Source organism: Burkholderia sp. Ac-20349, from assembly GCF_017104865.1.
GTDB lineage: Bacteria > Pseudomonadota > Gammaproteobacteria > Burkholderiales > Burkholderiaceae > Burkholderia > Burkholderia aenigmatica.
This window is the reverse complement of the sequence record NZ_JAAGPM010000030.1, coordinates 1-57,671: the sequence shown is the minus strand read 5'-3', so window position 1 is coordinate 57,671 and position 57,671 is coordinate 1. Positions and strand designations below refer to the sequence as shown.

Sequence of the window (57,671 nt, the reverse complement as noted above, 5' to 3'; positions counted from 1 at the left end):
TCGTCGGCAGGCCGAGCCCGATCATTCCCTTGACCGCGCCGGCCAGCAGGAAAACCACCGCGATGATCGTCAGCGTATGAATGTGCATGAAAGGCATTCCGTCCGGTTGAGTACGGCGCCGATGGTGAACCCCGATCGCGCCGCCCGCCATCTGGCTTTGCCTGAGGCTGGCTAGGGCTTGCCGGACGGAGCGGCGGCGCGATGGTGCCGATGGGCTGTCGCACCGCGGGCCGTCGTGAAACGCGCCGCCGGCGTCAAGGCAGGCGATGCCGGCCATGCACCGCCGTCCGGGTTGCCGAACCCGGCCCCGGCCCCCGGATTCGAGCCGAATACGGGGCCTGTTCCGCAACCCATGCCGACCCGGGCCGATCAGTCCCCGTGAGATGCCCCCCGCCCCTGCTCGCTGTCGAGGTGCGCCATCTGTTCGGTCGGATAACGCTCACCGGCAGCCGCCCCGGCGGGAACCGCCGCTTCAATGCGCGCGATGTCATTGACCGTTAGTTGCATCTCAGCGGCCTGAAACGCATCCTGAAGCTGCGTGCGCTTGCGCGCGCCGATCAGCGGCACGATATCGTCGCCGCGCGACAGCACCCACGCGATCGCGACCTGCGCCGGATTGCTGCCCTTCTCGTCGGCGATGGCGCGCAGCGCGTCGACGAGCGCGAGGTTGTGCGCGAGGTTCTCGCCCTGGAAGCGCGGGCTCGCCCCGCGAAAATCACGCTCACCTTCCCGCGCCGTGCTCCAGCGTCCGCCGAGCAGCCCGCGCGACAGCACGCCGTAGGCCGTCACCCCGATCCCGAGTTCGCGGCACGCGGGCAGGATCCCGGCCTCGATACCACGCGACAGCAGCGAGTATTCGATCTGCAGGTCGGAGATCGGCGCGACGGCCGCCGCGCGGCGGATCGTGTCGACGCCGGCTTCCGACAGGCCGATATGGCGCACGTACCCGGCCTTCACGAGATCGGCGATCGCGCCGATCGTCTCCTCGATCGGCACCGCCGGATCGACGCGCGCCGGCCGGTAGATGTCGATGTAATCGGTCCCGAGCCGCTTCAGCGAGTACGCGACGAAGTTGCGGATCGCCGTCGGCCGCGCGTCGTAGCCGGCAAACCCGCCGGCCGGATCGCGCAGCGCGCCGAATTTCACGCTGATCAGCACCTGGTCGCGTGCCCGGCCGCGCAGCGCATCGCGGATCAGCATCTCGTTGTCGCCCATGCCGTAGAAATCGCCGGTGTCGAGCATCGTGATGCCGTGGTCGAGGGCCGCGTGCAGGGTCGCAATGCTTTCGTCGCGGTCGGCCGGCCCGTAGAAGTCCGACATCCCCATGCAGCCTAGCGCGAGCGCCGACACCCGCGGGCCCGTCCGGCCCAGTTCACGCATATCCATGTCCGTTTCCTCGAGTGATCAATGAACAGGCCGGATTCTGGACGCATCGCGACGCACGATAAACGCGAAACACTCAACCAAACCATTCGACGCTGATTAACAATGGAGCCTGCTCCCCTCCACCCACGCACTCGCCCCGCATGGATCATCTGCAAGCAATGCGCATCTTCGCGCGCGTCGCCCATCTCGGCAGCTTCACGAAAGCGGCCGAGCAGCTGCAACTGCCGCGCCCGACGGTCAGCAATGCCGTCCAGTATCTGGAAAAGCACCTGAAGACCCGCCTGCTGCAGCGCACGACGCGGCGCGTCGCGCTGACGGCCGAGGGCGCAACCTATTACGAACGCTGCATGCGGTTGCTGGCCGATCTCGACGATGCGGAAACGCTGTTCGAGGACGCCGGCACGACGCCGCGCGGCGCGATCCGCGTCGACCTGCCCGAGCGCTTCGCGCTGAACCAGGTGATTCCGGCGCTACCGGGTTTCCACGCGCGCTACCCCGACCTGCGCGTCGTGATCGGCACGACCGACCGCTTCGTCGATCTCGTCGCCGACGGCATCGACTGCGCGGTGCGGGTCGGCACGATGTCCGACACATCGCTCGTCGCGCGGCGCATCGGCGAACTGGCGCAGATCAACTGCGCGGCACCCGCGTATCTCGCGCGACACGGCACGCCGCGCTCGCCGGACGAGCTGCCGGACCACGTCGCGGTCGGCTATTTCTCGAGCCGCACGGGCCGCGAGCTGGACTGGGAATATGCGGACATGGATTCGGGCGAGCTGCACGCGGTCAAGATGCGCAGCGTCGTGTCGGTCAACAGCTCGCAGGCGTATCTCGCGTGCTGTCTTGCGGGCCTCGGGCTGATCCAGGTACCGCGCGACGGCCTCGGGCCGCTGCTGGCCGACGGCTCGCTGGTCGAGGTGCTGCCGGAATGGAATGCGGAGCCGCTGCCCGTGTCGGTCGTGTTTCCGACCGGCCGGCATCTCGCGCCGCGTGTGCGGATCTTCGTCGACTGGCTCGCGGAAACGCTCGGCGCCACGCCGCGGGCGGACTGAGCGCAGCCAGCGCCGGAGCACGCGGCCCCGGCGCCGCCCGATCAGAATTTGTGGCGGATCGCGGCGCGCACCGCGAACTGGTTCGACGACGCCGACGGGCCGTCCGTCCCGACGACATAGCCGCCGTCGGCCGCCGTGCCGGTCTTGTCGCCGGCAACTTTCTGCCATGCGCCCTGCAGGTAGACGTCGGTGCGCTTCGACAGGCTGTAGTCGGCCATCAGCCCGACCGTGTGGTATTTCGGCTTGAACGATCCGGCTGCGGCATCGAACTTGCCGTCCGTGTACACGTACTGCGCGCCGAGATAGAAATCGGGCGTGAGCTGGTACTTGCCGTTGATCTCGAAGTTCTGGAACTTCGTCGCGGTCAGCCCGAGGCCGGCGAACGTCGCCGTCGGCAGGTAGACGGTCGACACCGGGTTCTTCACGTCCGTCTTCGTGTAGACGAAGCCGACCGTGGCCGGGCCGAACGTGTAGTTGACGCCGCCGCCGAAGATCCGCAGGCGGTCGGCGACGAAGTTCGCGTCATCCGCCGAGATCGCGCCCGCGCTGCCGACGCCCGGGTTGTTCGCCTGCAGGTACGCAGCCGCGACCTGCAGCCCGGCGAGCGAATACTGCGCGCCGAGGCTGTATTGACGGTTGTTCGAGAAGCCGGTGCTGTTGCTGAAGCTGTACGTGCCGCCGAACGTCAGGCCGTTCCAGTCGGCGCTCGCGTACTTGACCGTGTTGTTGACGCGGAACGAGTTGTCCGTGTTGTCGTTGTCGAACGGGTGCGAGAACAGCGTGCCGCCCCAGTTGCCGTTGGCCGTGAGCGGCGCGAGATAGTCGACGACCGAGTCGTACTGGCGGCCGAAGGTCAGCGTGCCGAAGCGCGACTCGCTCAGCCCGACGAACGCCTGGCGGCCGAACATGCGGCCGCCCTGGCCGAGCCGGCCGTTGTTCACGTCGAAACCGTTTTCCAGCGTGAAGATCGCCTTCAGCCCGCCGCCGAGATCTTCGCTGCCCCTCAGGCCCCAGCGGCTGCCCTGTGCATAGCCGCTCGCGAGCTGGTAATTCGTCTTTCCGACCCCATTGACGTTCACGTTGTTCGTGTAATTGAAGCCTTCGTCGATCACACCGTACAGCGTCACGCTGTTCTGGGCGAAGACCGGCGCGGCGAAAGCGGCCAGCGCGGCGGTAAAAATGACGTGCTTCTTCATGACGGATCTCCGGAGCCGGTGGCCGGGCATGGTCAAGCGCCCGGCGGATGTTTGGTCTGTTATATGTGTGGCCCGCAGGGCGGACGACGCGGTGTGCGGCCGCGTGAGGTCAAAATGGTGTCACGTCGCAAACCGTCCGTCCATCGGGGTATATGAACCCTGCGCAAACCGTTGCGCTCGTCCAACTGCCCCGTTGCGCAGACGGCCTGACCCGGCTTATCGGCAGCGGCAGGACGGCCGACCATCCGCGTAAACCCGGTATGCACCGCATCGGTGGCACAATGCGCATCCGTTCGTCATTTCTTCACGAAGTCATGCTTCACCCCGATTCATGCGCGGCGCGTGCCGGCCGCGCACGCGCCCCGCGCCGGGAGGCAGTCCGATGACCGCACCGGCCCGGGCCGGCCGCTACGCCGAGCTCGATTTCTTCCGCGGCCTCGTGCTGCTCGTCATCGTCGTCGACCACATCGGCGGCAGCATCCTGTCGCGCGTGACGCTGCACGCGTACGCGCTGTGCGACGCGGCCGAGGTGTTCGTGTTCCTCGGCGGCTTCGCCACCGCGATCGCGTACAACTCGCTGGCCGAGCGGCACGACGAGGCCGCCGCGCGCCAGCGCTTCATCCGGCGCGCGTTCGAGATCTACCGCGCGTTCCTCGTGACGGCCGGCCTGATGCTGCTGATCACGGCCGCGCTGAACGCGTTCGCGATCGACGGCCCGAACATGCCGACCAACGACCTCGACGGCCTGCTCCAGAAGCCGCTCGCCGCGTTGCGCGACATCCTGCTGTTCCGCCGCCAGCCGTATCTTGCGTCGGTGCTGCCGATGTACGCGTTCTTCGCGCTGCTCGTCCCGCTCACGCTGCCGCTCGCGCGCACGCAGCCGTGGCTGCTGCTCGCGTTCAGCGGATCGCTCTGGTACGCGGCGCCGCACGTCGCGCGCTTTTTGCCGACCGTCGAAGGCGCGCCGTGGGACTTCAATCCGTTCGCGTGGCAGTTCCTGTTCGTGCTCGGCGTGATCGCGCGCTGCCAGCCCGTCTACCAGACGCTCGCGCCGAAGCCGCAGGGCTGGCTGCTGACGGCCGCGGCGCTCGCGATCGTCGCGGCCGGCGCGTACTACCGGCTGCGCATCGAACCGTTCCCGACCGATCCGTCGATCAAGCAGAACCTCGGCGCGCTGCGGCTCGCGAACTTCCTCGCGATTGCGTGGCTCGCGGCCAAGCTCGTCCACCTCGGCTGGATGAAGAAAGTCGCGCACGCGATGCCGTGGATCGGCACGATCGGCCGGCAGGGGCTGCTGTGCTTCGTCGCGGGCACCGGCATCTCGCTCGCGGTCGACTCGCTGCTTTACCAGGCGACCGAAGGCTATCTCGACGTGAAGCTCGGCCTGCTTGCCGATGTGGTCGCGATGGGCCTGCTGTATCTCGTCGCCAAACTCTACGGGCCGCTCGTCGCGCGGCTGCCGTTCCGTTCGCGGCGATGACGCGCCGCGCCGTCATGCGCCGCTGCTACGATAGCCGGCGCCTCTCCTGAAACGATTCGTCATGCGCCGACTCGCCCTTCCGTTCGCCCTCGCCCTGATCGCCGGCTCCATCGCCACCGCCCGCGCCACGCCGGCCGCGCCGCCGGCATCGCCCGTACCGCCGCCACCGGCCGTCCAGACCGCGACGACCCCGTCGGCCGCCCTGGAGCCCGCGGTCAACCCGGGCAGCAGCGTCGTGCTGCGCACGTTCCGGTCGGCATCGCTGAAGCGCGACTGGTCGTACACGGTCTACCTGCCGCCGGGCTACAACCCGGAAGGCGCGCGCTACCCGGTGATGTACCTGCTGCACGGCAACGCCGGCAATGCGAACGACTGGGTCACGCAGGGCCGGCTGCAAGCCACCGCCGACACGCTGATCGAGCGCCGCGAGATTCCGCCCGTCGTGATCGTGATGCCGCAGGGCGGCACCGACTGGTACGTCGACCGCAAGGAGAAGATGCAGAGCGCGTTCCTCAACGACCTGCTGCCCGAAGTCGAAGCGCACTTCGCGGTGTCGAACCAGCGCGCGGGCCGCGCGATCGGCGGCGTGTCGATGGGCGGTTTCGGCGCGCTGCGCTTCTCGCTGCTCGAACCCGGGCTGTTCTGCGGCGCGATGCTGCTGAGCCCCGCGATCTACGCGAACGAGCCGCCGCTCAATTCCGCCGCGCGCTACGTCGGCGTGTTCGGCGACCGGCAGTTCGATCCGCGCGTGTGGCACGAGCTCAACTACCCGGCGCTGATGCGCGGCTATTTCGCGCGCACCTGGCGGATCCCGATGTTCATCGCGGCCGGCGACGACGACCTGACCATCCAGGCGGAATCGAGCGTGCTGTACACGCACCTGCGCCGCGCGCAGAACCCGGCCGAGCTGCGCATCGTCGATGGCGGGCATACGTGGGACGTATGGCGCGGGCTGCTCGGGCAGGGCTTGAAATACGCGCTGGAGTGCGTGAAGTGACGGCGGCGTAAGCGCAGCCCCGCGCCGCCGGCCGCGTCAGACTTCCGTACCGATCGTCTTCGCCATCCGCAGCGCCAGCGCGTACCCGGTCAGCGTCGGATTGACCACCGACGAACTCGGATGCACGGCCGTGCTCGCGATGAACAGGTTCGGGTGATCGTGCGTCCGGCAATCGCGGTCGACGACCGAATCCGCCGGATCGTTGCCCATGATCGTCGTGCCCATGATGTGCGAACTCGGCACCCACGCGTGGACGTCGTTCACGACCTCGGTCGCACCGAACACCTGCTGGAAATCGCGGTAATCGTCGAGCACTTGCGACGCCGCGCGCAACGAATAATCGTAGACGTCGTAGTCGGTGCGTGGCGTCGGCAGCCCGAGTGCATCCTTGCGATCGCTCAGGGTGACCCGGTTGCGCGGGTCGGGCAGGATCTCGACGTAGCTCGCGATCTTCAGATAGCGCGCCGCATCGTGACGAATCCGCGCATCGAGCGCGTCGCCGACGATGCCTTGCGCGATCAGCCGCCGCGTGACGATCTCGTTGGGCACCGTGTTGTCGAGGAAATGCCGGATCGCGCCATGTTCGCGGCGAAACGCACCGTCGCGCCGCGTGTTGATACTGCCCTGCTGCGTCGGGCCGCGCCCGGCCCACAATGGCTCGCGGGCGAGCATCGCGATCGCGCGGCCGGTGTGCCCCATCATGTTGCGGCCGACCTGGCCGGACGCGTTCGCGACGTCCGACATCAGCAGCAGCTTCGGAATCTCGACGCCATGTGCCGCGAGCACGAAGGTGCGAGCGGTCAGGCGCGTGCTTTTGCCGTCGGGCGTCATGTAATGAATCGCCGCGATCTTGCGGTTCTCGCCGTGTTCGATCTTGTAGACGACCGCATTCGTCAATAGCCGCGCGCCCTGCGCGACGGCGCGCAGGACCGGGCGATCGCCGGAGAATTGCGCGCCGATCGGGCAGATCGGTGCGCAGTTGTTGTTGCCCGCGCAGGTCGGCCGCCCGTCGTAGGGCCGTGTCGCGCGCGCGTTGGGTTCGTCGACGAAACGATGGCCGATCGTCGCGACCTTGTCCGCGACCTGCTGCGTCAGGTACGACCACGGTTGCTGCCGCATCGGGTACGGCTTCGAGCGCGGCGGGAACGGCGCACCGCCCAGGCCGCTCTGGTCGTCGGTGTCCGAGCCCGATACGCCGATCTGTTCTTCCGCGAGCTGATACCACGGCTCGAGCTCGTCATAGCCGATCGGCCAGTCGCGCCCGTGCCCGTACAGGCTGTGCAGGCGGAAGTCGTTCGGCAGCATGCGCCAGGTCGCGCCGCCCCAGTGCCACGTCGTCCCGCCGACGAGCCGCAGGAACGATGGTTTCTGCAGCACCGGGCCGACGCTGTCGATGTACCGGTCGGAATAGCGCCCGGTGGACGACTTCGGTGCCCACGGCAGATCCGGATACGGGCCGTTGTAGTCGGACTTGTTGCCGTAGTTGCGGAACGCGCTGACGAGTTCGGCCCGCTTCACGTCCGGCCCCGCCTCGATCACGATGACGGACTTGCGCTGCTGCGTCAGCGACTGCGCGACGGCGCCGCCCAGGATGCCCGCGCCGATGACGATGACGTCCGCGTCGTAAGTACTGCCCATGGTTTCGATCCTCGTTCGGAAGGCGGTCAACCGGCGTCGACGGCCGGGCGCTCGGTCCAGTATTCGGGGCGCGCGCGGATATAGGTTGGAATGACCGTGACGTCCACGGTCGGCTCGAACATCAGCGCGGTTTCGTAGCCGACCATCCGCGCCTGCCCGCCGTGCCCGACGCTGCCGGTGTAGAAGGCTTCGATGACGGCCAGCGCCGTGGTGTGCAATTCAGGCGCCGCGATGCCGAGCGTCTTCACGAAGGCCTCGAGCGGCTGCGTGCCCGTGTCGATCGCGACGACGAGCGCGCGCAGTCGTGCGGGAAACGCGTGGTCCTGCGCGACGAGGCCGTCGTAGACCGACTGCACATAGCGCGCCGGGAGCGCCTTGCGGCAAGTCAGGTACGCGGCCACGCCGGCAAAGTCCCGGGCCGGCAAGGCTTCCGGCGCCACGGCCGCACGCGCCATCAACATACCGGCCGGCAACGCCGCGGCGAGCGCCGCGCCGGCCGACAGCTTCATGAGACGGCGGCGCTGCACGTCCAGGTCGCCGGCTCCATCGAAATCGTTCATCGCGAACATCTCCTTCAGTGTGCGGGCGCCGTGCGGAGCTTCGCGACATCCGCCGCGCTCACGCGGGCCCGGCCGCTGCCGAACCGGTCGCTCAGGTAGTTCACGAGCACCACCACTTCGTCATCCTTGAGTTCGGTCTGAAAGGCCGGCATGAAATAGTGCGTCGCGCCGTTGTTCACGCTCGCGCCGTGCATCACGACCTGCAGCAGGTTCGACGCGGTCGCGGTGCCGACCGTGCTGTTGGCGAACAGCGACGGAAAGAAGCCGTCCGCCGTGCCGGCGCCCGTCATACCGTGGCAGCTCGCGCAGTGGTCGAGATAAAGCGACGCGCCGGCCGGTGCCTGAGCGCCGACGGCGGCTGCGGCACGCACCGCGACGTAGTCGTCGGTCTTGCGCCCCTGCGTGGAACGCGGCGCGGTGTCAGCGCCCTTGGCGGCCGGCACCGTCGACAGGTAAGTGGCGATCGCGTTCAGGTCGCGATCGCTCATGCGGCTGAAGCTGTGTTCGACGGCTTCCGCCATCGGGCCGGCTGCCTGTGCCTTGCCGGGCACGTTGCCGGTGCGCAGGTACTGGACGATCTGCGCGGTCGTCCACGTACCGATGCCCGCGTCGCGGTCGTGCGTGATGTTGAACGCCTGCCAGCCCGCGAGCGGCGCGCCGGCGAGATAGCCGGTGCCGGTTTCGTCGTAGGCCAGTTCCTGCATCCCGATGCCGCGCGGCGTATGGCAGGTGCCGCAGTGCGCGGCGCCCTGGACCAGATAGGCGCCGCGATTCCACTCGGCATCCCGCCCGGGTTTCGGCACATACGCGCCTTCGCGCAGATAGAGCGCGTTCCAGATTTTCAGCGGCCAGCGCATGGTCAGCGGCCACGGAAAATCCGGTTGGCGGTTCGCCTGATGGACCGGCGCGACGCCGTGCATGAAATACGCGTACAGGCTCGCGATGTCGTCGTCGCTGAACTTCGTATACGACGGGTACGGCATCGCCGGATACAGGTTGCCGCCGTCGCGCCGCACGCCCTTGCGCAGCACGTTCGCGAACTCCTGCTCCGAATAGTTGCCGATCCCGGTTTGCTTGTCCGGCGTGATGTTGGTCGAGTAGATATTGCCCATCGGCAACGGCATGGCGAGGCCGCCCGCGAACGGCTGGCCGCCACCCGCGGTATGGCACGCGACACAGTCCGCCGCGACGGCCAACGCCTTGCCCGCCGCAACGCGATCCGCCGCCTGCCCGGCTGCCGACGCGGGGGCCGCCGCGATGAGAGAAAGCACGACTAGCGCGGAAATGCCGGGCAAACGCATGGAATCGTCCCTGGAGGAATCCGGTGAAAAGGTGATTTCGGGGGTGTTCTGTCATGCAGCCCCTATTTTTTGAGAGGCGCTGGTGCGCATGACGTGGCCGAACTATATCATCGTCTGTATCGATACACTAAATCGATACAGAGTCGCCGTTCAGGAAATAATCGATGAATGGCTTGCTTTCGTTAGCGGGCTTTCCGATGCAGCACGAAGACACGGCGCGACCGGTCGCGCCGGCCGACCTTGCCGCCCTGCCGGCACGCCGGGCAGTCGGCCGCCCGAGCGCGACGGCCATGCGACGGCTCGCCGCTCAAAGCCACGTGCCGCCCTGCCGTTCGCTCGGCGCCCCGGCCAACGCGTCGAAATCGTGAATCCAGTCCAGGTGATGCAGCACGCTGTCGCGCTCGGCCAGACGCGCATTGCGCGCCTGCGCGGCCGGCCCGTCGGGCAGGTGCAGCACGTCGGCCACGGAGATCGACGCGTACTGCACCTTGCGCGTGCGGCCGCGACGCAGCCGCTCGTACGCTTCCTGCGCTTCGCGCCAGTTGCCCGGCCCGGCCTGCGCCAGTTGCGCGGCCAGCACCACCGCATCCTCGATCGACTGATTCGCGCCCTGCCCGTGGTGCGGCACCAGCGCATGCGCGGCGTCGCCGATCAGCGTCACGCGCCCGCGGCTCCAGCGGCCGAGCGGCGGCCGATGGAACAGCCCCCAGCGCTGGCTGATCGGCACGGCGGTGATCATCTGCACCACCGCCGGATGCCAGTCCCTGAACGCGCGCAGTTGCTCGCCCTCTTCCGACGGCATCACCCAGTCGCGCGACGGCCACGGTGACGGATGACGCTCGACCAGCAGGAAGTTCTGGTCGCCGTTGTCGCCGATCGGATAGTGCAGCAGGTGCCCGTGCGGCCCGATCCAGTACTGAAGCGTGTCGGGATCGGGCAGCAGGCTCAGCCGAGCGGCCGGCACCACGCCACGAAACCCCGAACAGCCCGAATACAGCACATCGTCGTAGCCGAGCATCCAGCGCCGCGTGATCGAGCGCGCGCCGTCCGCGCCGATCACGAGATCGGCGTCGACGCGCTCGCCGTTGTCGAACGCCAGCGTGACGCGATCGGCGTGCTGCGCGAGATCGGTCAGCCGATGGCCGAGATGGATGGATTCGGGGCCGACCGCCTTCGACAGCACGGCCTGCAGATCCGCACGATGCACGCCCCAGTACGCGCCGCCGAATTGCCGGCGATAGTCGGGGTCGCCGCGATGATGGCCGATCACCGCGCCGCTGCGGCCGTCGCGATAGACGAGCCCCGGGATGTCCGCGCACACCGCGTCGAAGGCCGCCCGCAAGCCCATGCGCTCGTAGAAGCGCGTCGCGTTGGCCGACAGCGCGACGGCTGCGCCGACTTCGCGCAACACCTCCGTCTGTTCGTAGAGCTGCGCGTCGATGCCGTGCTCGCGCAGTGCGAGCGCGAGCGTCAGGCCGCCGATTCCGGCGCCGACGATCGCAATCTTCAGGTTCGTCTGCATGATGAAGGTGTCTCCGATGTTCCGATGGGGGGCTGCGGCTCGCGCAGCGGTCATGTCGATTGCATGGCCGTGTCGGTATTTTCAGGAGCGGACTTTCATCCCGCAATAAAATGACCGGAATCTGCTTCATCACTGGAAGCAATGAACCCGGCAAGGCGAAACCCATGGAACTGAGCGATATCGACCTCAATCTGCTGCTGCTTTTCCAGCGGCTGATGCAGGAGCGGCGCGTGTCGAGCGTCGCCGAGCAGATGAACATGAGCCAGCCGGGCGTGAGCAACGCGCTCGCGAAGCTGCGCCGCCGGCTCGGCGATCCGCTGTTCGTGCGCGGGCCGGGCGGCGTGGTGCCGACGCCGTTCGCGCTCCGTCTCGCGGAACCCGTGTCGCACGCGCTCGCGACGCTGCATGCCGCGCTCAATCCCGAGACCGGATTCGATCCGCTGCGCGCCACGCGCACGCTGACGATCGGCATGACCGATATCGGCGAAGTCGTGTTCCTGCCGGCGCTGCTCGAACACCTGTCGCAAGCGGCGCCGGGCATCGCGCTCAATACCGTGCGCAACACGAGCGTCAACCTCGGCGACGAAATGGCCGACGGCCGCGTCGATCTCGCGATCGGCCTGCTGCCGCAGCTCAAGGGCGGCTTCTATCAGCGCCGGCTGTTCGATCAGCGCTATGTGTGCCTGTTCCGGCGCGGGCATCCGCTCGAGGACGCGCCACTGACGGTCGACGCGTGGCGCAATGCCGAGCATCTGGTCGTCGTGTCGGCCGGCACCGGTCACGGGCAGGTGGACGAATGGCTGAAGCGCCGCCGCGTGACGCGCCAGGTGCGGCTCACGGTGCCGCATTTCATGAGCGTGGGCTACATCCTGCAGCGCACCGACCTGATCGCGACGGTGCCCGAGCATCTCGCGCAGCAGCTCGCCGCGCCGTTTTCGCTGGGCTGGCGCGCGTTGCCCGTCACGCTGCCCGGTGCGCCGATTCACATGCTCTGGCATACGCGGGTCAATCAGGACGAAGGGAACCGGTGGCTGCGCGACGTGGTCGTGGATCTGTTTGCGGAGACGGGCACGCGGGCAAGGAAGACCGCACCGGGCAGGAAGAAGTAGCCGAGGTCGTCGCACCATCGCGCGTGCTTTACGATATCGCGTGAACCGCTGCGCCACGCATTTCGACTACATTGCCGAAGTGGCACTGCCATCGTTCATCCGCAGCCTCACCCGTCACTCAACCCGCAGGAACTCAAGCCATGTCTGTCTCGAAGTCGCAAAAATTCGCAGCTGTCACGGGTGCCGGCTCCGGCATCGGTCGCGCAGCGGCCATCGCACTCGGCCAGGCGGGATTCACCGTCGCGCTGCTCGGGCGCAAGGAGGCGTCGTTGCGCGAAACGCAGGACGCGATCCAGGCCGCCGGCGGCGACGCGCAGGTGTTTCCTGCCGACGTCACCGACGAAGCATCGGTCGACCATGCGTTTGCGCAGATCGCGCAGCAGTTCGGCCGGCTGGACGTACTCTTCAACAATGCCGGCCGCAATGCGCCGCCGGTTTCCCTCGACGAATACGATTTCGATGTGTGGAACAGCGTCGTCGCGACGAACCTGACTGGCGTCTTTCTGTGCGCGCGGGCCGCATGGCGCCTGATGAAAGCGCAAACGCCGCAGGGCGGCCGGATCATCAACAACGGTTCGATCTCTGCGCATGCGCCGCGCCCCGATACGATCGCGTACACGGCCACCAAGCATGCGGTGACCGGGATCACCAAGTCGCTGGCGCTCGACGGCCGCCGCTACAACATCGCGTGCAGTCAGATCGACATCGGCAACGCGGCAACGTCGCTTACGGACCGGATGACGCAAGGCGTCCCGCAGGCCGACGGCAGCCTGGCGCCCGAGGCACGCATGGACGTCACGCATGTCGCGAACGCGATCGTCCAGATGGCGAACCTGCCGCTGGACACGAACATCCTGAACATGACGATCATGGCGACGGCCATGCCGTTCGTGGGACGCGGTTAAACGCACGCGGCACCCAATCCCGCTCGCACCGGGAGACATCACCCGCGTCACGACAGCGGACGATGTCTCCCGGAGACCGATGCACACCGGTGAAATCGCCTGAAAGCGCGACGCTGCACGTGGTGTCGACGCCGCCGGGCCAAACGCCGGCGAAGCCGCTATCGCCGCAGCCCGGCGCCCGCCTTCAACGGGCCCTGGTTTTCTTGCTGGTGGCCGGCGGCTTGACGATGACGAACTGACGGCGATCCTTGCCCCTGATCCAGAGCGGCGCATTGCCGCGCCCGCTCCACTCCTTCCCGCTCGCCGGATCGCGATAGCGCGCCGGCAGCACTTTCACGATGTACGAACCCCGGCTGCCATTGCGGCCGACCAGGTCGCGATGCTTGATCGCGTAGGTATCCATCAGCGAGTGAACCTCCGCGATCGCATCGACGCGTTCGCGTGCGCGTGCGCGCTCGATTTCCTCGTCCAGTTCGGCCAGCTCGACTACGAGCTGTGCATAGGTCTTGCTCGCGCTCATCTTCTGCTTCCTGCCCCGCATCCGCATGCTAACCGGCATGATTCGCATGACTAACTGACTGTTTCACGTCGCCCCGTGACGACGGCATTCACTCGATCGGCAAACGGCTCGCGTCGGCGCAACGAAGCACGCGACACGAGGGCAACGACACGCCGCCACACACCGGCACACACCGGCACACAGTGCGCGCCCGCGACGGCACGATCGCCCGCCCGAAACGATCCCCGCTCGGACATCCGGCGACACAATCGCGCCCTGCATTTCACATATCAAGTGATATTTGAAATGCAATCGTAATGGTATCTATCTTAAATATCAACTGATATCCTGCCTGCCATGAACATGGCCCCCCTTCCCCCGCGGCTGAGTCGCGAAGAAAGCCGCTTGCAGACCCGCGCCCATTTGCTCGCCGCGGCGAAGCGGCTGTTCGTCGACCGCGGGTTCGGCGCCACGTCGCTCAGGGATATCGCGGCCGAGGCCGGCTATACGCAGGGTGCGTTCTATTCAAACTTCGCGAGCAAGGAGGCGTTGTTCATCGAACTGATGCAGGAGCGCTCGAAGACGCAAGTGGCTGCGATCGCCCAGGCGCTGAGCGACCCATCCGCGTCCGGGGAGGACATCCTGAATGCGCTGGATGTCTGGTCGCGGACCGTCGATGCCGAGCCCGAGTGGTCGGTGCTGGGCGTCGAGTTCAAGCTTCTGGGGCGGCGCAACCCCGCTTTTGCCATCGCGTCGCAGGCGTTGCTGGACGCCCATCGCGATGGCCTCGCCTATTGCATCGAACAGATTTTCGCGCGGCTGAAGAAAGTGCCGCCCGAACCGCCGACCGTCCTCGCCATTGCGTTCATGGGGCTCTCGCAGGGCCTGTCGCTGCAGCAGTCGATCCTGTCCGAGGTGCCGATCGGGCACATGATCATGGTGTTCCTGCGCAGCCTGCTGGCCACGGCCGCGCCGGTGCGCTGACCGGAAAGGTCGCGCGCGACCCGGCAGCGACCGCCTCCGCGGCGGAGCCGGATCGCGCGTGACGCCATTCGACCCGTTGCGGCCGTTCGGCATACGCGATGACGCTCGTGTCCGGGCAGTGCCGCCGCGCCGTTCACGAACGCCGCGATGCCGCAACGACGCGCCGGCTGCGGACGGCCGGCGTCACGCGCGCAGGATCTCCTCGGCAACCTGTTCGAACGGCACGCGCCCGTGTCGAAGCTCGACCGTGTCGTCGCTCCCGAAGTCGATGTGACCGCTGTTCAGCCCGCGATTCAGTGCGATGAATCCATCGATTGCCGCGGTCGAAAACGGATTCATCGCGAGTACCCCGGCCCATGCGGACGGCTCGAGCGCCACCGGCCGCACCGGTCGATTCAGCGCACGCGCAAAGATCGCCGCGATGTCGCCGGGCGAATACGCCATCGGCCCTGCCAGGCCGATCTTCCGGATGCCCGCCCAGTCTTCACGCAAAAGATCCGCCGCGAGGCGGCCGATATCCTCGGTCGCGACCATCGGAATCGCGCGCTCGACCGGCACGAGCAGGCTCGGCAGAATACCTTGCGTGCGAACCGGATCGACGACGCGCGCCCAGTTCTCCATGAAATACGCCGCGCGCAGGAACACGACCGGCATGCCCAGTTCCGCCAGTCGTTGCTCGGCCGTGCGATTGGTCGCGATCACGCCGGTGCCGTCCGGCCGATCCGCGCCGACCGACGACAGCAGCACGAGTTTCGGCAAGCCCGCCGCGCGCACCGCGTCGGCGACGGCACGTGTCGTTACGTCCGCGTGTTCGAACAGGTTTTCCAGCGCATAGTTGGGCGGTTTGACCAGATACGCGCCGCGCGCGCCGGCGAAGGCACGCGTCAAGGCCGCGGCGTCGGCCAGATCCGCGACCGCCACTTCCGCGCCCTGCGCCGCCCAGCGCGCCGCCTTCGCGCGATCGCGCACGACCACGCGCACCGCGACGCCCGCATCGATCAGGGCCTGGGCCGCGACGGCTCCCGTGCGCCCGGTGACACCCGTAACAACGAACATGTGCTCTCCCGTCAGACGCTCCACCCGTTGGAGCGATGACTTCGATGATGTAGGCTGGCATCACATAACTCAAATGCATACCAGTCATGTCCAGCATGCACGAAGTGGATTTGCGCGCCGTCGATCTCAACCTGCTCAAGCTGCTCGACGCATTGCTCAAGGAGCGCAGCGTCACGCGGGCCGGCGCGCGGCTCGGCCTGACGCAGCCGGCGGCAAGCCGCGCGCTGGGCCGCCTGCGCACGCTGCTCGACGATCGCGTCGTCGTGCGCACGCCGAAGGGGCTGGAGTTCACGCCGCGCGCGGCGTCGCTCGCGTTGCGCGTGTCGCGCGTGCTGACGGAAGCGGCCAGCATCGTCGCGCCGGCCGTATTCGATCCGGCCACCGCGCGCGGACAGTTTTCGATCGCGAGCCTCGATCACATGGCGCTGACGCTGATCCCTGACGTGAATGCGCGGCTGGAGCAGCGCGCGCCCGGCATGGATCTCGACGTGCCGCCGTCACGCGGCAACAACGTCGAACTCGTGGTGGACGGCACGGCCGGTATCGCGCTCGGCGCGTTCGACGACGACACCCTGCCGGCCGGCATCTATCGTCGCAAGCTCTACGACGACAGCCTGGTCTGCCTCGTCCGCAACGGGCATCCGGCACTGTCCGCGCGGCTGACGCCGAAGCGTTTCGCGGCGCTGTCGCACGTGCTGGTGACGATCGGCGGCCGCGGTGGCGAGCAGGTCGACGCAGTTCTCGCGCAGCAAGGGCTGCAGCGGCGAATCGCGATGCGGTTGCCGCACTTTCTGGTGGCGCCGATGGTGGTCGCGAAAAGCGACATGACGCTGGTGCTGCCGCGCCGTCTCGCGCGGCACGTCGCGCAGTCGATGCCGGTCACGCCGGTGCCGCTGCCGGTCGAGGTGCCGCCGTTCGCGTTGACGATGATCTGGCACGAGCGCACGCACGACGATCCGGCGCACGGGTGGCTGCGCCGGCAGATTGCCGAGCTCGCGCAGGACATGGCGCCGTAGCGCGCGACCGCGATCGCTACCCGCGATAGCGCAGTGCGTCGACCACCAGCGAAAACGCGGGGGACGCATGACGGCGGCTCGGGTAGTAGAGGTAGTACGGCTCGTAGGTCTTGCGCCAGCCCGACAGCGCTTCGACCAGTTGCCCCGCGGCCAGCTGATCGGCGACGTACGCATGCGGCAGGTACGCCAGCCCGAGCCCGCTCAGTGCGGCATCGCGCGCCGACCCGATGCTGTTGCCGACCAGTTGACCATCGACCTTCACGCGCTGCTCCTTGCCCGCTTTCGCGAACACCCACGGGAAATATTCGCCGTGCGTCGGCAGGCGCAGGTTGATGCAGAGATGCTCGGTCAGGTCGCGCGGGTGTTTCGGCGCCGGCCGGCGCACGAAATACGCGGGCGCCCCGACGACCGACATCGGATGCGGCGCGCTGATCTGCACGGCGATCATGTCTTTGGCCACGAGCCCGCCGCGCCGCACGCCCGCGTCGTAGCGGCCGCTGACGATGTCGGTCAGACCGTAATCGATATTGAGTTCGACGCGTATGTCCGGGTACGCAGGCAGAAGTCGCGTCACGGCCGGCTGCAGAACATGCTGCACCGCATATTCGTCGGCATTGAGGCGGACCGTCCCGGCGGGCTTGTCGCGCAGGTGGGTAATTTCGTCGAGGCCCGCATCGATCTCGCCCATCGCCGGGCCGATCAGCTCCAGCAACCGGCTGCCCGCGGCGGTCAACGAGACGCTGCGCGTGGTGCGCGCGAACAGTTGCAGGCCCAGCCGCGTCTCGAGCGCACGGATGACCTGGCTGAGCGCCGACTGCGATACGCCCAGGCGCGCGGCCGCGCGCGTGAAGCTGCCTTCTTCGGCGACCAGCAGGAATGCCGTCAGGTCCTTGAGGTTGTTGCCGTGCATTCAGAAGCTCCGCTTATCACTGCATCAAAATTTTTCTGGATTATCACCGAGCCTGTCAAGGTCTAAAGTCCTCCTTGCCGCGAGCACCGACGGTACGCCCTCGTTGACGGCATGCCGGCGTTCGGCTCGCTCACCGGGAGACTGTTCCGGATCCACTCATCGCGCGCAGGGCCCGATCGTCGACACGACCGGCCACGCGCACACGACAGGACCTCACCATGAAAACCGTGACCTTCAAGAACCGCATGTGGGACGTGGCCGCCGATCTTCGCTTGCCGAAGGACTTCGATGAAACGAAGACCTACCCGGCCATCGTCTGTGCGCACCCGATCAGCAGCTGCAAGGAGCAGACGTCGGGCCGCATCTACGGCGAACAGCTCGCCGAGCAGGGGTTCATCACGCTGGCCTTCGACGCATCGACCCAGGGCGCGAGCGGCGGTGAGCCGCGCTTCAGCGAAGATCCCGCGCTGCGCGTGGAAGACTTCCGCTACGCGGTGGACTACCTGGTCACGCTCCCGTTTGTGGACGAGCAGCGCATCGGCGTGCTGGGCATTTGCGGCGGTGGCGGTTATGCGGTCAATGCCGCGATGACCGAGCGCCGGTTCAAGGCGGTGGCAACGGTGGTCGGCGCCAACTACGGCCGCCTCATGCGCGAAGGCGACATGACGCCCGACTCGGCGCTGAAGACGCTGGACGCGATCGCCAGCCAGCGCACGGCGGAAGCACGCGGCGCGGCCCCGCTGCTGACGACCTATATCCCGAACTCCCGTCAGGAATGCGAACAAGCGGGCCTGACCAATGTGGACATCGTCGAGGCGGTCGATTACTACAAGACGCCGCGCGGCCAGCAGCCCGGTTCGCCGAACCAGCTGCGTTTCGCGAGCCTCGCGCCGGCGGTCGGCTGGGATGCGTTCTTCCTCGCCGAGCATCTGCTGACGCAGCCGCTGCACATCGTCATCGGCGGCGGCGAGCCGGGCGTGTTCGGTTCGTACCGCGACGGCTTCGACCTGTACAACCGCGCGCGGTCGAGCGAGAAGACGCTGCAGATCGTGCCCGGCGCCACCCACTATGACCTGTACGACCAGCCTGCGCCGACCAGCCAGGCGCTGGAGCAGCTGGTGCCGTTTTTCCGGAAACACCTGGGGGCGTAACGCGACGGCTTCTACCAGCTGCGAGCCGGGCTGCCTGCCGGCCTTGCCCGGACGTGACGCGGTCGCCGGCCTCTTCCGCCGCACCATCCCGTGCCGCGATAGTCTGAGCTGACGTACTGAAGAGGACGGCAACGCAACCCGCGTTGCCGTCCTCTTCGCATTGCTTCACCGCAAGTCGAGTTGCGCCTTGAGAATCGCCTGCGCGCGATTCCTGACGTCCAGCTTCAGATACACGTTCTTCAGATGAAACTTCACGGTGTTTTCGGACAGGAACAGCTTCTCCGAAATCTCGCGATTCGATGCCCCGCTGCACAGCAACCGCAGGATTTCCTGTTCGCGCTGCGACAGTGCGCCGTACCACGCCGCCGTATGGAACCGTTGTTCGGATGCCTGCGCCGTATGCGGCATCTCCGCGTCGGGCGACTGGTCGAGTAACGCGGCCAGTTCGGCGCCTTCGTCGAGCAGCGCGCGTCGGCAGCCGCCGGCGTTCGCCGTTTCGCGTACGCCCTGCAGCGTTCGCAGCGCGAGCCGCGTATGCCCCTGCCGGTGCTGCACCAGCGCCTGCAGCACGTGCAGCTTGACCGACAGCAGCGGCCGCGCCGGCGTGATCGCCAGCGCGGCTTTCAGCAACTCGCCGGCCCGGTCGAGTTGCTGCCGGAACAGCGCGAGCCGGATACGGCCGAGCAGCCGCCCGCTCAGCATCTCGGTGATGGGAATCCATACGGGATCCGATGGCGACGCGTCGTCCGTCACGTGCTGCAGCAGCGCATCGACACGCGCCGCATCGCCGCTGCGCCCGGCAAAGTAAAGCCGCTCCCACGCGATCATCTGGCGCACGCCCGACCACTGGCTCTGAAAACTCAGGCGCTCGAGCGTGTCGAGCGTGTCGCGCGCCTGGATCATCCGGCCTCGTGCTGCGTGGATGCGCGCGATCGAGACCATCGACAGCGCGATGAATTCCGGCACCGCCGCCAGCGCGATCTCGTCCTCGAACTGGGTCGCCAGCCGTTCCCCGATGTCGAGCGCATCGGCTTCATAGCACGCCCAGATCCGCGAGGCCGCCAACGCTACGGCCGCCATCCCGCGATTCACGTAGGGCCACGGCCGCGAGCCCGACGTCGCGCGCGGCGCTTCGGTCGCGAGCCTCGGTTGCCCGCTGGTGACCTGCAGGATGCAGCGCAGCGCGAGTGTGTATCCCTGGCTGAACGCTGCCTGCGCATGATCGTTGTGGCTGTTCGCCAGCACGAGCATGTGGTGGATGTCCTCCTCGTTCCACGTCGCCATCGCGCTGAACGTCAGCAGGTTCGCGGCGGCGCCCAGTTCGAACGCCTCGAAGATGTCGCGCGCCGGCTGATGCAGCACGGGGATGTTCGCGAGACGCGCGGCGCCGCGCAGATCGTCGTTGAACATCGTCGCCATCGCCAGCACGACGTCCGGATTGTGCACGGTGCCGTCATGTTCGCCCGCTCGCGTCTGGTCCAGGTACGACAGCAACGGATGCGTCGGGCTCCCGCGACGCAGGAACACGAGCGCCCATGCCACCTTGATCGCGAGACTGCGGTTGCCGAGCACTTCGTTCAGCGGAAGCCGGTCGAACCAGTACACCACCGTGGCCAGCTCCGCGCCCGCGATCAGCCGCGATGCCCATTCGTCGAGCGTGCGCACCGCAAGCGCGTACTCGCGCGCCTCGACCGCGTGATACATCGCCTCCTCGGGCACGCCGTGGCGCACGTACCAGTGCGCCGCGCGCCGGTGCACGTCGAGCACGCCATCGGGATCGTCCTGGGCGAGGCGGTCGGACAGGAAGCGCGCAAACAGGCTGTGATATCTGTACCAGCCCGGATTGCCATCGAGCGCCTCCAGAAACAGGCCGTCCTGCTCCAGCCGCTGCAGCATGGCGTCCGCGTGATGTGCGCCGGTCGCCTCCGCGCACAGCGATCCGTTCAGGCGCCGCAGCAACGAGGTTTTCAGCAGGAACACCTGCACATCCGGCGGCTGCAGCGACAGCGTGTTTTCCGACAGGTAGCGCACCAGCTCCAGCGGCCCGCAATCGCGCATCTCGTCGACCGTATGCCAGGGATTGCCGCGCGCAAGCGCAAGCTTGAACAGCTGCAACCCCGCCGGCCAGCCCTCGGTGCGCGCCTGCACGAACGACGCGATATCCGCGTCGAGCACCCCGTCGTCCCGGGCGGTCATGAATTCCACCGATTCCTCGGGCGAGAAACGCAGGTCCTCCATCCGCAGCACCAGCGCCTCCTCGGCGACGAGCAGCGTGCTCACGCCGATGTCCGGCAAATTGCGCGACCCGATATAGATCCGGCAGCGGCCTGGCAGCGCGCGCAACAGGTCGCGCAGGAAACGCAGGATCGCCGGATCGCGGATCCACTGGAGATCGTCGATGCACAAGCCGATCGGCCCGGGAATCTGCCCGAATCGATCGAGCACCCAGTCGATCATGTTGTCGGTCGTCGCCGGCGACTGCTCGGGCGCGGGGCCGCCCGCGTCCGCCACCATCTGCGTGACCAGCGCGATGAAGTACGTTTCGAAGCGGCGCGGATCGTTGTCGTTCTCGTCGAGCGTCAGCCAACCGACCGTCCAGCGCTTCGCGGTGCCGATCTCCATGATCTGCCGAAGCAGCGTGGACTTGCCGCTGCCGAGCGGCGCGTGCAGGATCACGACGTGCGGCACGCCGAGCCGCGTCACGCGTTCGAGCAACGCGTGACGCACGATCGCGCCGCGTCGCGCGGCAGGCGGGGAAAACTTGTGCTCGCGCAGATCCACGCCGTCATGACGCACACTGCGCGGGATCGCATTTCGGGAAACGGTCACGATCATCCGGGTGAAGGGTCGGGTCGATCATCCTGCCGCATTCGCGCGGCAGCTTCAAGCCATGGCATCGCCGTCCGGCACCGCACGCGCGTCCGGCAGCGGCGGCGTCCATCCGCCCACCCGGGAAAACGCGGAGAACGCTGCAAACGGATTACAGCAGTAAGGCCGCAGGCATGCCGCCGGTTCATGGGCTGCGGGGTCGTCATCGGCTGTCGCGGCGGCCGCTTCGGGAAGCGAGGCAGTCGCGATCATCGCGGCACTTCGGCGGCAAACGCGACGTACGCATCGAGCGCGGCCGGATTGGCCATCGCGTCACGGCTCGCCGCCTGCTCGACCGGACGCCCCATCAGGATCTTGCGCACCGGCACCTCCATTTTCTTGCCCGTCAGCGTGTACGGTATCTGGTCCATCGCGACCATCGTGTCCGGCACGTGGCGCGGGCTGCACAGCGTGCGCAACCGTTCGGCGATGCGCGCACGCAGCGCTTCATCGAGCGTCTCGCCTTGGCGCAGCCGCACGAACAGCGGCATGAAGAAACGGCCGCCCGGCAGCTCGCAACACACGACCAGGCTGTCGGCCACCTCGTCGATCTCCTCGACGACGCGATAGATCTCCGCCGAGCCGATTCGCACGCCGTATCGATTCAGCGTCGAATCCGCGCGCCCGTAGATGTAGCAGCCACCGTCGCGCGTCAGCCGCATGAAATCGCCGTGCCGCCATACGCCGGGGAAGGTTTCGAAGTACGACTCGCGATACCGCGTGCCGCCGTCGTCGTTCCAGAAGAAGATCGGCATCGACGGGGCCGGCTGGGTCACGACGAGTTCACCCACTTCGTCGACGACCGGCTGCCCGTCGTCGTTCCACACGTCGACCGCCATGCCGAGCATGCGCGCCTGGATCTCGCCCGCGTGGACCGGCAGCGAGGGCACCGCGCCCACCAGCCCGCTGCACAGCTCGGTGCCGCCCGATTGCGACGTGACCCACAGGTCCGGTTTCACGTTGCGGTAGAACCACGCGAACGTCTCGGGCGTGCTCGGCGCGCCGGACAGCAGCACGCTCCTGAGTGCCGACAGGTCGAACTGCCGCCCCGGCTCGATGCCCGATTTTTCCATCATCTGCACGAAGGTCGGACTGCCGCCGAAGCAGGTGGCGCCGGCGTCGGCCGCGAGCCGCCACAGACACTCGGGGCCGCCGTGCATCGGGCTGCCGTCGTAGAGCACGGCGGATGCGCCGGTCAGCAGCGCGGCGACCAGCAGATTCCACATCATCCAGCCGGTCGTGCTGTAGAAAAACATCACGTCGCCCGGGTGCAGATCCATATGCAGGTGCATCAGCTTCAGGTGCTCAGCCAGGATGCCGGCATGACCATGCACGATTGCCTTCGGCAAACCCGTGGTGCCCGACGAGAACACGATCCACAACGGGTGATCGGCGCCGACCCGCTCGAAGCGGAACGTATCGGCCGGCACGTCGGGGCCAGCGAGCAACGCGTCCCACGCGTGCACCGCGCACGGCAGCGACGCCGCGTCGTCCGGCATCGCGTCCGCCACGTTCGGCAGCCAGACGAGCGTCTGCAGCGACGGCAACGCCTGCGCGATCTCGGCGACCTCGCGCCGGCGATCGAAGACCTTGCCGCCGAAGTGGTAGCCGTCGGCGGCGATCAGCACCTTCGGCGCGATCTGCTGAAAGCGGTCGACGACGGTGCGCACGCCGAAGTCGATCGCGGCCGACGACCATATCGCGCCGATGGCGGTCGTCGCGAGCATCGCGATCGCGCACTCGGGCACGTTCGGCAGATACGCGACGACGCGATCGCCCGGCGCCACGCCGAGCTCGCGCAGGCGGGTCGCAAAGCGCCGCACCTGGCTCGCGAGATCGGCAAGCGACATCGTCTGCAACGGTCGCGTTTCCGACGCGTAATGGAAGGCCGGGGCCGCACCCGCATGCGCGGCGTTCTGCAGCACATGCTCCGCGTAGTTCACGCGCGCATCCGGAAACCAGCGCGTATGCGGCATCGGTGCGCCATCCGTCACGCGTCGCGCCGAGCCGTCGTACCGCACGCCGTACCATTGCCAGATCGACGACCAGAACGCGTCCGGCTCGCGTACCGACCAGCGCCACAGTGCGTCGTAGTCCGCACAGACCAGATCGCGATCGGTCGCGAGCCAGTCGAGATAGCGCGCAAGATGGGAGCCGCGGACGAATGTCTCGTCGGGCGTCCACAGCAGTTCGCCTTCGTTCACCATGTCAATCGCCTTTCATGTAAGAGCGCGAGCCGTTCGAGAACGGTCTCCGGATGCGCCGCAGCGGGAATGTCGGCCACGTCGAACGCCTTGGGTTCCGGCGCCGGCAGGCCGCCGTCCTGCCAGAACGCGTCCGGCACGACGATACCGGCCGCGCCGTGCCCGCATCGCGCCGGCGCGATCGTAAAATCCGGCCCCTGGCCGTCGGCAAGCGTCACGGCCGCCGGCCATTGCATTCCCCAGTCCCAGCCGTAATGCGTCGCGACGTTCGCGACGGGTTGATAGAGTTCGAGCCACAGCGCGGTTTCGTCGGCCGCCCACGTACGCGACTCGCGCAGCAGCACCGCGTCGACGCCCGCCGTCGCGAATACCCTCAGGAAATCCGCGATGCTCGACGCCGCCGCATCGGCGGCGTCCTCGTCGACCTCGCCGCCCGACGAACCGCCTGCCGACGCAAGCGCCAGCGCCGCCCAGTCGCGTGGAGACGGTAGCACGAGCGCAAAGATCGCATCGGGCAACGCCGCGCGCAACGCGCCCGCCAGCGCGGCCGCATGCTCGCGCAGCGGCGTGCTCGCGAGACACGCCTTCAGCGGCAGATGCGCGCGCTTCGTGTTCGCGGCCATCGCATCCGTCAATGCCGCGTCGCGCGCCAACCATGCCGCGGCAAGATCCGCCAGCGGCAGCGTGAGCACGTCCGATCCGAGCAAGCCGTGCGCCTGACGCGCCCACGCGACGCACGCGGCACTGTCGAGCCACGGCGCGCTGCCGCCCGCGAGCAACGGCACGCTGTAGCGATCGTGATTCAGCCAGAGCGGCCGGCGTACCCGAGCGGGTTCGATGAGTCGAGACATGATGCCTTCCAGTTCAGCATGAGGCCGGGCGGCCGTCGATCACGCGACCGCCGCCCGTCCTGCAGGGAAAAACGTTCGGCGCGGCGGCTCTCGCCCGCCGCGCCTCGGCCGTGGCGCCGGCTTATGCTTGCGCCGTCTTGCCGGCCAACTGCGCCTCCAGCTCCGCGATCCGGACATCCTTCGGATCGAGCATGAATGCGCCCTGTATCGCGTCCGCCGGCATCCTGACGCGCTGGCCCAGCGTCGTCGCGTAGATCTCGGTGCTGTCGTTCCAGCTACCGAAGTACGGCAGCGTCGCAGGCGGCTCCGGCGTCACCCACGCGTCGCAGAACGCGTCGAACGGCTTGCCGCGCGCGATCCGTGCGAGCCGTTCGGCCGCGCGCGCTTCTGCCGTCGCCTCGACATCCACGACCAGCGTCTCCTCGTCGTAGACGACCTTGTAGATGTCGCGTGCGTTCTCGTGCGACATCAACTCCTCGCGAAGATCCTTCATCACGAGCGCCGGATCGCGTTCGAGCACGTCGCCATAGCCGCCGCCCGAGCCCTGGCAGATCATGTAGATCTCGCCCTCGTTGCAGATCTCGAACGTCATGCCCATGTCGTGGCTGCTGTACTGCGCGCCGGGAATCGGCCGCTTGTTCATCAGCTCGACGATGTCGAACGTGTCGACGGCCTTCGGGTTCTCCTCGAGCACCTTGAAGATGTTGATGCCCTTGATCTTCATCAGCTGGTAGCTCGGGCACGAGTAGCCGCCGAACAGCCCCTGCGCCGACGGGAACTTCGAGCCCTCGCAGCCGGTCATGAAGCCCCACAGACCCGAGCCGCGCGCGGTCGCGATCTGCTCGTAGCCCATCCCGCCGCGATACTTGCCCCAGCCGATCCGGTCCTTCGCAAGCCGCTGCGCGCCGAGACGGATGATCGGCGTATCCTCTTCCGCGATCTCGTGCTCGCCGGTGTCGCACATGAAGCCGAACACGGGCGAAATCGAATGCTCGCCATCCGCGTGGCTGCGCGCGCCCTGCCCGTTGCCGTTGATGTCCGCGCAGAAGTTGCCGGTCACGTCGCCGTGCTGCGTCAGGCCGCCGTAGATGAACGTCGCCGCCTGGTCGTACTGCGACGCGATCACCGCCGAGTAGCGGTGCGGCAGGCTGTAGCTCAGCTTGTTCATCGGAATCGTCCACACGACGCAACCCTTGAACAGCGGCATCAGGCTCATCGCCTGCGGCATCTCGCCTTCCGCATCGAGGATCGAGTTGCGATCGGTGATGATCTCGATCGGCGACAGCACGGCCATCGTATGCGGCAGGTCGGGCCAGATGTTCTGCAGCAGGCCCGTGCACAGCGCCGCCTTGAACGACGCGATGTTGGTATTGACCGAGCGGTTCATGAACTGCGGCGCCGAGCCGCGGAAATCCATCACCATCCGGTCGCCCTTCACGGTGATCGCGCACGCGATCTTCTGCAGCGCGTTCTCGCGCAGGCTGGAATCCATGAACTGCAGCACCCGCGTGGTGCCGTCGGGCAGTTCACGAATTCGGCGGCGCATCTCCGTTTCGACGTCTTCCAGGTGCGTGCGCAACGTGCCGATCAGCGCGTCGCGACCATACTGGTCGAGCAGCGCGATGATCCGCTCGCGCAGGCGCAGCACCGCGTGCAGCTTCACCTTCATGTCCTCGAGCTGGAGGCGCGGGTCGCGCACCGAGTTCTGCAGGAACGTGACGAGGTCGCGCTTCAGCTCGAAGTTCTCGACGATCTTGAACGGCGGCATCTTGATGCCTTCGTCGTACTTGCTCTCCGCCTTGGCCGGCAGCCCGCCCGGTTCGGTGGAGCCGTTCTCGCCCTCGTGGATCGTCGACGACAGCCAGCACACGAGTTCGCCCTTGTAGAACAGCGGCATCATCATCGACTGGTCGGTGTTGTGGATGCCGCCGTAGCGCGCGTCGTTGTGAATGAAGCCGTCGCCGTCCTTCACGCCGACCGTCGGGTCGTTCACCCAGTTCTTGATGATGAAACGGATCGGATAGAAACAGCACGCGGCAAACGCGATGATCCCGTGCGGCGCGATCATCGACAGGTCGCCCTGCGCGGTGTAGATCGCGGTGACGAGGTCGCCCCACTTCGCGCCCGGCGCCGCGCCCATCTGGTTCACCATCGTGAACGCTTCGGACAGCGCCGAGTTGATCAGCCCGCGCACATGGTGGACCTGGTGCGGGTCGACGCCGCGCGCCAGCACGTCGTTTTCCACCTTCGAGCGCGGCAGGATGCTGTGATTGCGCATGATCTCGGGATCGGGGCCGAGAAACAGCGTGTTGTCGGCGATGAACTTGTCGAGCAGCGCCCGGTCTTCCGCATTGATGTCGTTTTGCATGTCGAACTCCTTGCTTACTTGCGCAGGAACCACGCGCCGCCCTGGGCCGTCGCCTGATAGATCCAGCCCGGCTCGACGAGGAACGTCGTCGCGCGTGTCGTGATGACGGCCGGCCCTTCGATCTGCGTGCGCTCGGCACGCGCGCGGTCGTCGTAGATGGCGGTGCGTTGCGGCCCGTCGTGTCCGACGAAGTGGCAGTCGCGATAGCCGACCGGCTCCGGCGGCGGCAGCGGGTTGTCGCTGACCGCGAGCTTCGCGAACTTCACCGACGGCTGTTCGACGTACGCGCAGACCCGCAGCGTGTTGATTCGCACGCCGGTTTCCGGGCTTTGCGAGCCGTCCCCGAAGCGCGAGCCGTAGCTCTCGTGGAACAGCTCCATCAGCGTCAGCACGTCGCGCTGCGTCTTCAGGCGCGAGATCGGCGTGACGACGGCCGTCTGCACGCGCTGGTTGCCGTAGCGCATGTCGAGTTCGAGCCGGTAGCGGATCTGCGACGGATCCATCCCCTGCCGTTCGAGATCCTCGCGCCCGCGCCGCTCGAGCTCCTCGACGCCGCGGTTGAACGTGTCGAAATCCAGGAAGAACGATTTCGTGTTCGGGTTGAACAGCACGGTCCACGTGTTCATCTCGTGGATATGCATCTGGTTCACCGTCCCCGCACCGCAGGCGGAGAACGTCGACGAATACGGCGGCGCCAGCACTTTCGCGACCCCGAGCGCGGACGCGATCCCGCACGCATGCAGCGGCCCGTTGCCGCCGTACGCGAGCACCGTGAACTCCTTCGGCTCGAAGCCGCGCGTGCGCAATTCGGTGGCGATGCCGTTCGCCATCGACGCGTCGACCTGCTTCTTGATCAGTTTGGCCGTTTCGATCACGTCGAGATCGAGCACGTCGCACAGGTCGTCCTGCATCGCCTGCTTCGCGCGGCGCGGATTCAGCGGAATGCGGCCGTTCGCGTAGTTCTTCGGATCGAGATAGCCGAGCAGCAGGTCGGCGTCGGTGACGGTCGGATGCTGGCCGCCGCGGTCGTAACACGCGGGCCCCGGATCGGAGCCGGCCGACTGCGGGCCGATCTCGACCGTCTTGTACATCCGCTCGTAGCGCGCGATCGAGCCGCCGCCCGCCCCCAGCGCGACGAGGTGCACCATCGGCACGCTGACGAGCCAGCGGTCGATCACCGGGTTGAAGTCGTAGAACTTCTGCCCGCCCTGCACGACGATCCCGATGTCGAAGCTCGTGCCGCCCATGTCGGTCGCGACGACGTTGCCCAGTTCGGCCGCCACCGCCAGGTACTCGCTCGCGGCGATGCCCGACACCGGCCCCGAGTGGACGGTCTGCAGTGCGTCGGTCGAGTTGAGTTGCGCCATCCCGCCCGAGTTGTGATTGACGAGCATCGGCTTCGTATAGCCCTGCTGCCGCAGGTTCAGCTCCAGCGTGCCGAGCCCGTGGTACATGATCTGATGCAGGAATGCGTCGATGATCGACGACGTCGCGCGCGAATACTCGCCCTTGCGGCCGACCACCTGGTGCGACAGCAGCATCGGGATCGCACCGAGCATGTGCGCCGGGTACTCCTCGAGGAAAATCTCGCGCACGCGCAGCTCGTGCACCGGGTTCACGACGCTGTTCGTGAACATCACGACGAGCGCCTGCGCACCGGCGTCGACGAGCTCGCGGATACGCAACCGCACGTCGTCCTCGTCGAGCGTCCAGAACACCTGGCCGACGTAGTCGACACGCTCGCGAATCTCGCGGATCAGCGGGATCGCCACGAGCGGCTCCGGGCGTGCCGCATTCGGAATGTCCATCTGCTCGTGCTCGGACAGCCCTTCCCCGTAACCGCGGGCCCGCGACAGCGGCACCGTGTGCTTGAAGCCCGTCGTGACGAGCAGGCCGACGCGCGGGCCCTTGCGCTCGATCAGCGCGTTGGTGCCGAGCGTCGTCGCGTAGCGCACCGAATCGACTTCGGACAGCAGCTGGGTCGGCGTCAGTTCGAGCTGACGGCACGCGTCCGCCAGCGAATCGTTGAAACCGACCGCCAGATTGTGGTGGGTCGTGAGCGACTTGCCCTCGACGCAATGATCGCCCCATGCCACGAAGCAATCGGTGAAGGTGCCGCCAATGTCGACGGAAACACGTTTCATGATCGAATCTCCCCGTGGCTCAAGTAGACGACGCGTCGGTGCCGGCACCGACCGTGTGACGATGATGGGCGGCTGCATGCAGCGCGCGCTGCAGCTTGACGCGTTCGAGTGCGAGATCGGGCGCCTGCGCGGGCTCCGTCATCTCGTCGCGATCCTTCCATTGCAGCTTCAGCGCGTCGATGTCGAGATCGATGTCGTGCAGCGGCGGATGGCCCGGCGGCAGATATTCGGCTTCGACGAGCACGCCGCACTCCGGGCAGTAGTACTCGAGAATCCGGCACCAGTCCGGGTCCGGCGAGTAAGTGCGTGCGTAGCGGTCCGGATCGAGCAGCGGCTTGTGAATCTCGCGCGGATCGCGATCGTGGACGAGCAGGCCGCGCTTGTAGTTGTCGCGCGCGCTGCCGTGCGCGTGACCGCAGCGCCGGCACTCCCACTGTTCCGTGCCGAGATCGATGCGCAGGGTTTCGGTAATCAGGACTTTCATTATTCGTTCTCCGTGCCGCTGCTGAGCAGGATGTCTCCGGCGGAATTGATGTCGAAATGCCAGCCGGCGTCGATGCGCCCCGTGAAGAACGCTTCCTCGAGTACCGCCGGGCCGGACGCGCGTACCGCAACGCCCTTCGGCTGATCCTCGACGCGGTACAGCGGCAGTTCGACTTCGCGGCCATCGACCACGACGTGCCGCGTGCCGTGCGCCACCGCGGGCTGGTGGTCGGCCTCGCCGAAGCGGCCGTCCAGCGTCGCTTGCGGCATGCGTTTGATCGCGGTCAGCGACACGGACAGCGTCGCATCCGGCGCCAGCCCGGCCGGCAGCGTCGTGCCGGTCACCGCGTGCTCGGTACTCCGGCCGTCGGCGCCGGCCGCTTCGACCGTATAAATCAACCGGCAGTCGTCGATCGCCGCGTCTTCACCGAACATCGCACGCGACGCCTGCGTCAACAGCGTGTCCATCGCAGCAGCGAGTGCGCGGTCGGACGCTTCGGCAAGGGGCGCCGAGAAGCTGTGACCCACATCCGAAAAACCGATTCCGTAGGCGGAAAACACGGCCGCCAGCCCTGGAATCAGCACCCGCTTCACACCGATCGCCTCCGCGACGCGGCACGCGACGAGCGCCCCCGCGCCGCCGAACGCGGCGAGCGTCGTGTCGGGCCGGATCGGCGAATACGCGGTGAGGCTGTCGGCGACCTTCTTCACCCACGCGGCTTCCATCGCGGCGAGCGCTTCGAGGTCGCCCATCTTCAGCGGATCGGCCACATGCGCATGAATCGCCTGGCGGGCGCGCGCCGGGTCGAGCTGCAGCTTGCCGCCGAAGAACGACGCGGGATCGAGCAGGCCCGACAGCGTGAATGCATCGGTCATCGTCGCCTGCGTGCCGCCCAGGCCGAAACAGGCCGGCCCGGGCGCGCTGCCGACGCTTTCCGGCCCGACCGCGATGCGTTCGCCTTCCACGCGGATGATCGAGCTGCCGCCGACGCCCGCGCTGACCACGTCGCACAACGCGAACGACGTCGCGACGCCTTCGACGCTGCCGCGCCGGTCCGCGCGCACGCCCCGTTCGTCGACGACACCGATGTCGGTCGTCGTTCCGCCGATGTCCATCGACAGCAGATGCGTCAACGCGTAGTGCCGGGCCAGCACGCGCGCGCCTTCCATCCCGCCGCGCGGGCCGGAACTGTAGGTCTTCAGCGCGATCGTCTTCGCGACGCGTCCCGCATGGCCGTCGTTGCGGAACACGAGCAGCGGGCTCTGCGCGCGCGCATCGCGCAGCTTCTGTTCGGCGCTGTAGAGAAAGCGCTCCATCGCCGGATGCAGGAATGCGTTGAACAGCGCGGTCCACGTGCGGCGCACGTCGCTCGCATCGTCGGCGATTTCGTGGGCATACAGGATCGGCAGCGCGCCGAGCAGGTGCGGCGGAAAGCTGCGCAGCAGCCTGCGCTTCAGGCGCTGTTCGAGTTCGACGCGGCGCGGGCCGCCGATCGCCACGACGAGCCGGTTGGCCCCCGACGCGGCGAGTTCGCCGACCGCGCGGACCACGTCGGCTTCGGGCGCATCGCCGGACAGCGTGACCGCGCGGCTGCCGATCACCGCGTCGAACAGGCCGGCGGCGCCGTCGGCTTCGCGCACCTGCTCAGCCGACAGCGTTCCGCCGACCACGAGCCCGAGTCGCGGCCCCTTGCGCTCCACGAGCGCGTTCGTCCCCTGTGTCGTCGAGTAGCGGATCGCGGCCGTCGACAGCAGCAGCGCCTCCAGGTCTTCATTGCCGTAAATCGCCACGGACGCCTTGCGCAGCCCGTCGAACAGGCATTGCGACAGGTCGTGCGGCGTGGTCAGCGTTTTCGTGCGGATCACGTTGTCGCCATCCATCACGCAGATGTCGGTCAGCGTGCCGCCGTTGTCGATGTTGATCAGGCGATGCCGCGCGGTCCGTGTGCCGGACGTGCCCGATACCGCGGGCTGGATCGAATCGGTTGGGATTGTCATGAGCTCTCTCGCTTCGTGATCGGCCGGTTCAGGCGCGGCCCGGCTGCCGTGCCCGCGCGGCACGATGCATGTCGATGGGCGCGCGCGGTTCCGTCATGCAACCGTGTGGCGTCGGAAAAGGAAGGGAATGCACGTCGTCTCCTGTTTGTTCATGTTCGTCGTGGAATCAGTGTAGGCATCGGCCTGTCGGCCGCCGCCACCCGTCCGGGTAGTTATCGGGTATGGATTGCCCGTATCGGTCGCGCGCGTCAGGCGCCGGCCGACGCGTTCGCGCCCGCCCGCTCGATCGCCGGCTTCACACTGTCGATCGCGCCGCCGCCGTCGCACGGAATCACCGCGCCGGACACGTACGACGCATACGGCGACGCGAGAAACAGCGCGAGATTCGCAATGTCGTCGGTCGTGCCGAACCGGCGCAGCGGCACGGCCGACTCGGCCAGCGCGAGTTCGTCGTCCGTACGGGCGATCAGCTTGCGAAATCCTTCCGTGCCGTCGATCGGGCCCGGCGAGATCGCGTTGACGCGCACGCCGTCGGCGCCCCATTCCAGCGCGAGCACGCGCGTGAGCTGGTCGATGCCGGCTTTCGCCGCGGAGGCATGTGCCTGATGGCGCATCGGCACCGTCGCCTGCGGCGCGGTGATGCTGATGATCGATGCGCCCGGCTTGCGCAGATGCGGATAGGCCTGCCGCATCACGTTGAACGAGCCGATCAGGTCGATATCGATGACCGTGCGGAATCCGTTCGCCGACATCGCATTCGCGTCGCACAGGAAATTGCCCGCCGCGCCCGATATCAGCACGTCGATCGGGCCGAATTCGCGCGCCGCGTCGCCGAGCGCGGTGCCCACCGCGTCGAAATCGCGGACGTCGGCGCATGCGCCGTACACCGACGCATGCGTCATGCGCAGCGTCTGCACGGCCGCGTCGACGTTCTCGCGCTTGCGGCTCGCCACGCTGACGGCCGCGCCGCATCGCGCGAATGCTTGCGCGATGCCGAAGTTGATGCCGGTCGTGCCGCCGAAGACGAACACGTGGCGTTGCTCGAACCCTAACTCGATCTGCATGCTGCCCTCCTGTCGAACCCTGGGAACCGCATCGTCAGAACAGGTGGCGCACGCCGAGCACGGTGCCGAACGTCGACCCGTTCGCGCCGTACAGCGCGCCGTTCGTCGACAGACCCGTGTTCATCTTGCCGTGGTTGTTCACATAGCCAAGCTGCCCGTACAGCAACGTCGCCTTCGACAGGCTGTACGTCAGCCCTGCGGCCGCCATGATCGAGTGATTGTTCGTATCGTTGCCGTCGCTCGTGTACCAGACGCCGGCATCCGCGCTCACGACCGGCGTGAACTGATAGGCGGCACCGCCGCCGTAGACGCGGCTGTCGAACGAGCCCGCGATCTTGTAATTGACGTACGCGGCTCTCACCGTGAGCGCGTCGTACTGATAGCTCGCGCCGAGCGTGCGCCCGGTAAACGGCACCGTGCTCGGCACCGGCGTCGATGCGGCCGTGCCGCCCGCATTGCCGTTGTACATCGCGGCGCTGACGAGCAACGGCCCGTAGGTGTAGTTGAGGCTCGCCGAATACTGCCGGCCCGCCTGGAAATCGCCGGCCGTGCCGCCGAGCGCAAGCATCGCGCTGCCCTGGAAGCCCGCCACCACCGGGCTCGTGTACGAAATCGCGTTCGCGTTGAAGATCCCGGTCACGAGCACGCCGCCGACATAGATCGGCACGCCGCTGCCGAAGTACGACACGCTGCGCGCGTCGGTGGCGATCAACGACAGCACGAACGGCGAGAACTGGACGCCCGCCTTCACGGTGCCGTAGGTGCTCTCGATCCCCACCCACGCCTGCCGGCCGAACAGGTTGCCGTTCGAATCCGCATAGCCGCCGTTCGACACGTCGATGCCGCTTTCGAGCGTGAAGAGCGCCTTCACGCCGCCGCCGAGATCCTCGGTGCCTTTCAGGCCGAACAACGACGGCGTCATCCCGCCGGTGATCATCGAGACCTGATGCCCGGCATTCAGACCGGTCTTCGGATCGATCGCCTTGCTCGTATAGAGGATGCCGGCGTCGACGACGCCGTACAGCGTGACACTGCTTTGCGCATGCGCGGGCAAAGCGGCGGCGGCCAGCAGGATGCCGGCAGCGGACGCGAAACGTTTACCGGACGGGATGGTCGTCATCGGGGATGTCTCCTGTTCTAGTCTCTGTTTGTTGGATGTCGGTGCTTCGCTGACGCGCATGCCCGTCAGACCGGAGGCCGCGGCTTGCCCGGGCCCGGTCGGCGCAGGGTGGAGTCCGGCCAACCGTGCACATTGATCGACAGGATTGCCGTCGACGCGAATGCGTCAATCGAAAGCACAACGAAACAAATCACGTCGCGCACCAGTTTTGGCGCGTGAGTCACGACCCGGCGGTATCGCCACCGTTCTGTCGCGTTGTTTCTGGAAAGGAGTGTAGGTTTGGGGGGGACAGGTGGCAGCTACCCGTTCGGGTAGTTTGAGAGCATGGATTCCCCTGATCGGGGATGGTGCATGCCGGCGTGAGCAACGCCGGCCAAATCACGCACAGCGGCGAAAATATTACGAATGGCTTTCGCGCGAGCCTGCCTTGGTCATCCCGCGCACCGTAACCGAGGTCGCATGCCGGCAGGACGCACGCCAGGTCGCGTTCGGCGCAACGGCAATGCGTCGGCGGCGATTTCGCGCGCGCACCGGGATACCGGCGCCGCAGCGCGCCCTCTCCCGTCCGCGAGCCGGTTGCCGCTCAAGCCAGGGCGGCAACTTGCACGACCTCGTTGCTCATGCGCTTACGAGGCACTGCCGACGACACGGCGATAGACGTCCGTGTTCTGATAAACGCGCCCGTCGGAAAATCGGCCGAACACCGAGATCGTCATCCGGACGCCACTGCCATCCAGCCGGCGCTCGGCCCAATGCACCTTTTCATTGTTCTTGAATGCCGACGACCGCAACAGGCCGGGCGGCTCGAACTCGAAACCGAGTTCGTCGGCGGCGCCGGTGCTGGAGTAAGGAAACCGTCCACCGCCCAGCTTTCCGGCGAAGCGGATCTCCCGCGTACGCCCCGCGGCACTGCGCCACCGCGACGTGATGGCCAGCCAGCCGTCGTCATCCAGCGCGACGGTGTAGGTGCCGTCCAGTGGAGGCATCCCGAACTCGTATACCGAGCGTCCCGGTTCGAGCGCCCAGACCCCGAGGAACGGGAAGTCCTCCGGCGCGGGCGCGACGCGCCCGTCGGCCGGAAGCGATGCGTTCATTTGCGGACCTCGCAAAAGCCGTCCTTGCAGATCCCGGCATCATCCGATGCCGGGGCCGGCCCGGTCTCCTGCGTGGCGGCCGCCGCAATCGCCGCCTGTTCGCTCAACACGCGCACGAAATCCGCGACATCACGCGCGCCCGACACCGACGCCTGCCCGTTGATCACGAAGTAAGGCACGCCACGAATCCCCAGTTCAACCGCTTGCTGCTCATCGGCGCGCACCTCGTCGGCGAAGCGGTCGGTGCCCAGCACCGCATCCACGTCGCCGGCCACCAACCCCGCCTCGAGCGCCAGCGAACGCAGCACCTGCCGGTCACCGATATCCTGCCCCTCGGTGAAATACGCGCGCAGAAAGCGCTCCTTGACCTGACCGCCGATTCCGTCGTGCCTGGCGAGGTGGATCAGGCGATGCGCATCGAACGTATTGCCGGGCCTCGCGATGCGCCACTGGAAATCCAGCCCCATGCGGCGCGCCTCCTGCTCCTCATGATTCAGGATGGCCAGCGCGCGCTGGCGGTCGATGCCGTACAGACGATTCATCACGTCCGGCAGCGGCATGGCATACGACCGGGGCGCGGAAGGGTTCAGCTCGAAGCTGTGCCACTCGATTTGCGCCGCGATGCCGGTCTGCTCCAGCGCCGCTTCCAGCTTGCGTTTGCCGATATAGCAAAACGGGCAAATAACGTCCGACCAGATATCGATCTTCATGATTGCTGCTCCATCGTGCAGGAACCCCGAACCGGGTTCAGGATTCACTATTACCACCGCGCAGCAGCACCTTCCCGGCACTGCTTCGGATACCTGATGCCATGGCTACATCACCCAGGTCGTAAACCGCCGCGACGGGCAGATTGAAGCCGTTGCGCTGCGCGATCGCGAGGATCTCGGCCACCATCCGGGCCCGGTACGCGTCGCTCAGCTTCTCGACCTTGCGCAATCCCCAGAAGCCTCGCACCGTCGCCTGCTTGAACAGCACGTCCTGGAAGTCGATGTTCAACGGCTGATTGCTCAACGCACCGAATACCACCAGCGTCGCGTTGTCGTCCATCACGTGGAGCATTTGCCCGGACAGGCTGCCGGCCACCGAATCCAGCGCATGGAGCAGCGGCTCGCCGTTCAGCGCGACCTTGATACGCGCCTGCCAGCCGTCGACGGTGGTGTTTTCCACCACGTCCACCCCGAGCTTCCTGAGTTCTTCGACCTGCGCGTCCTGATTGACCAGGGCAATGACGCGAATATTCCGCGCGGCGGCCAGCAGCGCCACATTCTTGCCCACGGCGCCCGCCGCGGCATTCAGCATCATCCATTGGCCGCTTTGCACGCCCAGGTCGTCCAGCACCACCATGGCGCTCGTCGGCATGATCAGCAACTGCGCCGCGAGTTCGTCGCTGATGCCGTCGGGTACCGGCAGCACCTGGCCGGCCGGCGCCACGAACGCATCGGCCCAGGTGCCGAACGCACCCGACACCGACACGCGCTGGCCGACTTGCAGATGGGTCACGCCCTCGCCCACGGCCAGCACGCGCCCCACCGCCTCCGTGCCGGCACGCGCCGGCAATTCCGGCTTGATGCCATAGGTGCCGGAAATCTGCATCAGGTCGTGGTTGTGGATGGGCGCCAGGATCATCTGCAACAGCACCTCGCCGGCTTGCGGCGCCGGACGCGCGACGTTGCGAATCTCGAGCACCTGCTCGGGCTGGCCCATGGATTGATGAATGGCGGTACGCATGACGGACACTCCGTGTGTCTGGTTTGAATGAGGTCATGGTACGCAGCCGCCAGATTTTCTCTTGATCTCACGAGACAATGTTTTTATATTGCGAGACATGACCGCAATCATTCGTTCGACAGGCATGAAGGGCTACCGCGAGCTCATGACGACGCTCGGGGTCGATCCGTTGCCGCTGCTGCGCAAGCACAAGCTTCCGGCCGACCTTGGCGAAGCGGACGACGCGACGGTTTCGATTCTGTCGGTGATGCAACTGATGGAAGACAGCGCCGCCGCCGCGCACCGGCCCGACCTCGGACTGCAGCTGGCCGCCCGCCAGGACATCGACATCCTCGGCCCGCTCGCGATGGCCATCCAGCATTCCGCCAATGTCCGCGAGGCCATGACGACGGCGTCCCGCTATCTGTACGTGCACAGCCCGGCCGCGCAGCTTTCCGTGATCGAACCGAGCACGCTGGTCCAGGATGCGGCGGAGATCCGTCTCGAGTTGCTGGTTCCTCGCGCGCCCGTGTCCCGGCAAGCGCTCGATCAGTGCCTCGGCAGGATGCACCATCTGGTGCGGTCCTTCGCGGCGGACAACTATCGGCTGCTTGCGGTGGCGTTCCCGTACGGGAACAGTGCCGACCCCGGCGCCTATGCGCGTTTTTTCGGGCCTGCGCGCATCTATACGGAGCAGGAGCACGCCGGTTTGCACGTGTCGCCGCAAACCCTCGGCAGCCGGCTGGAGAACGTCAATGCGTCGCTGAAGCACATCGCGCTGGAGTATCTGCAGCGGCACTACGGCGACCCCGGATTGTCGATGGTCGAGCGCGTGCGACGGGCGCTGCATTGCACGCTCGGCGCGACCGGCGGAAGCAAATCGGCGATTGCCGAGCTGCTGTTCGTGCATCCACGCACCATGCAGCGCAAACTGGCCGACGAAGGCGCGACTTTCGAGGGGGTCCGGGATGAGGTCCGGCAGGAAATCGCATTGCGCTACCTGCAGCAGACGACCATCCCGCTGGCCCAACTGACGAGCTTGCTGGGGTTTTCCGATCAGTCGGTCCTCACCCATTCGTCGATACGATGGTTCGGCGTGCCCCCGTCGAAGCTCCGTGCAAGTTCGCGATCTCGAGCGCCTGCTGCCGCGAATCGATCGCGATGAGCGGCGTCGATGTCGGAGGGCCGATCCGGGAGCAGGCGCGCCTGTCCCGTTCGGCACTTGGGAAACATCAGCGAAGGCAGCCTTCAGTTCGCAAGAAAAAACCGGCCACGACGTTCATCCGCTCGCATCGCGTCGCGCCGCATTGACGAGCATGCGCGACAGCAAATTACCCATCTTCCGAAGCTCGTCGTCGTTCGCGAAGGCGCGCCACTCGCGCTGAATCTCGGATTGCACGTCGCGCCACGCAGTCGCGATCCGGCGCCCGTCCCGCGTGAGCGACACGTGGACGATACGGCGGTCATCGTCGTTCTGCGTTCGCGTCACGAGAGACAGCGCCTCCAGCCGGTCCACCAGGCGCGTCACCGCGCTACCGGCAATGCCACACGCATCGGACAGCTCGCCGGCCGTCAATGGTTCCCCGCCATCGAGTGCGTGCAAGAGCGACGCCTGCGACGTCGTAATGCCGAGCGCCCGCTCGACCTGCCGGTCGACGCATCTGGACAGCAACGATTCGGCAGCCGACAGCAGGTGCACGATGGACATACCCCGGCTGCTCATTTCCCGTTGTCTGGAATCCGAACCAGACCTCTCCTGCACCACTTCACGGCACCCTTCTTTCTCGATTTCAAGTTCTTCCGGTACGGGATTCATGGCAGCACGCGCGGACCCCGGCACAACACCGTTCGCCGAGCGGCTGGCGCATTCATCCTTGAATCAGGGTCCGGACGATTTCGGTAATGTCAGCCATGTCCGGATTGCGACGTCCTGGCCGCGTCAACTCCCGGCGCAGCAATCCGCTCAACGTCGCGTGAACCACGCTGGCGATCACCGCCGGTTCATGCTCGCTCGCCAACTGTCCGGCCGCTATCGCACGACGCACGCAGGCTTCGATGCGCTGTTCGGCATGGCACGCGGCCTGACGAACCCGCTCGCAGAACGCGGCCGTTTCACCCGCGCTCTCGCAACGCGTGTAGGACAGCGTGTACAGGCGACGGGACAGCTTCGACCGGGTTGCCGCCCGCCAGCACGCGCCGAGTGAATCGATCAGCGCATCGAGCGCATGCGCCGCATCCTGACGCGGCGGAATCAGAAAGGGATCCAGCGGGATCGCCGCATCGGCGAAGATGGCATCGAGCACGTCGAGCTTGCTTTCGAAGTGCCAGTACACGGCCCCGCGCGTGACGCCGGCGCGGCGGGCGATTTCCTCGAGCGACGCATGCGCGAAGCCATGATCGAAGAACACGCCCTGCGCCGACTCGACGATGATGGCCCGTGTCGCCTGTGCCTGTTCACGGGTTCGTTTCACCATAAGCTTTCCGAACGTCCATCCGCATCGGGATGGCTCGCCTGTCACATCGCAGCAGCCCGGCAAGGGCATGCGATTGCGAGCCCCGGGTGTCGGGGCACGCCTCCTGAATCACCGAACGGGCCGGGCCCGTTACGGTGTCCTGCTTTACGTCAGCGCACGGATCAACCCGGCGGATGCGCGGCTTGCCCGGTCGGCACGTCGGCTTTCACGGTCCGGTCCTGCCAGCCGCCGCCCAATGCGCGGTAGAGATCGACCGTGTTCGTCATCCGCGCCAGCCGAACCTTGACCAGATTCTGCTGCGCGTCGTACAGCGACCGCTGGTTGACGAGCACGTTCACGTAGCCGTCGACACCCTCGCGATAGCGTACGTCGGACAACCGGTATGCCGACTGGCTCGCATCGACCAGCAGGCGCTGGGCCGTTTCCTGCTGGCCCCAGGTCGCACGCCCGTCGAGCGCATCGGAGACTTCGCGAAACGCCGTCTGGACCGCCTTCTGGTACGTTGCGACTTCGATGTCGCGATTGACCTTCGAGACCGCCAGGTTCGCGCTGTTGCGCCCGTAGTCGAAGATCGGCACGCTGATCGTCGGCCCGAACGACCACGCCGCGCTGCCGGGATCGAACAGGTTGCGCAGCGACGCACTGGCCGTGCCGCCGCTGGCCGTCAGCGAAATGCTCGGGAAGAACGCGGCGCGGGCGGCGCCGATGTTCGCGTTGGCCGCCATCAGCTGATGCTCGGCCGCCATGATGTCCGGCCGCCGCGCGAGCAGATCCGACGGAAGCCCGGCCGGCAGATCCTCGTCGAGCCGAACCGCCGCCAACGATTCGCGCGACAGCAGCGCGTCGTCGAGCGGCGCGCCGACCAGCAGCGTCAGCGCGTTGATGTCGGTCCGCACCTGCCGGTCGTACTGCGCGAGATTCGCTTCCGCGGCACGGACGGTCGTCTCGGCCTGACGCAGATCGAGCAGCGACGACGTGCCGTTCCGGTACCCCGAATCGACGATCTTCAGCGACGCCCGCTGGCTGGCGAGCGTGTCGGCCGTCAGCGACCGGATGTCCTGGTCGGCCTGCAGCGTCAGCCACGCGGTGGCCACCTCGGCGATCAGGCTGATCTGGGTGGCCTGGCGCGTGGCCTCGGTCGCCAGATAGGTCTGCATCGCCTGCTCCGTCAGGCTGCGGATCTTGCCGAACAGGTCCAGCTCGTACGACGCGACGCCCCCGACGTTGTAGGAGCGCGTGACGCCGGCTTGGCCCGTCGTCGACAGGTCGGACGGCAGCCGCTGAATCGACCCGGACGCGCTGGCCGACAGCGTCGGCAGCAGGTCCGCCCGCTGGATCCGGTACTGCGCGCGCGCCGCTTCGATGTTCAGCACGGCCACGCGCAGGTCGCGGTTGTTTTCCAGCGCCATGCCGATCAGCGTCTGCAGGTGCGGGTCGGTGTAGAAGTCGAGCCAGCCGAGTTCCGCGGCCGACGGCTTGCCGGCGGTGTCCGGTGCAGTGGCCGCGTATTGCGCGGCGACCGACGGGTCGGGACGATGATAGGTTGGGATCATCGTGCAGCTCGCCATCAGCAGCGCCGCGGGCAACACCGCGAGTTTCAGGATCTTCATGCGGTCACCTCGTCAACCTTGTCGATGTCGTCGGCCTTGTCGGCCTTGCCTGTCTTGCCGCGCGAGAACAGGCCCGTCACCAGCACATAGAACAGCGGCACGTAGAACACGGCCAGGAACGTCGCAGTCATCATCCCGCCGACCACCCCGGTGCCAACGGAGTGCTGGCTGCCCGAGCCGGCGCCGTTCGAGATCGCGAGCGGCAGCACACCGAGCACGAACGCCATCGACGTCATGATGATCGGGCGCAGCCGCAGCCGTGCCGCCTGAACGGCCGCCTGCATCAACGACATGCCTTCTTTTTCGTACAGCTCCTTCGCGAACTCGACGATCAGGATCGCGTTCTTCGCCGACAGGCCGACCGTCGTCAGCAGGCCCACCTGGAAGAACACGTCGTTCGTCAGGCCGCGCGCCAGCGTGGCGACCACGGCGCCGATCACGCCGAGCGGCACGACCATCAGCACCGAGAACGGCACCGACCAGCTCTCGTACAGCGCGGCAAGACAGAGGAACACGATCAGGATCGACAGCGCATACAGCGCCGGCGCCTGCGAACCCGACAACTGTTCCTCATAGGACAGCCCCGTGACCGCCAGCCCGAATCCGTTCGGCAACTGCGCCGCGATCTTCTCGATCTCCTGCATCGCTTCGCCCGAGCTGTGGCCGGCTTTCGGCTGGCCCTGCAGTTCGACGGCCGGAATGCCGTTGTAACGCTCGAGCTTCGGCGAACCGTATTCCCAGTGCCCCGACGCCACCGCCGAGAACGGCACCATCTGGCCATTGCTGTTGCGCAGATACCATTTGTACAGATCCTCCGGACCCACGCGCGCATCAGGCACGCCCTGGACGTACACCTTCTTCACCCGGCCGCGATCGACGAAGTCGTTCACGTACTGGGAACCCCAGGCGGCCGTCATCGTATCGTTGATGTCGGCGATGCTGACCTGCAGCGCACGCGCCTTCTCGTCGTCGATATCGATGTGGAACTGCGGCTCGTCGTTCATGCCGTTCGGGCGGACGTTGGCCAGCAGCGGGTTGTCATGCGCGAGCTTCAGGAACTGGTCGCGTGCCGCCATCAGCGCCTCGTGACCTTGACCGTTCCGGTCCTGGAGGTACACGTCGAAGCCCTGCGAGTTGCCCATTTCCATGATCGCGGGCGGCACGATCGGAATCACGATGCCGTCCTTGATCTTTGCAAAAGCCCCGCCAGCGCGCTGCGCCAGGCCGAACACGCTCGTATCGCTGCCCTTGCGCTTTTCCCACGGCTTGAGCGAGACGAATGCCAGCGCCGAGTTCTGCCCACGCCCCGCGAAGTTGAAGCCGTTCACGGTGTAGACCGACTCGACGACATCCGCCTCGTCCTTCAGCAGGTAGTCGCGTACCTTGGTCAACGCGTCTTCGGTCCGTTCCGCCGATGCATTGCCCGGCATCTGGATCTGGACGAACAGCGTCCCCTGGTCTTCGTCCGGCAGGAAAGCCGTCGGAATGCGCGTGAACAGGAAGCCCATGCCGACCACGATCAGCAGGTAGATGACGATGTAGCGCCCCTTCTTGCGCAGGATCGCTGCGACCGCACCTTCGTAGCGGTCGGTACCGCGGTCGAACGTCCGGTTGAACCACCCGAAGAAGCCCTTCTTCACGTGATGATCGGCATCGCCCGGCTTGAGCATCGTCGCGCACAACGCCGGCGTGAACACCAGTGCAACCAGCACCGACAGCGCCATCGCCGACACGATCGTGATCGAGAACTGGCGATAGATCACGCCCGTCGACCCGCCGAAGAACGCCATCGGCAGGAACACGGCCGACAGCACCATCGCGATGCCGACCAGCGCGCCCTGGATCTGCCCCATCGACTTGCTGGTCGCTTCCCGCGCGCTCAGCCCTTCCTCGGTCATCACGCGCTCGACGTTCTCCACCACGACGATCGCATCGTCGACCAGCAGGCCGATCGCCAGCACCATGCCGAACATGGTGAGCGTGTTGATCGTGAAGCCGAACGCGGAGAGCACGCCGAACGTCCCCAGCAGCACGACCGGAACCGCCAGCGTCGGAATCAGCGTCGCGCGGATGTTCTGCAGGAACAGGTACATCACCAGGAACACGAGGATGATGCCTTCGATCAGCGTCTTGACCACTTCGTGAATCGACGCGTGAACGACCGGCGACGTGTCGTACGGAATGACGATCTTCACGCCCGGCGGCAACAGCGCTTCCTGTTCCTTGAGCAGCTTCTTGACGGATTCCACCGTCTGGAGCAGGTTCGCGCCGGTCGCCAGACGCAGTGCGATACCGGCGGACGGCTTGCCGTCGTACATACTCGAGATCGAGTAGTTCTCCGGCCCGAGGCTCACGGTCGCGACGTCGCCGAGCTTGACCTGCGAACCGTCGGCATTCACCTTGAGCAGGATCTGCTTGAACTCGTCGGCGGTACGCAGGCGCACCTTCCCGATCACGGTCGCGCTCAGTTCCACGCCGCGCCGCGTCGGCAGGCCGCCGAGCTGGCCCGACGAGACCTGGACGTTCTGCGACCGGATCGCGTTCGTGACATCGAGCGGCGTGAGCGAATAGCTGTCGAGCTTCGCCGGGTCGAGCCAGATCCGCATCCCGTACTGCGAACCCATCAGCAGGTAGTCGCCCACCCCTTTCGTCCGCAGGATCGGATCCTGGAGGTTCGACGCCAGATAGTTGCCGAGGTCGCCGCTCGACATCTTCCCGTCTTCGGAAACGAGCGCCGCGACCATCATGAAGTTGATCTGGTACTTGACGACGCGAATCCCCTGCTGCTGCACTTCCTGGGGCAGAAGCGGCGTCGCGAGCGACAGCTTGTTCTGCACCTGGACCTGCGCGATATCGGGGTTGGTGCCCTGGTCGAACGTCGCGACGATCGTCATGCTGCCGTCGGCGTTACTTTCCGACGACATGTAACGCAGGCCGTCGAGGCCGTTGAGCTGCTGCTCGATCGGCTGGACGACCGTGTCCTGAACCGTCTGCGCCGACGCACCCGGGTAGCTGACCGTGATCGACACCGCGGGCGCCGCGATGTTCGGATACTGGTTGATCGGTAGCGAACGAATCGCCAGATAACCGGCCAGCATGATGACGATGGCGATCACCCACGCAAAGATGGGGCGCCTGATGAAGAACTGTGACATGCGCGCTCCGACTAGCTGCCGTTTGCCGTAGACGGCGCGGCAATGCGCGCGTCACCCAGGTCGACATGGACGTTCGTCGCCGGTACCGCGACCACCTTCATGCCCGGCTGCAGTTTCTGCACGCCCTCGGTCACCACGCGTTCGCCCGCATTCAACCCGGAGCGGACGAGCCACGTATTGCCGACCGTCCGGTCCACCGCGAGCTGCTTCAGCTGCACCTTGCCGTCGGCATCGACGACCCAGGCCACCGGCGTGCCCGTCGTATCGCGCGTGATGCCCTGCTGCGGCACCAGGATCGCGTCGCGCTTGACGCCCTCGTCGAGCTTCGTGCGCACGAACATGCCCGGCAGGATCTGGTGATCCGGATTCGGGAACTGGGCACGCAACGTCACCGAGCCCGTGCCTTCGTCGACACTGACTTCGGAGAATTTCAGCGTGCCGCCGTGCGCATACGACGTGCCGTCCTCGAGCAACAGTCCGACACTGGCTGCCCCTGCGCTGACGGTCTGCAACTGACCGTCGGCGAGTTCCTTGCGCAGGCGCAGCATGTCGGACGACGACTGCGTCACGTCAACGTAAATGGGATCGAGCTGCGTGATGACGGCCATCGACTGCGCCTGGCCGTTCGTGACCAGTGCGCCTTCCGTCACGAGCGAGCGGCCGATACGCCCGGCGATCGGCGCGTAGACCTTCGTGTAGTCCAGGTTGACCTTCGCGGTATCGAGATCCGCCTGCGCCTGGCGATACGAGGACACCGAGTCGTCGTACTGCTGGCGGCTCACCGCGTTGTCGGCAAGCAGTTTTTCATTACGCTCGGCGAGATGCTGCGCCGACACCAGTGCGGCACGCGCCTTTTCGTACGCGGCCTTGTACGGCGCATCGTCGATCTGGTAAAGCTGCTGCCCCTGCTTGACGTCGTCGCCTTCGACGAAGAGCCGCCGCTTGATCACGCCGTTGACTTGCGGGCGCACCTCGGCGACACGCCACGAATTCGCCCGACCCGGCAACAACGACTTGAGCGTGATCTCCTGCGGCTGCAGCGTGACCACGCCGACCTCGGGGACGGCCGCCACCGCGGCTTCCTTCTTCTGGCATCCGGCGACGGCCATCGACCCGACCACGACACACGTCGCAAGCAAGGCGCTTCTCTTGGGAATGATCATCCGGTACATACAACATCCCTCACTGTTCGTTTCATGTTTCTCACTCTCAACGTTGCGAATCCGGCAGCCACTGGGGAAGCCCCTCGGTGCGCCGGGCTGAACGACAAGTCCGGTTCGTCGATCCATATGGACGCCTGCGTGGCGCATCCGCCATCGCGACATGCATACGATCCGCCGCACGCAACGTCGAATCGGCAAATCGCACCGCCTTCAACGATTTCTGCGCGCAGCATGACTCCCACCCATTCAGTAGGTGTACTGATCTATAAGAAAGGACGTTAACGGTCCAGAATATCGCGCCCGTTAACGCACGACCCGACGCAACGAATCACCCGTACGAATGACGCGTGCGATGCGACGGGACCTCCACCCGATGGAGTAGGCATGCCACCCGGGTTGCCGGGCGCCTGTCGTGCGGGGCGGAAGCAGAGCGCGCTGCGCGCTATCCGTCCCCGATGGCCGGAATCCTCATGGTCGAAATTTATTCATCACTTGTTGATTTAATGCGATGGTAGGGCATCCGTCGCGACGCTGTCAACCGTTCGATCGTCGCGCCATGCGGCAGGACGGCACGCTCGAGGCAGCGCCAAGCCAGGCGCAAGCGGCGCTCACATGGCAGAACGGACAGCGGATAGAAGTGCCACTCAGATCGGGGCAACGAGGTGACAGGTGCGCCGGTGGGCGACGGAATTCAGCGATTGAACCGCGCGGACGAAGGGTCGGCGTCGAACCTGGCGAGCGTGTCGAAAGTGCTACCGCCGCCCCGATCGACGCGCTGAGCCGTCGTGGCGGACATGACGGCGGGAAGCGAGCGCGGGCACGCTTCACGCATGAGCATTTTTGCGCTATCATTTTATTCAACACGTGTTGAATAATGTTGGCGAACGATGCCAACGACCGTTCCCAAGCACATGCCGAGCACGTCGATTGCCGGGCGCGATATGTCCGGGACGGAAACGACACGTGAACCCGGAAACCGAAATGGACAAACTTCAATCGATGCGGTCGTTCGTACAGGTCGTGAACGACGGAAGCTTCATCCGCGCAGCCACCCGCCTCGGCATTTCTCAAATGATGATCAGCCGTCGCGTCAACTGGCTCGAGGAACAACTGGAAAGGCGCCTGCTCGTCCGCAGAACGCGGAGTGTGTCGCTCACGGATTTCGGGAAGACGTACTACACGCGCGTCAGCGACATTCTGGCGAAGCTCGACGAAGTCGAGCACGCGGTGTCGGTGCCCACGCAAACGCCGTCCGGAACCCTGCGCGTAGCGGTCTCCGTCGGCCTTTCGCTGCGGCACCTGTCGTCGTGCCTGCGAGACTATTGCGATTCGTACCCGGAAGTGGTTCCCGTTCCCGTGCTGGTCGATCGCCCGGTCGATCTGGTCGCAGACGGATACGATGCCGGCATCTTCGACCTGTCGTCGTTGTCATGCACGAGCCTCGTCGCACGCGCGGTCTTCAGCTCGCCGCTCATCGCGTGCGCATCCCCCGACTATCTTCGGCGGCGCGGCGAACCGACGCGCCCGGAGGAATTGGCCGAGCACGCGTACCTCGCGATCTCGGGCCCCCAGCGCGGCAAATCCGAGCTGCAACTGGACAGTGCCGACGGCACCGTGACGATCACGTGCCATCCGGCCGTCGTGGCCAACAATATCGATTTTCTGATGCAGATGGTCCTGTCGGGCGCAGGCATCGCGTTGATCCATCCCGCACTGGTTCAGCGGGAACTCGAGAAAGGCACGCTGAAGCGAGTTCTCCCGGATTACTGGGCGCCCTCGCCCACGTTCGGCATCGTCTACCCCAGCCGTCGCCACTTGCCGGCCAAGGTGCGAACCTTCATCGACCATCTGTTGGCGACGTTCGACGAATCCGAGACTGCCTGGCACAGCGCCGCATCGGCTCAATGCCAGGCAAGCGCGAATGCCGCGTGACAGCGGCTGCCCGCTCGGCCGCATGATGCGCCGGCCCCGCGACCTTCATCACCACGCACCTCGCCGGAATTTCGTCGCACCTGGCACTTCGGCGCGACGGCCACGCTATCGCAGCAGCCCCATTGCGATATCCAGGACGCCTTGCTTGAATTTTTCAGGGTGGTCGGGCAGCGTTGAAAACTTCGCGAACACGTGGCCATACGAAATCGTATTGCTGATCGCATTCACGATCATCGCGTGCATCAGCTCGGGATCGTGAGACTTCATCTTTCCGGCTTCGATGGCATCCGCGAGAAGCGGAATGAACGCATCACGATAGGGGCCGAGCAACCGTTCCACGAGGACGTTCAAGCGCTCGCCGTGCTCCGTCGTGGCGGTCGAGAAGAACATGCCGATATCCGGGTTGGCGAACACGTTGTCGATGAACAGTGTCAATGCCTGCCTGATCCGTTCGACCGGCGACATCCGGCTGTTGCGGAGCTGTTTCGTCATCTCGATCAACGGTGCCAGTTGCGCGGCCAGCTGGTCGACGACCGCCGTCCACAGCCCCTCTTTCGACCCGAAATGATGCGCCATCAAGGCGGGATCGACACCGGCCAGACCGGCGATTTCCCGCACGCTGGTTGCCGCGTAGCCCTGCTTGGCGAACCGCTGCCGCGCACATCGCAGCAGCGAATCGAAACCCACGTGCGCAGTGCCGGACGGGCGTCCCCTGGTACGTTTGGCAGTGGGCTGGCGCTTGGCCGAAGTATCGGAACTGGGCATGCAGGAATAGCGTCGAAGGCGGGAAGACGTCGAAGTATACCAAGCACATGTTGCGCGCCCAATGCGATTACCGCCGCGGAAACCGCACTCGACCCGGGACGCTGGCATGCTGCTTACGCTGTCTCGTCGCGACTGCGGTTTTGCAACACGATCATCCGATAACACTCGTCACAACAACAAGCGTCGAGTCCCTGCCGAAGTCGTTAAAGGGATCTCGACGACGCATTTGATATCGATCTGCGCGGATTCACGTTGCCATAGATCGCCTGCACGGCGCCCACACGACAAAAAAACGCGAAATCACGAAACCGTTCGCCATCAAATCATGGGCATCGATAGACTTTCCAGAACGCCCGCCCATCAAATATCCGGATCGGGAATTCGCGCCGACTGGATCACGACCAGCGTGTCCCCCGCCTCGATCCTGCACGGCGGGTCCTCGTAGAACGAATAAATCTTCCCGCACCGATCGAGCCCGACGACGATCGCGCCCGGCACGACGTTCGTCAGGCAGCCGATCTCGCTTGGCATCGCCTCGCGCTCCAGCAGCGTCGCGCGGCCGCGCGTCGACAGCATGTCGTTCACGAACGGCACGATGTAGCGGCTATGCACGGCATCTGCGAGCAGCAGCGCGCCGATCTTCGTCGACGACACGATCACGTCCGCCCCCGCCTGCCGCAGTTGCCGCTGGTACAGGTTCTCCTGGATCCGCACGACGATCTTCGTATCGGGCGCGATGCTGCGCACCGACAGCGTCAGCAGGATCGCGGTCGGATCGTCGGTCACGGAAATGATCACGGCCTTCGCTTCACGCACCTGTGCCTGCTGCAGCAGATCCTCGTGCGCGGGATCGCCGAGCAATCCCGCCACGCCGAGCGACGTCGCAGCCTCGATCGCCTGCTGCTGCGAATCGATCACGATGAGCGTCGCCGGATCGACGCCGCTCTCGAGCAGTTCGCGCACCGCGATCGACCCCGACAGGCCATAACCGCATACGACGATGTGATCGGACAATTGCTTCTGCAGGCGTTTCATGCGGAATTCCTCGATGACGCGCTGGATAACGAACTGATACGCCGTGCCCAGGAAAATGAACCAGATGACGATACGGATCGGCACGATGAAGAACGCATCGATCAGGCGCGCCCGTGCGGTGACGGGCACGATGTCGCCGTAGCCGACCGTCGCGACGGTCACCATCGTGAAGTACACGAGATCGGCGACGGTCATCGGCGTGCTCTTGGTCGAATCGCGCAACCCGTCGCGATCGAGATACAGCACGAGGAACGCGAGCGTGCACAGCAGCACGACCGCGCCGATACGGAACATCAGCGTGCGCCGCGGCGACGTCGCGGGACGCGTGAACAGCGTGCGCGCACGCGGTGCCTGCCACGGATTGCGGGCGCGACGCAGGCGTGAGCGCAACGAACGGCGCTGGGCGGAAGGCGTTGCCAACGGGGAATCTCCTGAAGGATGCGGGCTCGATTCTACGATGGGTCGGCCGCGACCGGCCGACGTCATCGCGTCGCTTCGTCTGCTACAGCATGCTGCGCGGTCGCACCATCGTCCCGTCGACGAAGCGCCGCGCGCGAAACGCCGACAGGTCGAGCGACGGCGCGCCCGTGTCGACCCATTCGGCAAGCAGCCGCCCGACGATCGGCCCCATCGCAAAACCGTGGCCGCAGAACCCCGTCGCAATCGCGAGCCCGGACGGCGTGCCCGGCGCATCGATCACCGGAATGCCGTCGGGCAGCACGTCGATCAGGCCGGCCCAGGCTTCGACGATCTGCGCGTCCTTCAATGCGGGGAAGATGGTCTTGAGTTTCGTGAGCGCGCGCGGCGCATGCGCACGATTCGGCTGCGGCTGCGGATCGCGCGGCTCGATCGGCCCGGCCGCCCCGTTGATGCGGGCAAGCGCATCGCGCCACGCGGCCCCGTTCACGTGCAGCCGGAACTTGTCGCGCTGCGACCAGAACTCCGGCCAGAACAGGCTCAGTCCGCGCAGGTGGCCGAGCGTCAGGTCGACGTCGACCTGCATGTCGTCGGCGAGATTGATCGCGCCGTTCTTGCGCTGCCGGATGCCGAGGCCGTGCCCCCACACCGTCGACGCCGACACCGGCGGCACCACATTGGTGCGCATGCAGGTGCCGCGGACGGCCTGCTGCGGCAGCCGGATGCCGACGCCGTCGAGCAGCCGGAAGCTGGTCGCGCCGGCCGCACAGATCACGCGCCGCGTGCGGATCGTGCCGCGCTCGGTCACGACACCGACCACCGCGCCGCCGGCCGTCTCGATCGAGGTCACGCCGCAGCCTTCGAAGAAGCATGCGCCCGCCTCGGCGGCACGCGCGGCGAACGCGGCGGCCACGCGGCGCGGCTCGGCCTGGCCGTCGGTCGCGGTGTACAGCCCGCCGAGCGTGCGTGCCTGCGACGAAAGGCCGCTGACGCGCTCGTCGATCTGCGCGCGCGTCAGCGTACGCGTGTCGAGCCCGTGCTCGCGCGCGACGGCGAGCCACGCGTTGAACGACGCCCAGTCCGTTTCGTTGTCCGCAATATAAAGACAGCCGCCCTGCCGCCATTCGAGATCGAAACCGAGGGTTTCCTCTAGCCGCTCCCAGATCCGCATGCCGGCCATCATCAGCGGCACCTCGGCCGCTTCGCGGCCCTGCTGCCGCACGAAGCCCCACGCACGGGTCGATTGCTGTCCGGCGATGCGCGACTTGTCGAGCACGACGGCCTTCAGGCCGCGCAGGCCCAGGTAATACGCGGCGGCGCAGCCCATGATGCCGGCACCCGCGATCACGACGTCGGCTTCTGCCGGGAATGGCGTGCCGGCGAGGGTCAGGGCATCGTGCAGCGGATAAGTTGTCGTCATTGTTTCCTGTCAGGCGTTAATGCATCCGGATACGAACCGCGACGGTAACGTCGTGACACACCTTTCACACAAACGCACCTTTCACGGCGCTGAATGACGACCATTTTGCGGTAAAGTTATCTTTTCCGCGCGTGGCCGGTCGGCTCGCCCCTGGACGTCTTGAAGACTGTCCGTCGAGACTGCCGAAAGGCGTCGTTCTGAACGTCACGATCCGTTCCCGTAGCATGACCACTGAAGCAATCACCACGGATTCCCTCGCGGTTGCCGAGCGCGTGCGCGAGCTGATGACCCGCAACGGCATCGGCAAGCGCCAGCAGACCACCGAGCTGTGCCGCATCCTCGACCTGAGTTTCTCGCAAGGCCATCGCAAACTGCGCGGCAGCAGCCCCTGGACGCTCGCGCAGATCAAGAAAGTCGCCGAAGCATACGGCGAACCCGCCGCCCAGCTGTTCGGCGCGCAAACGCTCGACCCCGGCATGGTCGGCGCCTATTCGCAGGAAGCCGTCCTTTATGCGGGCGTCGCCGAGATTCCGTGCACCGCATGGATCGGCGCGCCGCTCGAAGCCGGCGCTCGCCCCGAGTTCGTCGCGTATGAACAAAACGGCCGCTGGCGCGTGCTGCGCCACACGGGCGTGCTGTACCAGAACGCGTACGACGTGCACAAGATCGAGATCTATCCACGCCGCGCGGAGAACGACAAGCTCGTCGTCGCGGTGATCGACCCCGATCGCGTCAGCGCGACCGAGCTGTGCCGCTATCTCGAACGGCAAGGCTTCGCGACGGCCGCATTCGACGGCCTCGCGCCGTTCGTCGACGCGCTGCAGGGCCAGGCGTTCGACGCGGTCCTGACCGAATGGCTGTTCGACGACAGCACGGCCGCCACCGCGATCAAGGCGGTGCGCACGTCCGACAACCCGGGCGCGCCGATCTTCGTGCTGACCGGCGACCTGCTCACCGGCCGCGCGAGCGAGGCCGACATCAGCGAAGTGATCCGCGCGTTCGACGTCGTCTGCTACGAAAAGCCCGCGCGCATGGCGATCCTCAGCGCCGATCTCGCGAAACGGCTCGCGCGCGGGTAACGTCCCCGGGCCGTCCTTCTCCGGACGGCCAGCGTCTGCGCGGCACGGCGGTCGTGAACCGGGTCATAGCTCAGTACAATAGCCGCACCCGTTCACGCCCACGCCGGCTTCCGCCGCCCGACGCCATGGCCCGCCTCATCCCCGACGACTGGAAAAGCCTCGCCGCGACCGGCGCGGCCGAACGCGAGCGCGAAACGCTCGCCGCGCTCGAACACGCGCTGCCCGACAGCTACACCGTGTATCACGGCGTGCACTGGACCCGCGCCGACCAGGCATTCTCGGTGTTCGGCGAGGCCGCGTTCGTCGTCGTGAGCCCGGCCGGCCGCGTGCTGCTGATCGAGCAGAAAGCCGGCTTCCTGCGCGAAACGCCGAAGGGGCTCGTGAAGGTCTATCTGCAGAAGGAACGCAATGTCCCGATCCAGCTCGCGCGCACGCAGGAAACGCTGCACCGGCGACTGACGGCCGCGCTCGGCGCGGGCGTCTACGGCGTCGAGGCGCTGCTGTACTGCCCCGACTACGCGATCCGCGACGCGTCGATCGCCGGCGTCGCGGCCGACCGCATCGTCGATGCGTCGCGCAAGGCGCAGCTCGCGCAGGTGATCCTGCAGATCCTGCCCGAAGACGACGAGCACTTTCCGAACGCGCCGAAACTCCACCATTTCCTGGCCGACGAGCTCGCGCTCACGCCCGACACGAGCGCGCTCGTCGGGCAGGCCGGCACGCTCGTCACGCGGCTGTCGGGCGGGCTCGCCGCGTGGGCGCGCCAGCTCGAATTCGCTCCGTTCCGGCTGCGCGTCACCGGTACGGCCGGCTCGGGCAAGACGCAGCTCGCGGTGCAGGCGATGCGCGATGCGGTCGCGGCCGGCAAGCGCGTGCTCTACGTGTGCTTCAACCGGCCGCTCGCCGACTACATCGCGCGCATCGCGCCGCCCGGCGCGAAGATCGCGAACTACCACCAGCTATGCGACTGGGTCGCGCGCGACGGCGGCTATACGCCCGACTTCCAGGTGCCCGGCGAGTTCGAGCGGCTCGAAGCGCGCTTCGCGGAAACGCCGATTCCCGAGCACTGGCGCTTCGACGTGCTGGTCGTCGACGAAGGGCAGGATTTCCACGCGCCGTGGGCAGCCGCCCTGGAGCGCTTGCTGGCGCCCGATGGCGCATGGTGGTGGCTGGAAGATCCGCTGCAGAACCTGTACATGCGCGAACCCGTCGCGCTGCCGGGCTGGGTCACGCTGAAGGCGCTCACGAACTACCGGAGCCCGCGCGACCTGCTCGAATTCGTGCGCGACATCGTCGGCCGGGTCGAGCCACTGGCGGTCGAGCTGCGCTCGGGCAGCCCGTTCGACGGTTCGGATCCGTCGGTGTCGGCGTACGGGGAAGCAGGCGCGTCGGGAGACGCACTGGCCGACGCCTGCATCGACGCGACCAAGCGGGCGATCACGCATGCGCTGTCGCTCGGCTTCCGCAAGCAGGACATTGCGCTGCTGTCGTATCGCGGCCGCGAGGGCTCGGTGCTCGCGCCGCTCGACCAGCTCGGCCCGCACCGGCTCAAGAGCTTCACCGGCAAGTACGACCTGTTCGGCAACCCGGAGTATCGCGAAGGCGACGTGCTGCTCGATTCGATCTACCGCTTCAAGGGCCAGTCGGCGCCGTGCGTGATCCTCACCGAGGTCGACTTCGATACGCTCGACGCGCGTGCCGCGCGCAAGCTGTTCGTCGGCGCGACGCGTGCGACGATGAAGCTGCTGATCGTCGCGTCGTCGCGCGCGGCCGCCCAACTGGCAGCCGTCTGACGTAACGGGCGGGCGACCGGCAGGCGAGCGCCCGCCCCGTCGTCGCCCCGGCCGATCAAGCGACCCGGAACGCGCCCACCGCGCGGCGCAGCCCGTCGGCCTGCTCTTCCAGCGACGCGGCCGCCGCTGCGGCCTGCTCGACGAGCGCCGCGTTCTGCTGCGACACCTGGTCCATCTGCGACACCGCGCGGTTCACCTGCTCGATCCCGTCGCGCTGCTCGTTCGATGCGGCCGCGATCTCCGTCATGATGCCCGTCACGCGCCCGATCGCCTGCTGGATGTCCTGCATCGTCGTGCCGGCCACGCCGACGAGCCGCGAACCGTTCGCGACGCGCTCGACCGATTCGCCGATCAGCGTGCGGATTTCCTTCGCCGCCGACGCCGAGCGTTGCGCCAGTGTGCGCACCTCGCCCGCGACCACCGCGAAGCCGCGGCCCTGCTCGCCCGCACGCGCGGCTTCGACCGCCGCATTCAGCGCGAGGATGTTGGTCTGGAACGCGATGCCCTCGATCGTGCCGATGATGTCGGCGACCTTCTGCGAGCTCTGGTCGATCTCGTTCATCGTGCCGATCACCTCGCCGACCACCGTCGCGCCGCGCGTCGCGATCTCGCTCGCGCTGTCCGCGCACGCCTGCGCCTCGAGCGCATGGTCGGCGTTCTGCTTCACGGTCGCCGTCAGCTGCTCCATGCTCGCGGCAGTCTCCTGCAGTGCGGACGCCTGTTCCTCGGTGCGCTGCGACAGGTCGGTATTGCCGGCCGCGATCTGGTGCGTCGCCGTCGAAATCGCCTCGGAACCCTGGCTGACCTGGCGCACCGTGTCCGCGAGGCTGCGCTGCATGCCGGTCACGCCCTTGACCAGCTCGGCCATCTCGTCGCGCGACGACCAGCGCACCTCCGACGTCAGGTCGCCGTCCGACAGGCGGCGGAAGTGCGACAGCAGCCGGTTCACCGGCTGCGTGATCGCGAAATGCAGGCCGACCGCGCAGCCGAGGCATGCGGCGAGGCCGAATGCGATACCCGCGATCGCGCCCACGCGCATCCAGCCGTAATAGGTCTGCGCGGTGTCGTACACCGCCTTGCCACGCGCGGCCTGGTACGCATCGAGCGCATCGGTCGCCTGCGTGAGCGCGACCGACAGCGGCGGCGCGACCTGCATCAGCAGCCGGTCGGCCTCGTCGCGGCGGCCGTCGCGGACGGCGTCGATCATCGGCTTCAACGCCTGCCCGATCAGCGCCTGACGCGCGGCGTCGAGGCGGCTCGCGAGCGGGCCTTCGTCGCCGTCGTGCGGCATCGCCGCGTAGCCGCGCCATGCAGTGTCGGCCTTCGCAAGATAGTTCTCGGCCTTCTTGACGAGATCGGGCACTTCCGGCGCTTCCGGATGCAGCAGCGCGCGATCGAGCGTCGTACGCACGACCGTCAGGTTCAGGCTGGCCGCCGACAACGCGGTCTTCGCAGCCAGCTGCTGCGTATAGGCCTCGTCGAGCGCGCGGTTCGAGCTCTGCATGCCGGCGAGGCCGATCAGCCCCGATACGACGAGCAGCGCGGCGACGAGGCCAAGCGTGGAGAAGATCCGCGTACGGATCGAGAAACGGGAAAACAGGACGTTCAGGTTCATGACGGGACGTGAGCGGTGAATAGTGCCGCGGCAATCGGTCCGCAGCACTCTGGATTACGGTTTGCCTGCAGAAAACTTGAGTCCGGCCCTGCTTTCCGCCTGATCCCGATCAATTTTTCGGGCCGGCAATCTCCTGTTACGGCTGCAACATATCGAGGCTGGGCAGAAATTGACCAGTCAATCATCTGTGGCTATAGTTCGACACAATTCCCTGCCATGGCAGATATTTCAATGACAACCGACACCCTCCTCACTCCGCCGGCCACCGAAACGGCCCGCCGCGACGCGCCGACCGGGCTGATCATCGCCGCGCTGCTGCTCGTCATGCTGCTGTCCGCACTCGACCAGACGATCGTGTCGACCGCGTTGCCGACGATCGTCGGCGAGCTCGGCGGGCTCGACCAGTTGTCGTGGGTCGTCACCGCGTACCTGCTGTCGTCCACCGTCGTGCTGCCGCTGTACGGCAAGCTCGGCGACCTGTACGGCCGCAAGATCGTGCTGCAGGCCGCGATCGTGCTGTTCCTCGCGGGCTCCGCCCTGTGCGGCGTCGCGCAGGACATGACGCAGCTGATCGTGCTGCGCGCGCTGCAGGGGCTGGGTGGCGGCGGCCTGATGGTCGTCACGATGGCTGCGATCGGCGATCTGGTGCCGCCCGACCGCCGCGCGCGCTACCAGGGGATGTTCGGCGGCGTGTACGGCCTCGCGACGATCATCGGCCCGCTGCTCGGCGGCTTCCTGGTCGAGCACCTGTCATGGCGCTGGATCTTCACGATCAACCTGCCGCTCGGCTTTCTCGCGCTCGCGGTGATCGGCGTCGCGTTCCGGCCGCACACCGCGCACGTGAAGCACCGGATCGACTACATGGGCGCCGCGTTCCTCGCCACCGCCCTCACCTGCGTGATCCTGTTCACGAGCGAAGGCGGCTCGCTGCTGCCGTGGACGTCGCCGCAACTGTGGATGACGCTCGTGCTCGGCGTCGTCGCGATCGGCGGCTTCATCTATGAAGAACGGCTCGCGGCCGAGCCGATCATGCCGCTCGAACTGTTCCGTCATCGCACCTTCGTGCTGGTCAGCCTGATCGGCTTCGTCGTCGGCATCGCGCTGTTCGGCTCGGTCACGTTCATCCCGCTCTACCTGCAGGTCGTGAAGGGCTCGACGCCGTCGCAAGCCGGGATGCAGCTGCTGCCGATGATGGGCGGGATGCTCGTGACGTCGATCGTCAGCGGCCGGCTGATCTCGCGGCTCGGCTCGTACCGGATGTTCCCGATCCTGGGCACGCTGACCGGCGGCATCGCGATGGCGCTGCTGTCGACGCTGACGCTCGATACGCCGCTGCACACGATGTATGCGTACATGGCGCTACTCGGGATCGGGCTCGGCATGGTGATGCCCGTGCTCACGCTCGCCGTGCAGAACACGGTCGAATTCCGGCACATGGGCGTCGCGACGTCGGGCGCGACGCTGTTCCGCTCGATCGGCGGTTCGCTCGGGGTCGCGGCGTTCGGTGCGCTGTTCTCGCACGGGCTGCAATCGCGGGTGATGGCTGCGCTGCCAGCCGGCACCGAGCTGCCGCCCGCGCTCGGCCCGGCCGCCGTGCACCAGCTACCGGATGCCGTGCGTGATGTGTACCTGCATGCGTTCGCCGGTTCGCTGCATGTCGTGTATCTCGCGGCGGCGACCGTCATCGCGATCGCGTTCGTGCTCGCGTGGTTCGTCGAGGATGCGCCGCTGCGCAAGCACCACTGAGTCGCCCGTGGATCGCGATGCGAGCAGCGGGCCGCACCGCGATCCCCATCCGCCCGCCGTCAAGGCAGCAGCACGACCCCGCCCGTCGTCGCGCGCGACTCCAGCAGCCGGTGCGCGTCGGCTGCCTGTTCAAGCGGTAGCCGCGCGCCGATCTCCATATGCATCCCGCCCGCCAGCCGGTCGAGCGTCGCGCGTGCAGCCTCCCGATATCCGTCCACGTCGCGCGCGATGAAGCCGAGCACGCTCGGCCGCGACAGCGCGATCGACCGCGCCGGCCCCAGTTCGTCGAGATCGAACGTCTGCCGCGCGCCGATCGCGGCCACCTGCCCGATGCTCGCGACCATCCCGAACGGACGGACCGCGCCGAGCGTGCGCGTCAGCACGTCGCCGCCGATCCCGTCGATCGCAAAATCGACCCCCGCGCCGCCGCCGAACGCGCGTGCCGCCGCGACAAAATCCTCCTCGCGATAATCGACGACCGCCTCGGCGCCGTGCGTACGCACGAGCGCGGCTTTCGCGGCCGACCCGACCGTGCCGATCACCCGCGCGCCGAGCGCACGCGCCCATTGCGTCGCCAGCAGCCCGACGCCGCCGGCCGCCACCCCCCCCCCGCGTCCCTCCGCCAGCTCGCGCGCCCCGCGCGCGCCCGTCACCCGCGCCGCCCTGGGCCCCGCAGCCCCGCGCCGCCGCCAGCACGCGAACCCGCCAAAGCCGCGGCTCCCGCCGCCCCCCCGGCTCCCGCCCTCTCCCCCCTCCCGCTCCCCCCCCCCCCCCCCCCCCCCCCCCCCCCCCCCCCCCCCC

General features: G+C 66.9%; 45 protein-coding genes and 1 pseudogene (1 of these 46 running past the window's edge). 13 read left to right on the top strand and 33 right to left on the bottom strand.

Translation table 11 applies throughout. The features are described 5' to 3' along the window. Both G3N61_RS13215 and G3N61_RS13210 read right to left on the bottom strand, forming a co-directional pair. On the bottom strand, positions 1-88 hold the start of the coding sequence (locus G3N61_RS13215; protein WP_043183888.1) for a sulfite exporter TauE/SafE family protein. Its footprint begins 653 nt before the window's first position; the window shows 88 of its 741 coding nt (coding positions 1-88); it begins with the start codon at positions 86-88; its stop codon lies beyond the left edge, outside the window. 281 nt (positions 89-369) lie between these two features. Continuing rightward, entirely contained in the window at positions 370-1,386 is a 1,017-nt protein-coding gene (locus G3N61_RS13210; protein WP_205822649.1) for an aldo/keto reductase, read from the bottom strand. A gap of 140 nt (positions 1,387-1,526) precedes the next feature. Between G3N61_RS13210 and G3N61_RS13205 the strand changes: the two genes are divergently transcribed. Continuing rightward, complete coding sequence (locus tag G3N61_RS13205) at positions 1,527-2,438, top strand: LysR family transcriptional regulator (RefSeq protein ID WP_043183890.1); 912 nt, start codon at positions 1,527-1,529, stop codon at positions 2,436-2,438. A gap of 41 nt (positions 2,439-2,479) precedes the next feature. On the opposite strand, the gene G3N61_RS13200 is transcribed toward G3N61_RS13205, so the two are convergent. Then, positions 2,480-3,634, bottom strand: a complete 1,155-nt coding sequence (locus tag G3N61_RS13200; protein WP_205822648.1) for a porin — start codon at positions 3,632-3,634, stop codon at positions 2,480-2,482. A gap of 382 nt (positions 3,635-4,016) precedes the next feature. Between G3N61_RS13200 and G3N61_RS13195 the strand changes: the two genes are divergently transcribed. Next, entirely contained in the window at positions 4,017-5,114 is a 1,098-nt protein-coding gene (locus tag G3N61_RS13195) for an OpgC domain-containing protein (RefSeq protein WP_043183960.1), read from the top strand. Positions 5,115-5,175: 61 nt separating this feature from the next. Continuing rightward, positions 5,176-6,111 carry an alpha/beta hydrolase-fold protein gene (locus tag G3N61_RS13190; protein ID WP_205822647.1) on the top strand — a complete coding sequence of 312 codons (936 nt, stop codon included), beginning with the start codon at positions 5,176-5,178 and terminating at the stop codon, positions 6,109-6,111. Positions 6,112-6,147: 36 nt separating this feature from the next. Here the strand turns inward: G3N61_RS13190 and G3N61_RS13185 are convergent, their stop codons facing one another. The 4 genes from G3N61_RS13185 to G3N61_RS13170 form a co-directional block, all read right to left on the bottom strand. Further along, entirely contained in the window at positions 6,148-7,749 is a 1,602-nt protein-coding gene (locus G3N61_RS13185) for a GMC family oxidoreductase (RefSeq protein ID WP_205822645.1), read from the bottom strand. Between the two features lie 26 nt (positions 7,750-7,775). Beyond that, positions 7,776-8,309, bottom strand: coding sequence for a sugar dehydrogenase complex small subunit (locus G3N61_RS13180; RefSeq protein WP_205822643.1), 534 nt, complete (start codon positions 8,307-8,309; stop codon positions 7,776-7,778). Positions 8,310-8,323: 14 nt separating this feature from the next. Then, positions 8,324-9,610 (bottom strand): cytochrome c, encoded by a 1,287-nt coding sequence (locus tag G3N61_RS13175; protein WP_043183894.1) that lies wholly within the window; start codon positions 9,608-9,610, stop codon positions 8,324-8,326. 307 nt (positions 9,611-9,917) lie between these two features. Next, entirely contained in the window at positions 9,918-11,132 is a 1,215-nt protein-coding gene (locus G3N61_RS13170) for an FAD-dependent monooxygenase (RefSeq protein WP_205822641.1), read from the bottom strand. Positions 11,133-11,296: 164 nt separating this feature from the next. Here G3N61_RS13170 and G3N61_RS13165 point away from each other — a divergent pair, with 164 nt between their 5' ends. Continuing rightward, positions 11,297-12,241: a LysR family transcriptional regulator gene (locus G3N61_RS13165; protein WP_089452570.1), complete on the top strand. Its 945-nt coding sequence runs from the start codon at positions 11,297-11,299 to the stop codon at positions 12,239-12,241. Between the two features lie 140 nt (positions 12,242-12,381). Continuing rightward, a complete protein-coding gene (locus G3N61_RS13160; protein ID WP_205822639.1) occupies positions 12,382-13,146 on the top strand; it encodes an SDR family oxidoreductase in 765 nt (254 codons plus the stop codon). A 184-nt stretch (positions 13,147-13,330) separates the two neighbouring features. On the opposite strand, the gene G3N61_RS13155 is transcribed toward G3N61_RS13160, so the two are convergent. After that, positions 13,331-13,666 carry an H-NS histone family protein gene (locus G3N61_RS13155; RefSeq protein WP_241017729.1) on the bottom strand — a complete coding sequence of 112 codons (336 nt, stop codon included), beginning with the start codon at positions 13,664-13,666 and terminating at the stop codon, positions 13,331-13,333. 384 nt (positions 13,667-14,050) lie between these two features. Here G3N61_RS13155 and G3N61_RS13150 point away from each other — a divergent pair, with 384 nt between their 5' ends. Next, positions 14,051-14,629: a TetR/AcrR family transcriptional regulator gene (locus G3N61_RS13150; RefSeq protein WP_230624359.1), complete on the top strand. Its 579-nt coding sequence runs from the start codon at positions 14,051-14,053 to the stop codon at positions 14,627-14,629. A gap of 183 nt (positions 14,630-14,812) precedes the next feature. On the opposite strand, the gene G3N61_RS13145 is transcribed toward G3N61_RS13150, so the two are convergent. After that, a complete protein-coding gene (locus G3N61_RS13145; RefSeq protein WP_205822636.1) occupies positions 14,813-15,685 on the bottom strand; it encodes an NmrA family NAD(P)-binding protein in 873 nt (290 codons plus the stop codon). Positions 15,686-15,771: 86 nt separating this feature from the next. Between G3N61_RS13145 and G3N61_RS13140 the strand changes: the two genes are divergently transcribed. Further along, positions 15,772-16,701 (top strand): LysR family transcriptional regulator, encoded by a 930-nt coding sequence (locus G3N61_RS13140; protein WP_241017728.1) that lies wholly within the window; start codon positions 15,772-15,774, stop codon positions 16,699-16,701. A gap of 16 nt (positions 16,702-16,717) precedes the next feature. Here G3N61_RS13140 and G3N61_RS13135 read toward each other — a convergent pair whose 3' ends face one another. Then, positions 16,718-17,611 (bottom strand): LysR family transcriptional regulator, encoded by an 894-nt coding sequence (locus G3N61_RS13135; RefSeq protein WP_205822634.1) that lies wholly within the window; start codon positions 17,609-17,611, stop codon positions 16,718-16,720. A 158-nt stretch (positions 17,612-17,769) separates the two neighbouring features. Between G3N61_RS13135 and G3N61_RS13130 the strand changes: the two genes are divergently transcribed. Then, positions 17,770-18,762 carry an alpha/beta hydrolase gene (locus G3N61_RS13130; RefSeq protein ID WP_346778569.1) on the top strand — a complete coding sequence of 331 codons (993 nt, stop codon included), beginning with the start codon at positions 17,770-17,772 and terminating at the stop codon, positions 18,760-18,762. A 165-nt stretch (positions 18,763-18,927) separates the two neighbouring features. Here the strand turns inward: G3N61_RS13130 and G3N61_RS13125 are convergent, their stop codons facing one another. From G3N61_RS13125 to G3N61_RS13065, 13 genes are all read right to left on the bottom strand, one after another. After that, on the bottom strand, positions 18,928-21,597 hold the full coding sequence (locus G3N61_RS13125) for a LuxR C-terminal-related transcriptional regulator (RefSeq protein ID WP_205822631.1): 2,670 nt from the start codon (positions 21,595-21,597) through the stop codon (positions 18,928-18,930). A gap of 48 nt (positions 21,598-21,645) precedes the next feature. After that, positions 21,646-21,843: a hypothetical protein gene (locus tag G3N61_RS13120; RefSeq protein ID WP_205822630.1), complete on the bottom strand. Its 198-nt coding sequence runs from the start codon at positions 21,841-21,843 to the stop codon at positions 21,646-21,648. Next, on the bottom strand, positions 21,840-23,837 hold the full coding sequence (locus G3N61_RS13115) for an acetoacetate--CoA ligase (protein ID WP_205822629.1): 1,998 nt from the start codon (positions 23,835-23,837) through the stop codon (positions 21,840-21,842). The genes G3N61_RS13120 and G3N61_RS13115 overlap by 4 nt, the downstream gene beginning before the upstream one ends. Further along, entirely contained in the window at positions 23,831-24,685 is an 855-nt protein-coding gene (locus tag G3N61_RS13110; RefSeq protein WP_205822628.1) for a hypothetical protein, read from the bottom strand. Before G3N61_RS13110 ends, G3N61_RS13115 begins: the two co-directional genes overlap by 7 nt. A 121-nt stretch (positions 24,686-24,806) precedes the next feature. Then, positions 24,807-27,053, bottom strand: coding sequence for a hydantoinase B/oxoprolinase family protein (locus G3N61_RS13105; protein WP_205822627.1), 2,247 nt, complete (start codon positions 27,051-27,053; stop codon positions 24,807-24,809). Positions 27,054-27,067: 14 nt separating this feature from the next. Next, entirely contained in the window at positions 27,068-29,197 is a 2,130-nt protein-coding gene (locus G3N61_RS13100; RefSeq protein ID WP_205822626.1) for a hydantoinase/oxoprolinase family protein, read from the bottom strand. A 19-nt stretch (positions 29,198-29,216) separates the two neighbouring features. After that, complete coding sequence (locus G3N61_RS13095; protein ID WP_043177211.1) at positions 29,217-29,681, bottom strand: acetone carboxylase subunit gamma; 465 nt, start codon at positions 29,679-29,681, stop codon at positions 29,217-29,219. Then, entirely contained in the window at positions 29,681-31,678 is a 1,998-nt protein-coding gene (locus G3N61_RS13090) for a hydantoinase/oxoprolinase family protein (protein ID WP_205822625.1), read from the bottom strand. Before G3N61_RS13090 ends, G3N61_RS13095 begins: the two co-directional genes overlap by 1 nt. A gap of 248 nt (positions 31,679-31,926) precedes the next feature. After that, on the bottom strand, positions 31,927-32,742 hold the full coding sequence (locus tag G3N61_RS13085; RefSeq protein ID WP_205822624.1) for an SDR family oxidoreductase: 816 nt from the start codon (positions 32,740-32,742) through the stop codon (positions 31,927-31,929). Positions 32,743-32,776: 34 nt separating this feature from the next. Continuing rightward, a complete protein-coding gene (locus G3N61_RS13080) occupies positions 32,777-33,862 on the bottom strand; it encodes a porin (RefSeq protein WP_051889637.1) in 1,086 nt (361 codons plus the stop codon). 626 nt (positions 33,863-34,488) lie between these two features. Continuing rightward, on the bottom strand, positions 34,489-34,956 hold the full coding sequence (locus tag G3N61_RS13075) for a hypothetical protein (protein WP_205822623.1): 468 nt from the start codon (positions 34,954-34,956) through the stop codon (positions 34,489-34,491). After that, complete coding sequence (locus G3N61_RS13070) at positions 34,953-35,666, bottom strand: DsbA family oxidoreductase (protein ID WP_205822622.1); 714 nt, start codon at positions 35,664-35,666, stop codon at positions 34,953-34,955. Before G3N61_RS13070 ends, G3N61_RS13075 begins: the two co-directional genes overlap by 4 nt. Positions 35,667-35,703: 37 nt before the next feature. Further along, a complete protein-coding gene (locus G3N61_RS13065) occupies positions 35,704-36,687 on the bottom strand; it encodes a zinc-binding dehydrogenase (RefSeq protein ID WP_205822621.1) in 984 nt (327 codons plus the stop codon). A gap of 97 nt (positions 36,688-36,784) precedes the next feature. On the opposite strand from G3N61_RS13065, the gene G3N61_RS13060 reads away from it, so the two are divergent. Beyond that, the gene (locus G3N61_RS13060; RefSeq protein ID WP_205822620.1) at positions 36,785-37,831 is read left to right on the top strand and encodes an AraC family transcriptional regulator; all 1,047 of its coding nucleotides are present in this window, start codon (positions 36,785-36,787) and stop codon (positions 37,829-37,831) included. Positions 37,832-37,945: 114 nt separating this feature from the next. On the opposite strand, the gene G3N61_RS13055 is transcribed toward G3N61_RS13060, so the two are convergent. From G3N61_RS13055 to G3N61_RS13035, 5 genes are all read right to left on the bottom strand, one after another. Further along, positions 37,946-38,482, bottom strand: a complete 537-nt coding sequence (locus G3N61_RS13055; RefSeq protein WP_143331120.1) for a MarR family winged helix-turn-helix transcriptional regulator — start codon at positions 38,480-38,482, stop codon at positions 37,946-37,948. 52 nt (positions 38,483-38,534) lie between these two features. Next, positions 38,535-39,209, bottom strand: a complete 675-nt coding sequence (locus G3N61_RS13050) for a TetR family transcriptional regulator (RefSeq protein ID WP_205822619.1) — start codon at positions 39,207-39,209, stop codon at positions 38,535-38,537. Between the two features lie 92 nt (positions 39,210-39,301). Next, complete coding sequence (locus tag G3N61_RS13045) at positions 39,302-40,750, bottom strand: efflux transporter outer membrane subunit (RefSeq protein ID WP_205822618.1); 1,449 nt, start codon at positions 40,748-40,750, stop codon at positions 39,302-39,304. Beyond that, entirely contained in the window at positions 40,747-43,905 is a 3,159-nt protein-coding gene (locus G3N61_RS13040; protein WP_043177220.1) for an efflux RND transporter permease subunit, read from the bottom strand. The genes G3N61_RS13045 and G3N61_RS13040 overlap by 4 nt, the downstream gene beginning before the upstream one ends. An 11-nt stretch (positions 43,906-43,916) precedes the next feature. Beyond that, entirely contained in the window at positions 43,917-45,044 is a 1,128-nt protein-coding gene (locus G3N61_RS13035; protein WP_277405097.1) for an efflux RND transporter periplasmic adaptor subunit, read from the bottom strand. 864 nt (positions 45,045-45,908) lie between these two features. Between G3N61_RS13035 and G3N61_RS13030 the strand changes: the two genes are divergently transcribed. Next, positions 45,909-47,000 carry a LysR family transcriptional regulator gene (locus G3N61_RS13030; protein ID WP_241017727.1) on the top strand — a complete coding sequence of 364 codons (1,092 nt, stop codon included), beginning with the start codon at positions 45,909-45,911 and terminating at the stop codon, positions 46,998-47,000. 105 nt (positions 47,001-47,105) lie between these two features. Here the strand turns inward: G3N61_RS13030 and G3N61_RS13025 are convergent, their stop codons facing one another. The 3 genes from G3N61_RS13025 to G3N61_RS13015 all read right to left on the bottom strand — a co-directional run bounded on the left by G3N61_RS13025 (position 47,106) and on the right by G3N61_RS13015 (position 50,637). After that, positions 47,106-47,765, bottom strand: a complete 660-nt coding sequence (locus G3N61_RS13025) for a TetR/AcrR family transcriptional regulator (protein ID WP_043177224.1) — start codon at positions 47,763-47,765, stop codon at positions 47,106-47,108. Positions 47,766-48,125: 360 nt separating this feature from the next. After that, positions 48,126-49,220 carry a potassium channel protein gene (locus G3N61_RS13020; protein WP_043177239.1) on the bottom strand — a complete coding sequence of 365 codons (1,095 nt, stop codon included), beginning with the start codon at positions 49,218-49,220 and terminating at the stop codon, positions 48,126-48,128. A gap of 82 nt (positions 49,221-49,302) precedes the next feature. Continuing rightward, entirely contained in the window at positions 49,303-50,637 is a 1,335-nt protein-coding gene (locus G3N61_RS13015) for an FAD-binding oxidoreductase (RefSeq protein WP_205822617.1), read from the bottom strand. Between the two features lie 224 nt (positions 50,638-50,861). Here G3N61_RS13015 and G3N61_RS13010 point away from each other — a divergent pair, with 224 nt between their 5' ends. Together G3N61_RS13010 and G3N61_RS13005 are read left to right on the top strand one after the other, a co-directional pair. Beyond that, complete coding sequence (locus G3N61_RS13010) at positions 50,862-51,716, top strand: helix-turn-helix domain-containing protein (RefSeq protein ID WP_043177243.1); 855 nt, start codon at positions 50,862-50,864, stop codon at positions 51,714-51,716. Positions 51,717-51,841: 125 nt separating this feature from the next. After that, the gene (locus G3N61_RS13005) at positions 51,842-53,509 is read left to right on the top strand and encodes an ATP-dependent helicase (protein ID WP_089452558.1); all 1,668 of its coding nucleotides are present in this window, start codon (positions 51,842-51,844) and stop codon (positions 53,507-53,509) included. 55 nt (positions 53,510-53,564) lie between these two features. Here G3N61_RS13005 and G3N61_RS13000 read toward each other — a convergent pair whose 3' ends face one another. Then, positions 53,565-55,124 carry a methyl-accepting chemotaxis protein gene (locus G3N61_RS13000; protein ID WP_043177246.1) on the bottom strand — a complete coding sequence of 520 codons (1,560 nt, stop codon included), beginning with the start codon at positions 55,122-55,124 and terminating at the stop codon, positions 53,565-53,567. Between the two features lie 231 nt (positions 55,125-55,355). Here G3N61_RS13000 and G3N61_RS12995 point away from each other — a divergent pair, with 231 nt between their 5' ends. Beyond that, on the top strand, positions 55,356-56,870 hold the full coding sequence (locus tag G3N61_RS12995; RefSeq protein WP_205822616.1) for an MDR family MFS transporter: 1,515 nt from the start codon (positions 55,356-55,358) through the stop codon (positions 56,868-56,870). 59 nt (positions 56,871-56,929) lie between these two features. On the opposite strand, the pseudogene G3N61_RS12990 reads toward G3N61_RS12995, so the two are convergent. Next, positions 56,930-57,469 (bottom strand): annotated as a pseudogene (locus tag G3N61_RS12990) (zinc-binding dehydrogenase); the annotation flags it as partial. Positions 57,470-57,671: the final 202 nt, after the last annotated feature.

Bases quoted from the DNA above. Each gene is read 5' to 3' on its own strand.
- G3N61_RS13010 (WP_043177243.1), top strand. From the start codon at position 50,862: ATGACCACTGAAGCAATCACCACGGATTCCCTCGCGGTTGCCGAGCGC.
- G3N61_RS13095 (WP_043177211.1), bottom strand. From the start codon at position 29,681: ATGAAAGTCCTGATTACCGAAACCCTGCGCATCGATCTCGGCACGGAA.
- G3N61_RS13120 (WP_205822630.1), bottom strand. From the start codon at position 21,843: ATGATCGCGACTGCCTCGCTTCCCGAAGCGGCCGCCGCGACAGCCGAT.
- G3N61_RS13060 (WP_205822620.1), top strand. From the start codon at position 36,785: ATGACCGCAATCATTCGTTCGACAGGCATGAAGGGCTACCGCGAGCTC.
- G3N61_RS13200 (WP_205822648.1), bottom strand. From the start codon at position 3,634: ATGAAGAAGCACGTCATTTTTACCGCCGCGCTGGCCGCTTTCGCCGCG.
- G3N61_RS13140 (WP_241017728.1), top strand. From the start codon at position 15,772: ATGTCCAGCATGCACGAAGTGGATTTGCGCGCCGTCGATCTCAACCTG.
- G3N61_RS13175 (WP_043183894.1), bottom strand. From the start codon at position 9,610: ATGCGTTTGCCCGGCATTTCCGCGCTAGTCGTGCTTTCTCTCATCGCG.
- G3N61_RS13070 (WP_205822622.1), bottom strand. From the start codon at position 35,666: ATGAAGATCGATATCTGGTCGGACGTTATTTGCCCGTTTTGCTATATC.
- G3N61_RS13165 (WP_089452570.1), top strand. From the start codon at position 11,297: ATGGAACTGAGCGATATCGACCTCAATCTGCTGCTGCTTTTCCAGCGG.
- G3N61_RS13205 (WP_043183890.1), top strand. From the start codon at position 1,527: ATGGATCATCTGCAAGCAATGCGCATCTTCGCGCGCGTCGCCCATCTC.
- G3N61_RS13135 (WP_205822634.1), bottom strand. From the start codon at position 17,611: ATGCACGGCAACAACCTCAAGGACCTGACGGCATTCCTGCTGGTCGCC.
- G3N61_RS13080 (WP_051889637.1), bottom strand. From the start codon at position 33,862: ATGACGACCATCCCGTCCGGTAAACGTTTCGCGTCCGCTGCCGGCATC.
- G3N61_RS13105 (WP_205822627.1), bottom strand. From the start codon at position 27,053: ATGCAAAACGACATCAATGCGGAAGACCGGGCGCTGCTCGACAAGTTC.
- G3N61_RS13210 (WP_205822649.1), bottom strand. From the start codon at position 1,386: ATGGATATGCGTGAACTGGGCCGGACGGGCCCGCGGGTGTCGGCGCTC.
- G3N61_RS13100 (WP_205822626.1), bottom strand. From the start codon at position 29,197: ATGAAACGTGTTTCCGTCGACATTGGCGGCACCTTCACCGATTGCTTC.
- G3N61_RS13005 (WP_089452558.1), top strand. From the start codon at position 51,842: ATGGCCCGCCTCATCCCCGACGACTGGAAAAGCCTCGCCGCGACCGGC.
- G3N61_RS13075 (WP_205822623.1), bottom strand. From the start codon at position 34,956: ATGAACGCATCGCTTCCGGCCGACGGGCGCGTCGCGCCCGCGCCGGAG.
- G3N61_RS13115 (WP_205822629.1), bottom strand. From the start codon at position 23,837: ATGGTGAACGAAGGCGAACTGCTGTGGACGCCCGACGAGACATTCGTC.
- G3N61_RS13185 (WP_205822645.1), bottom strand. From the start codon at position 7,749: ATGGGCAGTACTTACGACGCGGACGTCATCGTCATCGGCGCGGGCATC.
- G3N61_RS13090 (WP_205822625.1), bottom strand. From the start codon at position 31,678: ATGACAATCCCAACCGATTCGATCCAGCCCGCGGTATCGGGCACGTCC.
- G3N61_RS13190 (WP_205822647.1), top strand. From the start codon at position 5,176: ATGCGCCGACTCGCCCTTCCGTTCGCCCTCGCCCTGATCGCCGGCTCC.
- G3N61_RS13110 (WP_205822628.1), bottom strand. From the start codon at position 24,685: ATGTCTCGACTCATCGAACCCGCTCGGGTACGCCGGCCGCTCTGGCTG.
- G3N61_RS13015 (WP_205822617.1), bottom strand. From the start codon at position 50,637: ATGACGACAACTTATCCGCTGCACGATGCCCTGACCCTCGCCGGCACG.
- G3N61_RS13180 (WP_205822643.1), bottom strand. From the start codon at position 8,309: ATGAACGATTTCGATGGAGCCGGCGACCTGGACGTGCAGCGCCGCCGT.
- G3N61_RS13155 (WP_241017729.1), bottom strand. From the start codon at position 13,666: ATGAGCGCGAGCAAGACCTATGCACAGCTCGTAGTCGAGCTGGCCGAA.
- G3N61_RS13195 (WP_043183960.1), top strand. From the start codon at position 4,017: ATGACCGCACCGGCCCGGGCCGGCCGCTACGCCGAGCTCGATTTCTTC.
- G3N61_RS13145 (WP_205822636.1), bottom strand. From the start codon at position 15,685: ATGTTCGTTGTTACGGGTGTCACCGGGCGCACGGGAGCCGTCGCGGCC.
- G3N61_RS13125 (WP_205822631.1), bottom strand. From the start codon at position 21,597: ATGATCGTGACCGTTTCCCGAAATGCGATCCCGCGCAGTGTGCGTCAT.
- G3N61_RS13000 (WP_043177246.1), bottom strand. From the start codon at position 55,124: ATGAACCTGAACGTCCTGTTTTCCCGTTTCTCGATCCGTACGCGGATC.
- G3N61_RS13065 (WP_205822621.1), bottom strand. From the start codon at position 36,687: ATGCGTACCGCCATTCATCAATCCATGGGCCAGCCCGAGCAGGTGCTC.
- G3N61_RS13055 (WP_143331120.1), bottom strand. From the start codon at position 38,482: ATGAATCCCGTACCGGAAGAACTTGAAATCGAGAAAGAAGGGTGCCGT.
- G3N61_RS12995 (WP_205822616.1), top strand. From the start codon at position 55,356: ATGACAACCGACACCCTCCTCACTCCGCCGGCCACCGAAACGGCCCGC.
- G3N61_RS13160 (WP_205822639.1), top strand. From the start codon at position 12,382: ATGTCTGTCTCGAAGTCGCAAAAATTCGCAGCTGTCACGGGTGCCGGC.
- G3N61_RS13025 (WP_043177224.1), bottom strand. From the start codon at position 47,765: ATGCCCAGTTCCGATACTTCGGCCAAGCGCCAGCCCACTGCCAAACGT.
- G3N61_RS13045 (WP_205822618.1), bottom strand. From the start codon at position 40,750: ATGAAGATCCTGAAACTCGCGGTGTTGCCCGCGGCGCTGCTGATGGCG.
- G3N61_RS13085 (WP_205822624.1), bottom strand. From the start codon at position 32,742: ATGCAGATCGAGTTAGGGTTCGAGCAACGCCACGTGTTCGTCTTCGGC.
- G3N61_RS13040 (WP_043177220.1), bottom strand. From the start codon at position 43,905: ATGTCACAGTTCTTCATCAGGCGCCCCATCTTTGCGTGGGTGATCGCC.
- G3N61_RS13170 (WP_205822641.1), bottom strand. From the start codon at position 11,132: ATGCAGACGAACCTGAAGATTGCGATCGTCGGCGCCGGAATCGGCGGC.
- G3N61_RS13050 (WP_205822619.1), bottom strand. From the start codon at position 39,209: ATGCCCTTGCCGGGCTGCTGCGATGTGACAGGCGAGCCATCCCGATGC.